Origin of the sequence: Micromonospora sp. NPDC006431 (genome assembly GCF_042870725.1) — a bacterium.
Classification (GTDB): domain Bacteria; phylum Actinomycetota; class Actinomycetes; order Mycobacteriales; family Micromonosporaceae; genus Micromonospora.
This window is the reverse complement of sequence record NZ_JBIAHQ010000016.1, coordinates 1-55,662: the sequence shown is the minus strand read 5'-3', so window position 1 is coordinate 55,662 and position 55,662 is coordinate 1. Positions and strand designations below refer to the sequence as shown.

The following is a 55,662-nucleotide window of genomic DNA, read 5'->3' as shown; positions in this document are numbered from 1 at the left end:
CCCCGCCACCCGTGGCGCGGTGTTTGGCAATTTCCTGCCCATCCAAAGCGCGGGCATGCAGGCCATGCACGACGTGCTGGTCGACGGCGAGGATCTGGCCGCGCGATTCAGCCGGGCTAACGCCCAGGCTCAGCAGCTGCTTGACGAGTACGCGCAACATGTGGAATCGGCCACCGCCAACGACGGCCAAGGTCCGCAGAAGATGCCACAGGCGGAAGCGGAGCGTATCCGGCTCGGCGCCTGACAGGCCGTCCTGGTCGTATAAGGCCCAGCAGCCGACACCAGGCCTGCGGGCCGACGGCGATGTTCGGGGCCAGGACCCAGCCGCAATCTTCCCTCCAGGATCTGGAGGGAAGATTGCGCAGCCCGGCGGCCCTCCCGCGCGGACGCCGTCCTCCGCAACGGCGTGCTGGCTCTCCATCTTTGCGGGGCGCCGCCGTGGCGCGCGTCATGGGTCCACCTGGCTCACCTCTCGACCGGTGGGCAGGCTGCGGCAACCACGAAGATGCGGCGGCCCTCCCGGCGGTGATGACAATCGAGGCGCGGCCACGTAGCAGGGCAGTGACCAGTTCGCTACACCACTAGGGAGCGCAAATGACCACGGTCGGAACCGATGTCAACGTCGATCTCGACGGCGAGACGCTCGGCCTTCCAGACACCATCCGGTCGCTCGTGCCAACCCTCGAGGACGACCGCTACCTGGCAGACGAACTCCAGCTGGTCGCCGACGAGCTAGAAGGCGGCGCGCTGATCGATGCCCTCCACAACGCCGGCGCCAGCCTCCACTGAGGAGAGATCCCACATGACAACCTTTCCGGAAGTCCAGCAGGCACCTACGGCGCTCTCACTGCAGCAGCAGTTCCTCTGCCTGTTCGCCGAGGGCTTCGAAGCCGGGCCGTTCGGGCCGCACTACGTGGAGGTCGGCGGGTGGCGGCTCCACGGCCGCGTCGACGTGCAGGTTCTGCGGCTGGCGCTGGCGGACGTGGTCGAGCGGCACGAGGCGTTGCGTACCGTGTTGCACCTTGAGAACGGCGGCGGCACGCAGAGCGTGCTGCCCGCCCGGCAACCCGAGCTGCAGCTGATCGAACTGGACGGGTCGCCGGGCGCGGACCGGGACCGGCGCGCTGAGCAGCTCATGATCGAGGCGGAGACCCGGCCGTTCCCGATCGACGAGGTCCCGCTGCTGCGGGCCGTGCTCGGCCGCTTCGACGAGCGGGACTCCGTGCTGGTGCTCTGCACCCACCACAGCGCGGCGGACGTCTGGTCGCTCCAGGTAATCCTGCGGGACTTGGCGGAGTGCTACGCGGCTCGCGCCGCCGGGGACGAGCCCCAGCTGCCCGAGGTGACCCAGTACCGCGACTACATCGCCGCACAACAGGAGGAGGCCGCTGGGCCGACGGTGGCTGCCTCACGCGCCTACTGGCGTGAAACGCTGCGCGACGCCCGGATCCTGGTCGCGCCGACGCGCCGCGACGAGCAGGTGGCCCCGGCGACGAGCTATCACCGCTTCGCCACCGACGCACACCTGAGCACGGAAGTGTCTCGGCTGGCCAGGGAGACGCGCAGCTCCCCGTTCATGGTGCTGCTCGCCGCGTTCGCCGTCTTTGTGAACCGGCGCACCCAGGCGACCGACATCGTGGTGCCCACGTTCGCGCCGGGCCGCCAGCACCGCTTCCAGTCCACGGTCGGGTCGTTCTTCAACTTCCTCCCGCTCCGGGTGGATCTGCGCGACTGCCGGACCTTCCGCGATGCCGTCGCCCGCACCAGGACGGCCTGCGTCGGCGCCTTCAAGCATGAGCTGCCGCTGCTGCACGTGCTCGCCGAGGCGCCCGAGCTGATGGCATCGGTCGGCCCCGACGCGGTGCCGTGCCTGTTCCAGGCCGTCCAGCCGCCCTACCTGATGCAGGGCAAGCGGATCGGCGACCTCGAGTACACGGCGATCTGGCGGCGGGTCATCCCGCAGCCAGTCGGCTCCGAGACCCCGGACGGCATGATCTGGTCGATGCACCTGAGCAACACCGAAGTGGTTGGCGGGCTCAGCTTCAGCCGCCACCTGTTCGATCGCGCCGAGATCGAACAGCAGGTGGCCGGGTATCTCAGCGTGATCGGCGAGATGGTGGCCGACCCGGATTCGACGATCTGAGAGGTTGACACCATGACCGTCACCGCGAACGACGTGCAGGGCATGGCCCTGCCATCCGAGCCCGACGTCACCCCGGCCGTGCTGATCGAGCGGGCCAGGGCCATGGCGCCCGCCCTGGTGGCCCGCCAGCGTGAGACGGAGGAGCGAACCTACTACGCCGAGGACACCCATCGGGCGTTCCGAGACGCCGGCTTCTACCGCATCACGGTGCCCAAGCGCTACGGCGGCTACGAGTTCGGCTTCGACACCTTCCTGCAGATCGTGATGATCCTGACCCGGGCCTGCCCGTCGACCGGTTGGATGTACTGCCTGGGCGCGGCGCACTCGCTGTTCGCCGGCAGCATGTTCGGGGAGAAGGCGCAGGCCGAGATCTTCAGGGGCGGCGACTTCATCGCGCCGCTCGTCAACGCCCCGCACGGGACAGCCAGGCGCGCCGCGGATGGCGGCTGGATCCTGGACGGCGTCTGGAAGTACTGCTCCGGCGCGCCGTACGCGACCCACCTGATCGGCAACACGATGCTCGCCGAGGGTGACGGGAAACCGCCACGCCCGCTGTTGTTCATCGTGCCCCGTGATCAGTGGGAGATGCTCGACGACTGGGGCTGGCAGCTGGGTCTCAAGGGCAGCGGGTCGCACAGCATCCGGATCTCCGACGGGCACATCCCCAGCCACTTCGGCCTGGAGGTGGACTTCACCGAGATCTCGGTGACCGGCGGCACCCCAGGGCGGGACCTGCACGAGCACCCGCAGTACGGCGGTGCGCCGGCCAGCTCGATGGCCCTGGAGGGCGCGCACATCGCGGTCGGCATGTGCCAGGGCGCGCTTGACGCGTACACGGAGTTGATGTTCTCCCGCACCACGATGCTCCCGCCGTTCCCGCCCAGAGTGGAGGACCCCGACTTTCAGCTCTGGTACGGGCAGGCCAGCGGCATGATCGACGCCGCCGAGACGCTCGTGCTTGCCGCGGCGCGGCGCTGGCACGAGCTGTCCGAGCAACCGCTCGGAGCGTTCACCCCCGAGGAGGACCTGCGGATCGCGATGACCTGTCGAGAGGCCACTCAGCTAGCCTGGCGGGCCGTCGACGAGATCATCCAGCCGACGGCCGGCAGCACAGCCGTGCGTGAGGGGGAACGCCTCGAACGGGTCTGGCGGGACCTTTCCACCGGACGCACGCACGCCAGTTCCGCCGTGCTGCTCACCACCGTGGCCAACCGCGGGTTCACCCAGCTACGGCTGCAGCGCGAGCGCCGGTGACGCGCCCGGCCACCGGCAACGAGTACGTCGAGAGCCTACGGGCCTGCAGCTGCTCGCGGCGCTGTTCGAGCTGGCGGATCGCGGGGCCTTGCCCGGCGGCAGCCTGCGCGCGGATGCTGGGTCAGCCGTCCACGCGGTAACGCGCGAAGATCGTGCCCTTCGAGAAGGTGTGCTGGTCGAGCAGGGTCAGGTTGCGGCGGACGCCGTCGGGGAGGGCGCGCGTGCCACCGCCGATGAGCACCGGGCAGATGACCAGGCAGATCTCGTCGACCAGGCCGGCCCGGTGGGCCTGGGCGGCCAGGTTGGCACCGCCGATCGCGAGGTCGCGCGAGGCTGACTCCTTGAGCGCGCGGACCGCCTCCGGGTCGAACCTGCGCTCGATGCGGGTGCGGGCGCTGCGCGGCTCCTCCAGCGTGGACGAATAAACGATCTTGTCGGCGGAGCGCCAGATCTCGCTGTAGTCGAGGATGAAGTCGGGGTGGCCGGGCTCCTCGTGCGCCGTCTCCCAGTAGGACATCACGTCGTAGAGCCGGCGGCCGTACAGGTGGGTGCCGATGCCCCGGTCCAGGTCGTTGAGGAAGCGGTGCACCTCTTCGACCGGCTCGCTCCAGCCGAACTTGGCGTTCTCGTCGTTCACGAACCCGTCGAGGGACACGATGTCCGTGTTGATCAGCTTGGCCATCTCTCCGCCTAAGTATCTGGTTGCATCTTGCAACCGGTGTCAGCCTAGTGGCTCAGCATGAAACGTTGGCCTGGTAATCGGTTTGCCAGTCCGGGCTTCTGATCTTGGAGTTGATGGCGAAGCCGCGTTCGGGTCGGGCTTAGCCGAGCAGCCGGGGCGGCGGGAGGGCCGAGTCCCCGCGCCTGGTTGTCGCGTCGCGGCCGGATGTCGTGGGCGGGGTCGCCGCGCGCCGGAACGCCGGGCGCTGGGTCACCGTGCGGCGGGCCACCGGCGCGTCGGCGCGGGGCGGATGGCTGCTGCCAGCAGGGCGAAGGCGGCCGCGGTCAGCGCGTACGCCCGGGGTGTCATGTCAGGCATTGTCCTGAATGCCGTAGCGCAGGTAAACCACGCCGTTCTTGAAGACGCGGTGGTCGAGCAGGTCGAGGTCGGCCGGCACGTCGCCGGGGAAGAAGCGGTGCCCGCCGCCGGCCACCGCCGGGCCGACGATCAGCTGGTACTCGTCGACCAGCCCGGCCCGGATCGCGTGCGCCGCCAGAGTGGGGCCGTCCACGGTCAGGTCGCGGTCGGACTCCGCCTTGAGCCGGCGCACCGCCTCCGGGTCGAACGTACGCTCCAGCCGCGTCCGTCCACTGGTGACACCGTCCAGCGTGGTGGAGTAGACGACCTTGTCGGCGGCCTGCCACACCCGCGCGTACTCGAGGATGTACGGCGGCTGGTCCGGCAGCGTGTGCGCGGTCTCCCAGTAGACCATCGTCTCGTACATCCGCCGCCCGTACAGGTAGGTCCCGACGCCCTGGGAGATCGAGTTGATGAACTCGTGCGACTCCGCCTCGGGCGCGCCCCAGCCGAAGTTGCCGTCGCGGTCGCTCACGTACCCGTCCACCGACGTGATCATCGAGTAGATCAGCTTGCCCATCGCGCACCTCCGCCGCGAGACCCAACCGATTGCGAAATGCAACCGGTCGGGTCACTGTAGAGCAGCGCTCAGCCGGTCGTGCAGGACATGCCGTTCAGCGCGAAGTCGGCCGGCGCGGTGTTGGCGCCGCTGCAGGTGGCCCGAAAGCCGACCGTCGCGGTGCCGGTCAGGCTTGATCCCTGCGCCGGTCACCCTCGCCCCAGCCCCGTCGTGCGCCCTGCCCGCCCGTGCGTCGCGGTCTTCCTCTGGTACGCACCGCAGTGGCCTGCTGATCTTGGGCAGTGCTCTGTTCTGCTGCTGACGGCAACTGTCCAAGATCTGGAGACAAGAGCATGCAGAGACAATGCTGGCCGGCACCCGTCTTGGGGTGCCGGCCAGCGGCGTTGTGTGCTTGTTCGGTTGTCAGCTGTGGTGCTCAGCTGTTTGGGTCGGCTGTTTGGGTCAGCTGTTCCAGTGCTGGGCGACCAGGTCAGCGGCCTGCTGCTCCCACTGGGCGTAGGCATCCGGGTAGGCCGACACCTGCACCGTCTGGGCGGCCTTGGTCAGCGGCATGTCCTGCCAACCGTCGATCTGCTTCAGACCCTTCTCGAACGCCAGGGTCGCGTACTCCGGGTCCGTGATCTGCTCCGGCGTACCCCAACCACTGGAGGGGCGCTGCTGGAACAGGCCCAGCGAGTCATGGTCATTGGCGTCGCCGAGGTGGCCCAGGTTCTCCAGCTTCGACTCCTGCAGGCTCGTGGCGATCGAGATCACCGCGGCCCGCTCCGGCAGCCCGGCCTTCTTCGTGGCGGCGATGATCGCCTTCGCGTTGGCGGTCTGCTCGTCGTTCAGGGTGATCTTCGACTGGGTGCCCTGCACACCATGCGGGACCAGCTTGCCCATGTCCGGCTTGTCGGCCTGCACGGCCGCGACGGGCTTGGCAGCGGTGGCCGGGGCATCGGCGGCGTGGGCGGCGATGGGGCCGGCGAACACACCACCGGTGAAAGCCAGACCAGCAACACCAAGAATGCTCTTACGCAGCATCGAGTTCATGATCAAAGCTCCATTCGGGGGTTGGCGCACCACAGCCCGGCGGGGGTCGGACAGCGTGCGCAAGCACCGTCAGGCGCTCAAAAAAGGGGGGGAAAGTCTGTCGACCAGCAGCTCGCGGGGCGGGGGTTCGCCTCTGCGCGGCGCCGGGACCATATCCAACGACCGGCGGCCCGCCAACATTCCGGGCCCGACCACCCCACCACACAGGGCGGCTTCCTCGATCGCGAGTCATCTGCAACAACCGGCGGCCCATCGTCATTCCGACCCGGCCCGGGCGACCCCGGCTCGCCGGGTGCCTTCCTCGGCCGTGCACCCGTGTTCAACGACCCCCGGCCGCCCACCATTCCCGGCCCACGACGCCGGCCGCCACCCGCAGATCGGACATCGCCGGCCACAACACCCCGGCGAACGGCCGGCAGCCCCCGTAGATCCACTCCAGGTACCCCACGAGGCGGTATCCGGCACCCGCGACACCACCACATGCCGCCCACGGAGTCGATCACCGCCCCGGCGCAACAAACGAGGCGACACGTTCGGGGAAAGTGGCCCCTGAGAACGCCGCGAGGGCCCACCTTCGGCGAAAATGCGCCCCTGAGCACACGCGGCGAACCGAGGACAGGCCAGCCAACCAACCAAGGGGAGCCAGCCCGCAGCAGAGGCACGAACTGCGCAGCCCACACAATCCGGACGGCAAATGCCACGACGTACACCGGACGCGAACCACGCAGGCCGCACATCCGAACGGCGCCGGACCACGACGCGAGGTGTGGCCCGCCGTGACCGGCGCAGGGATCAAGCCTGACCGCCCGGAGCCGGGCACGGCGGGCCGCACCCCAACCGCAACCAGGGACAGCGCAGACGAAACCGGCCGACCCAGAAGGGCCGGCCGGTTCACGAGGTGCGGGAGGTCACCAGACCTGCTGGACGATGTCCGCCGCCTGCTCTTCCCACTGCGCGTACGCGTACGGGAAGGCGGACACCTGCACGGTCTGCGCCGCGGCGGTCAGCGGCAGGTCCTGCCAGTCGCCGACGTTCTTCAGCGCACCGAAGAACGCCTTGGACGCGTAGTCCGGGTCGGTGATCTGTTCGGGCGTACCCCAACCGGACGACGGGCGCTGCTGGAACAGCCCCTCCGAGTCGTGGTCGTTGTACGTGCCCAGGTGGCCGAGGTTGTACAGCTTCGACTCCTGGAGGGAGGTTGCGACGCCGATCACGGCGCCCCGCTCCCCCACGCCGGTGTCCTTGGCCGCCTTGACGATGGCCTTGGCGTTGGAGACCTGCTCGTCGTTGAGCGGGATGCGCGACTGGGCGCCCTCGACGCCGTGCGGGATGAGTTCGTCCCGGCTGGGCCGGTCGGCCTTGGTGGGAACCTTGTCGCTGCCGGTGGTGAGACCGGACTCGACCGTGGCGGTCTTGTTGCCGGTGGCCAGGTCGATGGCGGCGACGGCGCCGGCGTGCGGGCCGGTGGTGACCGGCGCGGCGAAGGCGCTGGGGCCGATGGCCAGCCCGCCCAGGGCGGCCACGCCGGCGATGCTCAGCGCGGCCTTGCGGTGCGGGTTCTTGGCGATGTCGGGAAGCGATCGGGCGACGAGCTCGGCCTTGTCCTGCGCGGTCTTCGCGAGGGCGGGCAGCCGGCGGGCGACGAGCTCGGCCTGCGCGGTCTTCGCGAGGCCGGGGAGCCGGCGGGCGACGAGTTCGGCCTTACCTTGCGCGGTTTTGGCGATGGCGGGGAGCCATCGAGTGAAGTGCTGCTTCACGATGGTTGCCCTTTCGATCGTTACGACGCGCTCCGGGGTGAGCGAGCCTCGGGGGAAGTACTGCCCGGTACGGGTTTACGTTCCGGCCGTACGGGGGACACAACCAGCTTGACGTGTCCGTCATTCCGGACATGCCGGAGTGGTCCCTGGCTGCGGTCCAGGTCACATGGGGTGCGGGACGGGCCGACCGAGTCATACCGGAATGGGACGAAGACCCCCAGGGGCCGACAGCGTTCAGGCGGTCGTCGGGGTACCGAACCGGACGAGGACGTGCCAGAGCTGCTTGAGGTGCTGGAGGGTGACCTCGATCGGCCCCCGGTCGGCCCAACGGTCCGGTTCCCGCACCACCGAGGCGGCGGCCCGGCCGATCAGAGCGGCGTCGACAGGCTCCCCCGGGCGGGCGAACTCGGCGTGCACCCGCGCGGCCAGCGGCGGGATCGCCGGACCCCGGAATTCGGCGTCGATGCCGTCGACCGGCAGCTCGAAGCCGGCGTGCCAGCGCAGTGGAAAGCCGTGCCGCCGGGCGATGCCGGCGAGGATGCGCCCCACCTCGGTGCCCCGGAACGACGGGTCGACCACCAGGGCCTCGACGTCGCGGGCCAGGCTCAACTCCCCGTGGATCTGGGCCTCGATGTAGTCGTCCAGGGCACGCCCGGCCACGCTGGACCGCCGCTCCCGCCGGCGCAGCAGCGCACGCAGCAGGGTGCTGGTGTCCATGCCGGCCACGCCGAGGCAGACGCCGGTACCGGCAGTGGCGGACAGCAGCGCGGCGAGCACCGGCTCGAAGATGTCGAGCGTGCCGAAGTCCGTCGGCTGCGTGTGGCTGTCACCGAAGCTGAAGGTGGCTCTGGCCAGGGCCTCCGGGCGCAGCCGCAGGTGGCAGGAGCCGAACCGGGGGCAGGCGCCGTCGGCGTGGTCCAGCAGGTTCAGGCCGCCGTACTTCGGGCGTTCCGCGGGGAGCACACCGGGCCGCTGGTACGCCCCGCCGAAGAGCGTCTCCTCCCAGCGGTCCCGGTCCCCGCCGGGGAACGCGGTGAGACCGCCGTTGGAGATGCCGGATTCGAACTGGCTGCGGTAGACGCCCTCCTGGTCGAGCGCCTCGGCCACCGCGCGGCCGCCGGGCAGCAGCCGGTCCGGGTGGAAGTTCAGCGTCAACCGCCCGTGTGCGGCCACCGCCGCGACGACCTCCTCGGTCCGGTACGTGGTGTCCGCGCTGGCGAGTTGTCCGGCGATGGCGCCCAGCGCCGCAGGTCGGTCCCGCAGCGCCACCTCGCGGACGTACCGCAGGGCGGCGGTCTGCGCCGGGGTGAGCACGGGTGTGGTGGCGGGATCGGGCACGGCCGCGATTATGGCGACTGGAAACGCCGACCGCAGGCGGATTTCGGCCGTCAGGCGTCGGTGCCGAACCCGTCCCGGGTGCTGCGTTCCTCGGGGTCGAGCAGTTCCTGGAAGACGGTGAGGTGCAGGCCGGCGGGTCCGTCGAGGCGGGCGTTGAGCGACTGCCACGGGGTGACCGTCGGCGGGGCGACCTCCGTGGCGCCGGCGGCGACCAGGCGTTCGGTCACCACGCGGCTGTCGTCCACTTCGAACGCCACCCGTAGCCGGGGCGCGACCTGCCTGCCGACCTCCACCTCGTCGATCATCCGCTTCTGCGCGGGGTTGGCCAGCTCCAGGGTGGCCCGGCCGGCTTCCAGGATCACCACCCGGGCACCGTCACCGCCCGAGTACGCCGCCTGCTCGGGCAGGCCCAGGGCGTCCCGGAAGAACGCGACCGCGGCGTCGTAGTCGTCGGCCTCGACGACGAGGCGCAACTGGCGGACGGTCGGTGGTTGGTCGTTTCCCGCTGCGGTCATGGCAGCCGATCATAGTCGCGTCCGGACGCGCCCTGCCGGGCGCCGAAAGGGCGAACCGCTAGGCCATGCGATCGAATTCGGCGTCGACCCGCGGTCTCGGTCGACGTGTGGCGGGGTCTGACGGGGTCCGGGCGAGGCCCCGCGCCACGTTGGCTGGGCTTCTTCAAAGTTGCTCAAACGCGCCGACCTCGCTACAGGCCGTAACCTGTGGTCGCCACCGGCGTTAAACACGCTCGGCGAGATGCCGGTGTCGAGCAGCGTGCCGTCGTCGCCGCATCTCACACCCACCGAGCCCGCCGCGGCTCGACCCGCCGCCGTCTCCCGTTCAGTCGCCGCCGGCACCCGCACCGACAGCGCCACCTCTCTGGGCTCCGGCGGCAGCTCGGTGACCTGGCTGGTGGGGGACGCCGGCGCGCCGCCGGCCGGCGGCCTCCGGTCGAGGTGGACGCCGACGCCGAGCACTCGGTTTCGTCCGACAACTGACGTGGTTGACCGGACCCGGGTGACGACGACAGCCCGCGTCGGGCGGGCGCCGCTTCGACCGCGGCGAACCCCTCTCCCGGCGGACGCCCGCCGCAACCGGACCATCACGGCGCGGGCGCCGGAATGGCTCGCGATGCGACAGCTGGTCTCGCCGCACGGCGCCGGATTACGCGTAGTGCAGCCGCCAGACGCTTGATGGTTGCTATCGACAACTCACCGCAGTTGCCGGATTTTCGAGGGAGGCATCGAAGTTGGACTATTTGATATAGCAAAGGTTGTGACAAGTTTGCGACAGCGATCAGCCTCGCACTCGAGGCGCGTCCAGCAACCATTAAGGGCACTTCAACGAGCTGTTGCCAGATGAAGAATAGGAACCGTGAATCATCATTTTCACGGCCACGCGGCCACTGTCGTCGCGCTGCGTCACCCTTGCAGTCCGCCTCGATCATCACGGACGGTAGTCGCGCCGTCGCCGTGGATGTTGCACCCTCCAGCAGGCCCCCGCTAGCATCATCTCGGCACGGACAGTGGTGGACGCCAATTGCTCACGCCCATCTGATACGAGCGGAAAGGGCGGCCCGCGATGGGGATGAGTCAGCCGTCTCCGCCATTCAGAATGGGAGCGCATTGCACCGAGAGCCACTGTCTAGCCGTTTTCGGCAAGGGGGAGGCTTTGAAGGATCCGAGCGTGAGGGCTGCCGAACGAGTCATTGAATACATGCAAGAGAATCTTGCAGATCAATTGACTGTTGACGACATGGCAAAGACGGCCCTGTTCAGCAAGTTCCACTTTACCCGTATCTTCCAACGAGCCACCGGAGTCTCACCGGGGCGGTTCCTCTCCGCCCTGCGACTGCAGCAGGCCAAGCGCCTGTTGAGGTCCACCTCGCTCAGCGTCGCGGACGTCAGCCTGCGCGTCGGCTACTCCAGCGTCGGGACGTTCAGCTCGCGGTTCACCCGCAGCGTCGGACTGTCACCCACCACATTCCGGCGCCTGGGGGGATTCACCACCCACGTCCCCATCGCCGACGGGCACGCGGTCGCCGACCGGCCGGGCGGGACGGTACGCGGGCGGATCACCGGAGCTCCGGGGATGCCCGCGAACCGGGTCTTCGTGGGGATGTTCCCGCAGCGGATTCCCGAGGGCCGGCCCGTGCAGTGCCGCATTCTCGACACCCCGGGACAGTTCACCCTCGACCCGGTACCCGTCGGGGCGTGGCACCTGCTGGCCCACTCGGTCGGACCGGACGAGGAGAAGGTGCCGGCGGCGGACGCCACCTGGGTCGGCAGCATCGGGCCCCTGCTGATCACCCGGCACAGATCCCTGGAGGTGGACCTCTCGCTCCAGCCCATGCGGATCGTCGACCCGCCCGTACTGCTCGCGTTGCTGGACGCCCGGCAATCGGCGCTGCGGCGGGAGCGGGCGCGACGGCGGACGATCGGCGCGCGCCACGGCTAGCGCGGCGTGACACGGCCCCCGCACCGGTGTCGGTGCGGGGGCGTCGGTCGCCGCCTCAGCGGACCGAATGGACGTGCATCGGCAGGCCACCCCGGACCCGCAACGACAGCATCGGCTCGGGTACGGCCCGGTGACCGGGCACCTTGGTCAGCCGCAGTTCGCGGGAGATCAGGGCCAGCACGAAGACTGCCTCGAGCATGCCCAGGTGGTTGCCCACGCAGAACCGGGGGCCGGCGCCGAACGGGAGGTAGGCGTAGCGCGGTCGGTCGGGCCGGTGCGCCGGGTCGAACCGGCCCGGGTCGAACCGCTCGGGTTGCGGCCAGAAGGCCGGGTGCCGGTGCAACGTGTAGGGGCAGATCAGCACGTCCGCACCGGCCCGTACGTCGTAGCCGGCCACCGTGTCCGGGCCCTGCGCCTTGCGGGACAGCATCCACACCGGCGGGAAGAGGCGCATCACCTCCTCCACCACCATGGTGGTGTAGCGCAACCGGGGCAGGTCCTCGTATGTCGGCAGGCGGTCGCCCAGTACCTCGACCGCCTCGGCGTGCAGCCCCTCCCGCACCTCGGGGTGCTCGTCGACCAGGTGCAGCGACCAGCCCAGTGTGCTGGCCGTCGTCTCGTGCCCGGCCAGCAGCAACGTGATCAGCTCGTCCCGCATCCGCTGCCGGCCGACCCGGAGGTCGCGCTCCTCCCGGGTGGACTGGATGAGCCGGGACAGGGCGTCGTCGCCGGCGACGCTCTCCCCGTCCCGGGCGATCCGGTCGGCCACCAGCCGGTCCACCACCCGTTGCAGGTTGCGCCGCGCCCGCCGGAACCGCACCTGCTTGGGCAGCGGCACCCACATCGGCACGGCGCTCATCGTGGCGAGCTCGAACATCGCCTGGTCCTGCATCGCCTCGAAGGACCGGCCGACCGAGTGGTAGGCGCTCAGGTCGGTGTCGAGCAGGGTACGACCGAGCACGCCGAGCGTCAGGTCGGTCAGTCCCTCGATCACGTCCACCGGCTGTCCGGGCGCGGTGGTCCGTATCCGGTCCACGAACCGGGCCCCCTCCTCGGCGACCACCCCGGCCTGCTGCGCGATCCGCTTGGCCTGGAAGACCGGCTGGATCGCCCGCCGCTGTTTGCGCCACAGCTCGCCCTCGCTGGTCAGCAGCCCGTCGCCGAGCGCCCGCCGGGCGTGCACCAGGCCGATGCCCTTGTGGTAGTTCCGGCTGTTGTCGGCCAGCACGTGCTTGGCGTGGTCCGGATGGTTGAAGAAGTAGAACGGCTTCGGCTCGGGGGCGAGTCGCACGGCGTCGCCGAACGTACGGGCCGCCGAGGTCATCAGCCCCAGCCGGTCGAAGCCGAACTTCCACAGTGTCGGTAGCAGGGCGACGCCGGAGGGGCCCGGCGGCACGGCCCTGCTCCTGGTGACGGTCACCGCCCCACCTCGCTGTGCTCCGCGCCGACCTGACGGAACCGGCCGCGGAGGAAGAGCACCGGTTCCTCCTCCCGCTGCTGTTCCATCGACAGCAGCCGACCGATGAAGATGGTGTGGTCGCCGCCGTCGTAGGCCCGCCACAGCGTGCACTCGAAGCGGGCCAGGGCGCCTTCGATCAGCGGTGCCCCGGTCGCCCGGCCGGGCACCCAGTCGACGGCGTCGAACTGGGCCCGGCCGAGCGGCCGCCACTTGTCGGCGAAGTGGCGGGCGACCTTCTCCTGGTCGGCGGCCAGCACCGACACCCCGAACGTGCCGGCGGCCTGCAGGGCCTCGTGCATGACCGCCCGCCGCTCCACGCAGACCAGCACCAGGGGCGGGTCCAGGGAGACCGACGTGAACGAGTTGGCGGTCATGCCGTGTGGAGCCGGGCCGCCCACGGTCACCACGGTGACTCCGGTGGCGAAGGTGCCGAAGGCTCCCCGTAGCTGTTTGGTATCGGTGGCCTGCCCGGACGGTTGGTGGTCGACGCTCACGTTGGTCCCCTCCTCGCGGTCCCTGTCGGGTCAGGCCCGGGTCAGGGCCCGGTACGGTTCCAGCGCCCGGATCAGCGGCTCGGGCACCCGGGTGGGCACGGTGCGGGTGTTCGGCCCGCGCATGCACGCCACCCGTTGCCGTCCCCGGGCGATCAGGGTCTCGCCGCCGCCCGGGTCCAGGCGTACGTAGTCGAAGCTGAACTCGACCTGCGTCTGCGCCAGGTCCACCAGCCGCATCCGGATCGACAGTTCGTCGAACGCGGTGATCTCGGCGAAGAACTCGCAGTCGACCTTCAGGGTGAACAGCTTGAGGTCGCCCTGCAGATCGGCCAGCACCTCGGGGGCGTTGCGCTTGAGGAACATCTCCCGGCACCGTCCCTGCCAGCGCAGGTAGTTCACGTAGTAGACGTTGCCGACGATGTTGGTCTCCTCGAATCCCACGACGTGCGGGTACTCGAAGTAGTCGCTCACCGCTGCTCCCCCTTGCCGGTCAGGATCGCGAAGACCACCGGCTCGGCGCGGTCGCGCAGCCGGGTCGACAGGGTCGCCACCGCCACGGTGCCGGCGGTGAGCACCACCCAGCCGTCCCGCCTCGGCGGGGTCAGGGTCAACGGGGCGCCCGGCAGGCCCGCCTTCTGCAGGCACTCGACGGCGGTCCAGACCCGGCTCGCGGCGACCTCGACGCTCTCGCCGGCCTCCCGGGCGATCAGCTCCACCAGGTCGTCGTGCGAGCCGAGCAGATCCCGCCAGGCCTGCCGGTCCCGCGGCCGGACCTCCTCCACGTCGCAGGCCAGCGGCCCGGCCCCGGCCACCGCGAGCGTCACGCCGGCGCCGTGCGCGGCGGAGACGACCCGGTCACCGTCGATCTCGGGTGCCCCGTCCGGCCGGTACCGCACCTGGACCGGGGCGCCGACGGCCCGGCCGACGGCCACCGCGGTGCGGGCCCGCCGCCCGGCCACCCCGTCGGCCTCCGCCGGACCGTCCGGCTCCACCGCGACCGCCACCGCGGCGCCGACCAGGTCGCCGAGGGCGCGTTCCAGGTAGGAGCCGAGCAGCGGCGCCACCCAGGGACCAGCCCCGCCCTTCTTGCGTACGGCGTGCAGGCGCAGGCCCGCCCAGCGTTCGACCACCTCGCCACTGTCGTCCCGGACGGCGATGTCGTAGACGTAGGTGTCGCCGTCCCGGCTGCGCTCGGTGGCGCAGTAGCGCAGTTCCCGATCCGCGGCGAGCCGGGGACCGCCGGGGTGGATCCGTTCGATGCCCGCCGGAAGCAGCGTCCCGTCGGGCACGCAGACCTGGTTGCCGTGCATCAACGCGTCCCGCATGCCGGGGTCGCCGAGCAGCAGGTCGCCGGGGAGGAACCCGGCGAACCAGTCGGTGCCGCCGACCACGGCCACGTCCACGTCGACGTGCCGGGCCGCCGCCCGGTGGTAGCGGCGCAGCCGCTGGAACCGGCCGCCCTGGAACAGCGTGTCGCCGTACAGGTCACGCTGCGGGTCGAGCGGCACCTCCGGCAGCCCCGCGCCGACCTGGTCGGGCGGCCCGGCCGGCGTCGGATCGGTGGAGAAGACCAGCCGGGCCCGGAAGTGCTCGGCGGCGAAGCCGGTCTCCGCGCTGCGGATGGCCACCTCCGCGGTGTCGTCGTCGGTGACCACCGCGGCGATCCGGATCGTGGTGGCACCGTCCGGCGGCACGACGATCGGCCGGCTGAACTCGGCCTGCTCGATGCGGGGCACGGTGCGGCGGCCGGTGAGGGCGGTCGCCACCTGGGCCATCGCCTCCATCCCGAACACCGCCGGGAAGAGCAGGTTGCCGTCCAGCAGGTGGTCGGCGAGGTAGAGGTCGGATCCGGCGCTGAGCGTGGTCTCGCAGACCAGCTCCACCCCGTGGTAGTGGACCAGCGGCTTGTCGACGAACCGGAGCAGCGGCAGCTCGGGCCGGTCGTACCGGACCGTGTCGATGCCCTGGGTCCGCCCGCTGACCACCACCACCGGCGGCGCGTCCGGGTCGGCGACCAGGCGCCGCATCAGCGCCACGCCCTGCTCGGGTGAGATCGGGGTGACGCCCTCCCGGGCCAGGCTCTCCACCACGGACAGCCGCTCCCCCATGCCCACGCCCGACCAGACCGACCACTCGAGGCAGAGGGCGCGGCACTTCGGGTGCTGGCGGCCGAAGTCGGTGGTCAGGCCGGCCAGCCACTCGTTGGCGGTGGCGTAGTGCGCCTCGCCGCGCAGGCCGGCGCGGCCGATGATGCTGCCGAAGGTGACCAGCAGGCGCAGCCGGTCCGGGTCGACCGCGTCGAGCACGGCCCGCAGCCCGCCGACCTTCGGCGCGAAGGTACGCCGTACCGCCGCCATGTCGACGCCGGTCAGCGCGACCGGCTCGTTGCGGCCGGCGCCGTGCAGCACCGCGGTGACCGGTCCGAGCGCCTCGGTCACCTCGGCCACGGCCCGGCGGACCTGCTCGGCGTCGGTGACGTCGGCGCGGGCGTAGTGGACGGTGACGCCGCTGTCGGCCATCCGGCGCAGGTTGGTCGCCAACTCGTCGTCCTCGGCCGGGTCGGACCGGCCCAGCACGGCCAGCCGCGCCCCGGCATCGGCGGCCAGCGCGAGCGCGCACTCCGCCGTGATGCCCTTGCCTCCGCCGGTGACCAGCAGCACGTCGTCGGCGCCCAGCGGCTGTTCGGTCCGGCCGGCCCGGACCGGCAGGGCACGCAGGACGGGCACCCGGCGTACGCCGGTCTCGTCGTAGTGGACCTCGGCGTAGTCCGCCGTCGCGGCGACCTCGTCGAGCACCCGGTCGACCATCTCGCCGGCCTGCGGGGCGTCCACGACCGTCACCCGCAGCTGGGGCGCCTCCAGCCGCAGCGTCCGGGCCAACCCGGCCGCTCCGGCCCCGTGCTGCAGCAGGACGAACCGGGTGCCCGGGCCGGCCGCCAGCGCGGCGCGGGCACCGAGCAGCGCCAGCTCCAGCTGCTCCTCGGCACAGTCGGGTGGCAGGCAGACCAGTACCCCCGAGCCGACCCCACGCTGCTGCAACGCCTGGCGCAGCCGCGCCGCGAGCGGGTGGTCGTCGGGGGCGAACACCTGCCAGCGCCCGTCGCTCTCCTCGGCGCGCACCGCCGGCAGCGCCGCCACGTCCAGGTCGACGCGGAACGCCCTCGCCCAGGGGGCCGCGCCGGTCACCACCGGCGCGGCCCCGGTCTCGCCGGGCCGGGCGGTCGCCGCCAACTCCTCCAGCGCCTCGGCCAGCTCGCGGACCGTGGCGGTGGCGAAGTTGGTCGGCGTGGCCGAGGCGGCGATCCCGCGCTGCTGGGCCGCCTGGTTGACCACCTGTCCCACCGTGATGGAGCTGAGGTGCAGGTCGTCGAGGAGCCGGCTGTCGCCGTGCACCATCTCGACCGGCAGCTCGGCCCGCTCGGCGGCGAGCCGGCGGAGCAGGTCCAGGCTGGACTCGCCTTCGCGGGCCGGCTCGACCACCCCGGCCGGCCGTGCCTCGGCGGGCCGGGCGGCCTGCCGGACGGTCACCTCGGGGGCCTGTTCGCAGGGGCTGCCGAAGAAGGTGAACGTCTGCCCCACCGCCAGCGGTCGCACCAGCCGGCCGTGGAACAGCCCGCTGTGCACGTCCGGCGCACCCACGACGTACGCGGCCGCGACCACCCGCAGCAGCCCGCCGAGGGACTCGTCGTCGGTGTCCAGGGCCACCGCGGGAATCTCGGTCGTCGCGGCCGCCAGACCGGTGAGCACGTGCCCGGGCCCGACCTCCACGAACAGGTCGATGTCCTTGGCCGCCACGGTCACCGCCTGCTGGAACAGCACGGCGTCGGTGATCTGGCGGTGCAGCAGCGCCGGGATGTCGGTGTCGGGGCCGAGCACCTCACCGGTCACGGTGGAGACCACCGGGCGGCCGACCGGACCGAAGTCCTCGGCGGCGAGCCGCTCGGCGAAGGCCGCGGCGGCGGGGGCCACCAGCGGCGAGTGGAAGGCGTGCGACACGTTGAGCCGGGTCGCCCCGAGGCCCGCCTGGCGGGCCGCGTCGCAGAACCCCTCCACCGCCTGGACCGGGCCGGCCACCACCGTCTGCTCCGGGCCGTTGTAGCCGGCGACGACCAGTGCGGTGCCGTCGATCATCCGGGTCACGGTCTCGGCCGAGGCGGCGATGCCGGCCATGGTGCCGGAGGCGCTGTGCTCGGCCATGGTGCCGCCGCGTACGCCGGCGACCCGCAGTAGGGTCTCCCCGTCCATGGCACCGGCCCAGTGCAGGGCGGAGAGCTCACCGAGGCTGTGCCCGACCGCCACGGCGGCCTCCAGCCCGAGGTCGGTGAGGGCGGTGAGGCCGGCCATCGAGCCGGTGACGATCCGCGGCTGGGCGACCGCGGTGGCCACCATGTCACCCGAGGTGGGCAGGGCCGCCCGCCGGTACACCTCGTCGACCTCCGGGAACCGCCGCCGCAGGGCGCCACCGCTGGTGCCTCGGCCGGAGCCCTGACCGGGGAAGAGGTAGCCGATCCGGGCGGTGCCGGTGGCGTGGTTGAGGAAGCAGCGCCCGTCCGGGGAGAAGAGCCGCGCCTCCCCGGCGTCCAGCGCCTCGGCGATCCGCTGGAGCTGCCGCTCGGCCTCCTCGGGCGAGGAGACGACCACGGCGGCCCGGTACGGCAGGTCGCGCAGCTCGCCGTGCAGGGTGGCGGCCAAATCGGCGAGCTGCGCGTACGACACGTGCGGCACGAACTCGAGCAGCTTGGCCACCCGCTCGCGCAGATCTGCCACGGACAGCGCGTCCAGCAGCAGCAGCTCCGCGTCCTGGCGGGACGAGGCGAGGCTGCGGGTCCGGCTGTCCAGGGTGGAACGGCGGCGCGTCTGACGCTTCTCCAGCACCACGTGGGTGTTGATGCCGCCGAAGCCCATCGCCGTGATGCCGGCGCGGACCGGCACGTCGGTGGGCCAGCGCTCCGCCTTCGGCAGCACCCGCAGCGCCGCGTCGTCGCTGGTGAGCAGCTCGTGCGGGTCCACGCAGCCGATCGCCGGCGGCAGCACCTCGTGGTGCACGGCCATGGCGGCCTTGATCAGCCCGGCGACGCCGGCCGCCGCCTTGGTGTGGCCGATCATGCCCTTGATCGAGCTGATCGCGGCCGGAGCGGCGGCGGAGTCGGCCGCCTGCCGGGCGGTGGACAGCGCCCGCAGCTCGGTGGCGTCGCCGACCGCGGTCCCGGTGCCGTGCCCCTCGAAGAGGCCGACCGTCTCGATGCCGAAGCCGGCCCGCTCGTACGCCCGGCGCAGCGCCAACTGGTAGCCGTTGACCTCCGGGCGGGTGATGCCGCCCTTGCCGTCGGAGGAGATGCCCCAACCGGCGATCGTGGCGTAGATCCGGTGCCCGGCCTCCAGCGCCTCCCGCTCGCGCATGAGGACGACCATGCCGCACCCCTCGCCGGGCCAGAACCCGTTGGAGTTGCGGTCGTACACCCGCATCTCGTTGCGGGCGAGCGCGCCGGTCTTGGCGAACCCGACGATCTCGAACGGGTCGATGGACAGGTCCACCCCACCGGCCACGGCGACGTCGACCTCGCCGTCGAGCAGCGTCTTGCAGGCGGTCGCCACGGACAGCAGGGAGGACGAGCAGGCGCCGTCCACGGTGTAGCCGCCGCCCTTGAGGTCGAAGTGGTTGCAGATCCGCCCGGCGATGGTGTTGGAGAGGCCGCCGGCGAGGGTGTCCTCGTCGATCTCCGGGAACGGCGACTTGTAGCGGGTCTCGAAGTCGGCGAGGAACTCGGCGAGCTGGTCGTCGTTCCAGTCCTGCTCCTTGAGCGCGGCGGCGACCATCCGCCGGACGTACGGCCAGCGCAGCCGCAGCTGGTTGGCCCGGGAGAACTCACCGGTGAGGCTGTTGCCGACGATGACGCAGGTCCGGTCCCGGGGCAGCCCCTCGGCCATCGGGAAGCCCGCGTCGGCGAGGGCCGTGGCCGCGACGTCCAGCGCCAGCCAGTGGGTCAGATCGGTCGAGCGGAACGTGCTGCCGGCCACCTTGTAGGCGACCCGGTCGAACTCGTACCCCTCGATCACCGCGGCGTTGCGGGCGTAGAACCGGTCCGGGGTGGCCGGGTCGGCGTCCCAGTAGTCGTCCAGCCGCATCCGCACGTCGGGCAGGCGGCGGAACGCCCGGCGCCCGGCGATCGCGTTCTCCCACAGTTCCCTCGGTGAGGTGGCGTCCGGGTAGCGACACGCCATACCCACCATGGCGATCCTGCTCTGATGATTCGCTCGCTGACGCTCGCTCATGCCGGCACCGCCTTCTTCTCTCCGCCCATCGGAGTGCCGTTGACGTTCGCCGCTGGCGCGGGCGAGACCGGCGCGTCCCGCAGGGCGGCCGGCGGCTTGTCGGCCCGCTCGCGGGCCTTGTTCACGAAGTGCAGCGACCAGTGGAAGATGCCCCGGCCGAGGCACACCAGCGCGGTGGCGAAGAAGATGCCGTACGCGATCCCCGCGCCGGTGAGGAAGGCGTACACGATCGCCACGCTGGCGCCGAAGATGAACTGGGGCCAGGGCTTCGACGGGCTGGTGCCCGGGTCGGTGACCATGTAGTTGGTGAAGAGGACGAAGGCGGTGCCGGTCATCATCGCCAGCGCGCCGGGGATTGAGGTGTCCAGGATCAGGCCCCGGACGACGGCCTGGAGCGCGAAGACGAGCACCCAGCCGAGGATCAGCCACATCCGCCCGGTGAGCTTTCCGTTGATCATGGTGCCGCCGACGATGATCAGGGCGGGCAGCGCCCAGTCCAGCGGCCCCGAGATGTGCTCGGTGAAGTGGTACGGCGGGGCGATGCTGGCCCACGGGAAGACCAGCAGGATCACGGTGATGCCGAAGTTCGACGGGTTCATGTAGTGCCGCATCCGCCCGCGTACCGGTGCCTGGAGCACCCACTTGGCGCCGATGGCGACGCAGACCCCGAAGATCAGCGCGATGATCTGGTCGTTGACGTAGATCAGCATGTTCATCGCGAGGCTGGTGATGTGGGCCGGGTAGAGGAACTCGACGAAGCCGCGGAAGCCGTTGCCGGTGAACCGGGGGCGGCGTCCCTCGGCGCGGGCGCCGATCACCTCGAGCACGATCTCCAGGGAGTAGCCGGTGGCCAGGGCCACGAACGGCCAGACGAAGGGCTGCTCGAATCCCAGCAGGGTGTAGCCGACGATGTTGAACACCGTGATCGAGATGGCGAAGTTGCGCAGAGCCTTGATGACCTTCGGGTCATGACGAGGCGCGCCGATCGTGGTCGCGGCCATCAACGTCACCTTTCCTGAGCCTGGGAGCCGAGCTGGATGTCGTGCCAGCCCGGGGACAACTGGAGCTTCTGTTCGTGGGTCCGGCCGTCCCGGTCGCGCCAGTTCAGCTGCACGCCGACCGGGCCGGAGACGTCCTTGCCGAGGCCGATGTGAGCCTCGTTGCTGCGCTTGCCGGAGTGCCCGCTGCCGCCGTCCACCCGGGTGATGAAGGTGCGGCCGTCGGAGGTGGTGACGGTCACCTGGGCGCCCACGGCGGGAGATCCGGAGACCGGCCGACCGGCGCTGGTCTGGCCGGCGTCCGCCGCCGGCTCGTGGGTCAGGCGCAGCCCGAGGAACGCCCCGACGGACGGGCTGTCGTTGTGGTAGAACACCGGCTCGTCCCACTGTCGGGCGACGGCGAAGTCCAACCGACCGTCGCCGTCCGCGTCCCCGGTGGCGATGCCCCGGGTCGGCACGGGGATGGCCAGGCCGAGCTCGCCGGCCAGGTCGACGTACCGGCCGTCGCGTCCCTTGGCGAAGAAGTGCAGCCGTTGGCTGCCGCCGATGTCGTCACCGGACTTGACGTGCGGCCACCACAGCGGGTTGTCCAGCAGGTCGTCGTTGGCCGTGGCCAGCTCCTGCAGCTGCGGCCAGCGGTTGACGTCGCCCTTGACGAAGCCGGTCGCCTGCGCCACCACGAGCTGCCCGCTGTTGTTGAAGTCGGCCATCTTGACGTCCCAGCCCCAGCCGGACCAGGCCAGCCCGAGCGGCGCGCTGCGGTCGTCGAACGGGGCCCGGCCGGCGGTCAACTGCCGGCGCAGGTCCTCCCGGTCCTTGGCCGAGCCGATGAACGCGAAGTGGCTCTCCTCGATGCCGAACGAGGTGGTGATGTTGCTGACGAACATGTCGTACAGCCCGTCGCCGTCGAGGTCGCCGTAGTCGATGCCCATGCCCTTGAACGAGTCGAGCCCGACCCGCTTGGACTTGGGCACCACGGCGCTGCTGCGGGCGCTCTGGACCAGCTCGAAGGCGATCTTGCCGGGGACCGAGCGGTTGTGCAGGAAGCGGTCCGGGCCGAAGTCGTGCGCGAGGTACAGCTCCGGCAGCAGGTCGCCGTCGACGTCGTTGGCCCCCGCGGCCAGCGCCCAGCCCTTCGACACCTCCCGGGGCAGGACGTTGTCCACCTTCTGGAAGGTGGCGGTCGGGCGGAGCCCGGCGGTCGCGCCGGTCCACCGGAAGAAGTAGTCCTCGCCGCCGTTGAGGCCGTTGGACATGGAGTGGTTCATCTCGACGCCGCCGAAGACGGTGTCGTCGAGCACCGGGCCGTGCGGGAAGTAGTTGGCGACGAAGATGTCCACGTGGCCGTCACCGTCGAAGTCGTCGACGGCGACCGCGTTGGTGTTCCACTGCGGCTCGGTGTACTCGGTGGTCGACCCGGGCACCAGCTCGGTCGGCTGGTAAACGTCCATCGACAGCGCCCGGGCGTCGGAGCGGGCGAGGTAGAGGATCGGCGTCCGGCCCCAGAAGTAGACGAGGAGGTCCATCCGGCCGTCCTCGTTGAAGTCGCCCGGGACGCAGCCCATCGGCGCCATCGCCTTCTTCATCGGCAGCGGCTCCGGCCGCAACGCGAACGGGGCGTAGCGGTCGCTGCGGGCGCCCGGCGTCGGGGTGACCGTCACCTGGTCGGTACGCGGGTCGGTCACGCACAGGTCGTTGGCCAGCCCGTCGCCGTCCAGGTCGTTCATGGCGATGGCCGAGCCGACCGAGGAGATCCAGGCGTCGATGTTGCGGTACCGCTGGTTGACCTTCCGGATGCTCTGCTGGGGGAAGCCGCCCGGCAGTGCGATGGCCGTGGGGGTGAAGGCGAAGCCGTCCGCCAGCTGCTCCCGCTCCGCCGCGGAGGCGCTGGGCAGGCGGGACGCGAAGAACAGGCTCACCACGAGGATGAGGGCGACGACCCCGGCGAGGTGCCGACGAAGCCAGCCGACTGTCATGGACATGTGTCAGTTCCTCCCGATGGCCACGAGGTCGTTGGCGACCCGCTGTCGCCAGAGTTCGTACGCCGGTAGCTGGTCGCCGTCCGGTCCCTCCGGACGGCGCTGGTCGGTCAGCGCGGACGCTTCCGCGGGCGTCATGCCGCACAGGACGGCGGTGCCGGTGGTGACGTGGGGCACGACCAGGCCGGCCCGGACCCGCGCGGCGGCCGCGAAGGCGCTGCCCTGGGCCACCTGCGGGCGGTAGCGGCCGGCGCGGCGCAGGAAGGAGCGCAGCTCGTCCTCGTCGGCCCCGCCGGCGTAGGTGGCGGCCAGGCCGGCACCGCTCCACAGATCCGCCCGCCGGTGCTCGGGGAAGCCGTCGATGGTGTCGGCCACCCGGTCCGCCGCGGTGCCGCAGACGAACCACAGGGCCCGGCCGATGCCCTGGTCGATGGCCCGGTTCACGTAGGACCGGGGCCCGCCGGCGGGCCACGGGAACGCGGGTTCCTGGTAGTGGGCCCGGACGTACCGGTCGGTCTTGAAGTACGCCTGGTGGAATCCGTAGCCGTCGAGGGCCAGCCAGCGCAGCAGCGGGTCCGGCAGCGCCAGCCGGCGGAACCGGAAGCGCGGGACCCGCGCCATGGCCCAGCCGATCCCGACGTACGCCATGTAGACGTGTTTGTCGGCGGCGCCGGCGAGGAAGCGCGACACGTTTGTCGACCCGCCGAAGGGCAGGGCGTCGAGAACGGCGAAGCCCATCGTCGCGCCCTCGTAGGCGAACCCCCGAAAACGATTGGGAATACCTTCCAGCCGATGGACGGCGTCGTCGTGCCTTTCCGCCTCGACGGCGAATGCGTAACCGGCGAGAAAGGTTTGACCGATGGTTTCCAGCAATTCCCGGGAAGCCGGGTTCTTCACGTGGAATCCACGCACGTCAAGCCTGGTCTCGGAGATGTTCGGCGTGAGAATTCGGCGCCGGAGCGCGCGCGTGTGACTGGTCAAAGCGCCCCCAGGGGATATCACCAACGGTCATTCCGACGGGTCTGAATGGATTTTGCCAGCCGCCCGGCGGGACTTCTTCTTCTAGGATGCGAAGGGCCGCCAGCAGCACGAATCAACAATTTTGCGGGTGGCTTGATCGCAATTTCACGACCAATCGACGCGACGTCTGAGTCAGCGCACCGGCCCGGCCGACCGCAGGTCCCGGCAGCGCTGCCGGATCCGCTGCCGCCACGCCTCGTACGGTGGCACGTCGCCGCTGCCGCGCAGGTCGTCCGCCACGTCGTCGGCGAGGACCGCCGCGTCCCGTACCGACATGCCGGCCAGCACCTCGGTGGCGGCCTCCGAGTGCCCCGGGACGGTGCCGCTGAACGCCCGGGCCTTCGCGGCGAAGACCGCGCCCAGGGCGAGCTCGGGCCACTCTTCCCCGGCCGCCTCGCGGAGCCGGACCAGTTCCTCCCGACCGCAGCCGCCGGCGAAGACGGCGGCGAGCCCCACCCCGCTCCACAGATCCGGGCGGCGGTCGACGGCGAAGCGACGCACCGCGGCGTCCACGTCCGCCGGCCGGGCGGAGTGGACGAACCAGAGCGCCCGGCCGATGCCCTGGTCGACCGCACGCGGGAAGTAGCCGGCGAACCCCTGCCAGGGATAGGACTTCGGGCGCTCCTGTGCGTCCACGATCCGCCCGGTGTCGAAGTACGCCCGGTCGAAGCCGTACCCGTCCACCGCCAGCCAGCTCATCGTCGGGTGGTACGGCATGCCGGGCAGGTCCGGCAGGACGGTCCGCCACAGCGGGCGCGGCAGCCGGGCCATCGCGAAGCCGATGCCGATGTAGGCGAGGAAGATGTGCGGCCGCCCCGGGCCCAGCAGCAGTTCCCGGGTACGCGTGCCGCGCCCGCCGGGCATCGCGTCCAGGACGGTGCAGGCCATCGTGGCCCCCTCGTAGGCGAAGCCCCGCATGGCCGGCTCGACCAGCTCCAGCCGGCGCTCCAGCTCCCACTGGTCACGCGCGTCGATGCCCCACTCGAAGCCGCAGACGACGGACTGCGGCACGGCCTCCAGCCAGTGGGTGGCGGCGAGGTGCGGGCCGGGGAAGCCCCGGCGGGCGAAGCCCACCTCCGCCAGCGACGGCGCCAGCAAAAGGCGGCGCAGGGCACCCAGAACGGTCGACATGGTTCCTCCAGCGGGTGTGGGTCGTCTGGGGCGGGTGCCTCAGAAGCTCGGCGCGGCAGGGCGCGGCGGAGGGTTCGGTGGTGGCCTGCCGGGAGCGGTCGCACCGGGCCGTTCAGCCCGCGGCGGGCCCCGACTGGGCCGGCACGTAGCGGGCACCGATCCGGCGGGCGACGGCGTAGCTGGCCCAGGCCGCCGCCTCGACCAGGCGCCTGTCGTCGGGGTCGTGGCGCCGGAAGTCCTCCACCACGCTCTCGTCCACCTGATGGGAGGCGAGAGCGGTGAGCAGGGCCAGCCGCGCGGCGGCCCGCTCCGCCGCGGGCAGCCCGGCGACCAGGTCCTCGCACCACTGCCGGCTCAGCCCGGTCTCCTCGCCCCGCCAGTCCGCCAGCCGGGTGTGCACCAGCGCCCGAACCTCGGGCGACAGCGCCCGCTCACCGGCCGCCTCCAGCGCCGCGTACGCCCGGGAAACCGCCTCGGCCACCACGTGGTTCCCGGCGGCCCAGCCGGCGTCCACCGGCAGCGCGGCGGGCGGCAGCAGCGACAGCGATCGGCCCGGCGGGAACGCGCCGCGCAGGGTGGGGCTGAGCAGGTGACTGATGCCCTGCTTGGCCCGCCGGCGGGCGGCCGGCGACAACCGCGGCGGCAGCAGGAAGCTGGCGAGGAAGACGTTGACCATCCGGGTCAGGTAGTGGAAGGCGACCATCACCCCCACCAGCTCGGGACGCTCGGCCTCGGTGAACACGGCTCCCGACGGCATCGGCGCATCCAGCAGGTGCGCCTCGCGAGCCCAGCCGGCCAGCCGCCGGAGGCGCTCGTCGCGCACGTCGTCCAGCCGGTCCGTGGCGATCGCCTCCGCGTCGTCGGGGCCCGCCAGGCCGTACATGTTGGTGCTGTGCATGTCCAGGCAGTACGGGCAGATGTTCGCCACCGACACGGCGGAGGCCACCGCCTCCTTCGCCGACCGGTCCACCACGCCGCCGGTGGTCAGCGGCTCCCGCATCAGCATCCAGTACGCGGCGGTGGCCGGCGGCGACGGCGAGTGCAGCAGCACCGGTGGGACCACCAGGCGCATCTCCCCCGCCACCTGGTCGTACACCTCGGCGACGATGCCCTTGGCGGTCTCCCGCGGGACCGGCTTGACGTACTTGACCTGACGCTGGACGACCGATGAAACGACCCGGCTGGCGAGCACTCCGCCTCCATGGTTGTGCTGATGTGGGCCGGGACCGGAGTCCGACTAGTCCCGGCCCCGGCGGGACGGTGTCCCGGCAGGGCCGGAGCGGAGGTCCGGTCACCTACGGCAGCCGGTCGTGGTCGGCTCCGTCGGGCCCCCGACCGGCGGTCACCGCCCCGGAACGGCGGGACTGGTGCCAGAATGACCGACCGCACCGAGGTGGCAGAACTCCGAGAGTGCGAACCTGAGCCGCCTGCGGCGGGCCCACGGCGCGACCCGTGCCGACCCGGCACGCCGGCGGCATGCCGGCTCACCGCTCGGCGGGCTGGCCCGGGGTCCGGCTCCCGGTGGCCGGGCCGGCGCCGGCCCACATCCAGGTGCCGATCCGGCGGGCCGCGGTGAGGCTGGCCCAAGCGGTCACCGCGATCAGCCCCCGGTCGTCCAGGCCGGCCCCGCGCGCGTCGTCGATCACCGACGCGTCCACCTGGTAGGAGGCGAGGGCCGCGAGTAGAGCCAACCGCGCGACCGGCCGCTGCGCCGCCGGCAGGTCGGCGACGGCCGCCCGGGCCCAGGACCGGCTCGGGCCGAGCGGCCGACCGTCCCACCGGCTCACCTCGGCCGCCACCCGGTCCCGCACCTGCGGGGCGAGCGCCCGGGCACCGGCGGCCTCGATGGCCGCGCCGGCGCGGGCGAAGGCGTCCGCCACGGGCGCGGAACCCCGCGCCCAGCCGAGATCCGCCGGGAGGGCGGCAGCCGGGAGTTGGCCCCGCGCGGTACCGGCGGCGCGGGCCGTCCGGCCGGTGTGCCGCATCACCGTACGCAGCAGCCGGCGCAACGCCGACTGCACGGCGACCGGCGCCGCCGCCGGCAGCGGTGAGTCGTCCAGGAAGATGTTCACCATGCGGTTGATGTAGTGGAAGGTCACCGCGACGCCGATCACCTCCGGCGCCTGCGCCGGCCCGAACGGGGGCGCGGGAGGTTCGGACGGCTCACGGACCCCGCTGTGCCGGGCCCAATTCGCCATCCGGCGCATTCCGGGGTCGGTGACGAGGTCGACCCGGTCCCGCGCGACCGACGTGGCGTCGGGGCCGCCGGCCAGGGCGTCCAGGGCCGTGCCGTGCACCTCCACGCAGTACGGACACCGGTTGGCGACGGAGACGGCCGCCGCCACCGCCTCCTTGACCCCCCGGTCCACCCGTCCGGTGGCGACCAGGGTCTCGCGCAGCATCGCCCAGCAGGCCGCGAGCGCGTCCGGCTCGGGCGAGTGCAGCACCACCGGCGGTGCGAGTACGCCGAAGTCCCGCTCGACCTGGTCGTAGAGCGCGGCCACCGGCGGCGGGGCCGCCGCCGGTAGCACCGGTGTCACGTATCGGATCTCCACTATCGACCGGCGTACGGCCGTCCTGAGCAGCCAGCCTCGCACAGTCCACTCCCTCGTCCCGGACGGCGCCGCCCGGCGGTCCGTCATCATCGGTCGATGTCGACATGGTCACTAAGATGACCGGATGTACAACCGGATCTACGCAGGCCAGACCTGTTCGATCGCCCGTTCTCTCGAGGTGGTCGGCGAGCGGTGGAGCCTGCTGATCGTCCGCGAGGCGCTGGTCGGCGCGACCCGCTTCGACGTGTTCCTGCGCAACCTCGGGATCGCTCGCAACGTGCTTGCCGACCGGCTCGGCACCCTGGTGGACGGGGGCGTGCTGCAGCGGGTGCCCTACCAGGAACGCCCGCTGCGGCACGAGTACCACCTCACCGACCGCGGCCGGGAGCTGGTGCCCGTGATCCTGGCCCTGATGCAGTGGGGGGACCGGCATTTCGCCGGCCCGGCCGGCGCGCCCCGGATCGCCGAGCACGACGGCTGCGGGGGCGCGGCCCAGGCCGTGATGCACTGCGTCGAGTGCGAGCGGCCACTCACCCCCGCGGAGGTGACCACCCGCCCCAACCCGGATCATGTCCCGCCCCGGTGACGCCGGGCCGCCGCGGCGGCCCGGGCGACGGCGCGCCACCCGGTCAGTTCGCGGTGCGGCCGGCCCCCAGGGGCAGGACCCCGCGCCGACCCGCCGTGCCGCCGTCCGGCGACGGAGCGCCGTAGCGGACCTGCACACCCCGCTCCTGGGCGGCCCGCACGATGCCCGGCACCGCGCGTTCGGCGAGCGCCGCGATGGTCATGGCCGGATTGACGGTGAGGGCACCCGGCACGGCGGATCCGTCGGTCACGAAGATGCCGGGGTGGTCGCGCAGCTCGTGCCGGTCGTCCAGGGCGGAGGTGGCCGGGTCGTCCCCGATCCGGCAGGAGGCCAGCGGGTGCACGGTGTAGGCGCCCACCACCTCGTTGGTCCACGGCATCACCCGGGACAGCCCGTCGCGTTCGAGGATGTCCCGCACCGCCGCGTCCGACTCGGCCCAGCCGCGCAGCGTGTTGGGCGTCGGCCGGTAGCGCAGCGCCCCCCGGCCGAGCATCTGCTGGGACAGCCGCTGCGAGTTGCCGGACTCCGGGGGCGGCCCGAACACCCCCTCGTTGTCGTCCTCGCTCATCGTGAAGATGGTCAGCCAGGACCGCCAGCGGCGGAGTAGTTCCTTCTTCTCCGCGCCGAACCAGGTGGGGCCAACGGCGTCCGGCACCTGGGCGAGGATGGTGCCGAAGCCGGGCGGGAAGTACAGCTGCTCCAGCGAGAAGCGGGTGTACTCGGCCAATGACCCGTCCAACTTGTCCCAGCTGGCCACGCACGGCCCCTTGCCGATCTGGTAGCCCTCGTACGGCACGCCGTCGGCCCGGGACAGGCCGAGCACGTCGCGCACCCGGTCCTCGTCGAAGACGGCCGTGTTGAGCCGTTCCCCGTTGCCGGAGAAGTAGCGGCCGACGGCCGACGGCATCGGCCCGAGGTGCGGCTCGGAACGTTGCAGGATCACCGGGGTGGCGCCCGCCCCGGCGGCGAGCACGACGATCCGGGCGTCGATCGCCCCGGCGCCCACCTCGACCCGGTAGTCGACCTCGTCCAGGACGCGGTAGTGCACCCGGTAGCCGCCGTCGTCGGTGCGGGCCAGGTACTGCACCTCGTGCATCGGCCGGATCTGCGCGCCGTGGGCCAGGGCGGCCGGGAGGTAGTTCAGCAGCAGGGAACGCTTCGCGTCGAAGCGGCACCCGGACATCATCCAGTTGCAGTTGGTGCAGCGCTCCCGGTCGATGGCGACCGGGACCGGGTTGGCGGTCCGACCGGCGTGGGCGCAGGCCGCGCCGAACAGCCCGCCGGAGTACGGCACGTCGGTCCAGGTCTGCTGGCTGACCGGCAACGCCTCGGCGACCCGGTCGTACCAGGGGTCCAGGGCGTCCCGGGAGATGGCGGCGGGCCACATGCGACGGCCGATGCTGCCCTGCCGGTCGAAGACGAAGCGGGGCGCGCGGGGCATGGCGGCGAAGTAGACGACGCTGCCACCGCCGACGCAGTTGCCGCTGAGCACGCTCATCCCGTCGCCGATGACGAAGTCGAACACCCGGGTCGAGGACGAGCCGAACTTGAAGTCCTGGTCGAACTCCTCGCCCTGCAGCCACGGGCCGCGTTCCAGCACGACCACCCGGGCGCCGCCGGCGGCCAGGTGGTACGCGGTGATCGCGCCGCCGAAGCCGCTGCCGATCGCGAGGACGTCGGTCTTCTCGGTAACCGTCATGCCGGGCTCCCTGAGGGGGTCGTGTCGGGGTGCGGACGGGCGAGCACCCGGCCGTAGGAGTACTCCGGGAACCGCCAGATCCCGTCCCGATCGGGTGGGTAATAGCCGAGGGTGGCCAGACCGGGGTGGCCGGCGGCGAGCGCGTCGGTGGTGTGCAGGTGCGCGGCGGCGTCGAAGGCGATCGTGCTGAACATGGCCAGGCTCACCCAGGCCTCCCGCTCGGGGTGGTCCGCGCCGGTCAGCTCCTGCACCAACGCCACCCGGTCCGGGTAGGCGAGCGCCACGAACGGCGGTACGTCCGCGCCGGGCGTCAGCCGGTGCTCCTCGGCGTACCGGCGGGCGTGGCCGTTGAGCGCCTCGGCCAGGCCGTCCAGGGCGGGGGCCATCCCGCCTTCCGGAGTGCGCAGCACGTCCACTGCGCCCGACGCGACCGCGCCGCCGCCGGCGGAGACCCCGGCGACGCTGCGATCGTCGGGCGACCGCTTTTCGCCGGGAAGGATCGTGTCGGCGAACGCCTCCAACGTCATCGTCACTGCCGGGTCGGCATCAGGGGTAGTCGGTTGCACTGGCGTGTCTCCTGTCGTCGGTGAGGAGCACTGGTCGGGTGCCGGCACCTGGTCCGGCGGCAGCGGGCGGACGCCGCCCGGCTGCGACCCGTCGGGGTGCCGGCGGAGCGCGGGCCCGGTCCGCCGCGCGCCGGGACGGACCGGCAGCGGCCGCCCCGCACGGGCCGGGTGGCGCTGGCCCAGTACGGGCGGTCCTATCGTCCGAATCGCCGTCCAGACGCCGCATCTTCCCAGTTGCTAACCAGAACCGAGCAGTTCAGAAGCGGTGTGAGGCACCTCAGCCGGCGCTCCGCCGAACTGCGCAACATCGAAGAGCATGGCGTGTCCGGACGCCGTTAGCGTGGCTGGTGCACCCCAGTCACACGGATGGAGACAGTCATGCTCGTCCATGAGGCAGAGCGCGGTCGAGGCCTCGTCGCCCGGATCAACGGCCGGTACCACCAATCGGCGCTCCGGCTCTACCTGCTCATCGTGGTGGCGCACTGGGCCGAGCACCTGGTGCAGGCCTACCAGATCTGGGTGCTCGGCAAACCCCGGCCGGCGGCCCGCGGTGTGCTCGGCCAGTTCTACCCCTGGCTGGTCACCTCGGAGTGGCTCCACTACGGATACGCCCTGCTCATGCTCGTGGGCCTGTTCCTGCTGCGACCGGGCTTCGTGGGGCGGGCCCGCACCTGGTGGACGATCTCGCTCGCCCTGCAGTTCTGGCACCACATCGAGCACGCCCTGCTGTTCATCCAGGCCCAGACCGGCGCCTACCTCTTCGGCGCGAAGGTGCCGACCAGCATCCTGCAGCTGGTCCTGCCGAGGGTGGAGCTGCACCTGTTCTACAACTCGGTGGTCTTCATCCCGATGGTGGTCGCGATGTACCTGCACCTGAGGCCCAGCCCAGCCGAGAGCGCGGCCATGTCCTGCGCGTGCGCGGCGAGCCGCCGCCCGCACCACGAGCCGATGCCGTCCTCGGCGATGCCCGCCTGAGATGGCCGGCCGTCACCTGATCCGGGCAGTGGTTCCGGCCGTGCTCACCGTCGCGCTCGCCGTGCCGGCCGCACCCGCGGCGGCGTCGGGCGGGGACGACGCCACGGCCAGCGTCCCGGCCGACGGGGCCGCCCTGTCCGCCGCGCCGACGCAGGTGGAGCTGACCTTCTCCCGGACCCCTGTCGCGGCCCGCTCGCACCTGGCCGTCGTCACCGAGGACGGCCGGCGGGTCAACCGGACCGACACGCCGACCGCCGCCGGGCGCCGGCTCGTCCAGGCCGTCTCGATCCAGCGGCCCGGTGTCTTCACCATCGCGTACCACGTGGAGTTCGCCGACGGCGGCGAGGCGCAGGGCAGCCGGCGCTTCAGCGTCGGCACCGGGGCACCACCCCCGGCCGCACCGGTGCCGGCGGAGGCGGCGGCGGTGTCGGAACACCAGCACGGCGTCGACCCGGTCAGCGCGGTGCTGCTGGTGGTCGACGGCCTGGTGGTCCTGAGCGCGGTGGCGATGCTGCTGCGGACCCGCCGGCCACGGCACGCCGGACCGGACCCGTCCGCCCCACCCGGGCCGCCCGTCGCCCATCCCGGACCCGGCATCCGGCCGGTTCCCTGACCAGCGCCCGACCGATCGAGAGGAAGACCCGTGACCGCACAACCCGATGTGTACGCCCAACTGACGGCCGAGGGCCAGGACGTGGACAGGTTGGTGGCCGACCTGGACACCGCCGGGTGGGAGCGCCCGACGCCGGCGCCCGGCTGGACCATCGCCCACCAGATCGCCCACCTGGCGGCCACCTTCCGGATGGCCGAGCTGGCGGTCAGCGACCCGGACGCCTTCACCCGGCTCACCTCCGGGCTCAGCGCCGACTTCAACGCGAACGTCCAGCACGCCCTGGCCGGCTACCTCGCCGAGCCGCCGGAGGTGCTGCTCAAGCGCTGGCGGGCCGAGCGTGCGGCGGTGGACGACGCGCTGACCGCGACGCCGCCCGGGCAGCTGGTGCCGTGGCTGGTCCGCCCGCTGCCGGCGGCGGTCCTCGCGGCGGCCGGCATGATGGAACACTTCGCCCATGGTCAGGACATCGCCGACGCGCTGGGCGTGCGCCGGCAGTACGGCGACCGGATCCGGCATCTGGTCGAGTTCGTGGTCCGGACCTGGGACTTCGGCTACCAGTCCCGCGGCCTGGCCGTGCCCGACGTGCAGCTGCGGTTCGAGGTGACCGGGCCCTCGGGGGCATCCTGGACGTTCGGTCCGGCCGACTCCGGCGAGCGGATCACCGGGCCGGCCGCCGACCTCTGCCTCCTGGCGACCCGTCGTCGCCACCGGGACGACCTGGCGCTCACCGCGACCGGCGCCGAGGCGGACCGCTGGCTCGACATCGCCCAGGCCTACCGTGGCCCCGCCGGCGCCGGGCGGCAGCCGGGACAGTTCGCCGACGGGACGGCCTAGGCAGGGCCGGTCACCAGCCGGCGAACCGACCGCGCGGCCGTCGTCGACGGCGGCCGCGCCCGAGCGGAGGTGCCCAGATGCGGCCGGGACAGCGGATCCGACACCGGGCCGGGCCGCCCGCCGTCGTCGTCCGGGCGGTGCGCGGTGCGGTCCAGGTGGAGCGGGACGACCCCGAGGTCGTCGACACGCAGACGCAGTTGCTCCTCACCGAGGTGATGCGCCGCAACGGCCTGACCGCCGCCGATGTCATCAGCATCCTGTTCACCGCGACGCCCGACCTGGTGAGCTGCTTCCCCGCGGTGGCCGCCCGCCGACTCGGGCTCACCGACGTGCCGCTGCTGTGCGCCACCGAGATCGCCGTGCCGGGCGCCATGCCGCGGGTGGTCCGGTTGCTGGCTCACGTCGTCACCGCCCGGCCGGCGTCGGCCCTGTCGCACGTCTATCTGAACGGCGCCGCCCGGCTGCGCCCCGACCTGTCCCCCGCCGAGCAGGTCCGCTCCGACCCGGACCGGCCCGGCGGCCCCGTCGCCGCCAGCGGGTAGGGGCGGCGGGCCTGGTCATCCGGCCCGCCCTGTGCGACGTTGTACGGATGCAGACTCATCCGTCCGGCCCGGAGGCCGCGTTGTACGCGCTGCGGCCCGTCGGCCGGGTCGAGTCCCCGCTGACCGATCCGGCGCTGGCGCGGAAGCAGGGCGACGAGGGCGCGCCGGAGGCGTGGCTGGTCTTCGACGAGACGTACGCCCCGGCGCTGCGCGGCCTGGCGCCCGGTGCGGACCTGCTGGTACTGACCTGGCTGGACCGGGCGCAGCGGGACGTGCTCGTGGTGCACCCACGGGGCGACCGGTCACGGCCCGAGACCGGGGTGTTCGGCACCCGCTCGCCGCACCGCCCGAACCCGATCGGACTGCACCGGGTACGGGTGCGCGAGGTGGCCGGCCTGCGGGTGCGGGTGGCCGACCTCGAAGCGGTGGACGGCACCCCGGTACTCGACCTCAAGCCGGTACTGGACGGCGAGCGCTGAGCCCGACCGGGTCGGCGACCCGGCCGGGCGGTGGCTCAGTGGCCCCGGGCGATCCACTCGGCGACGTGCGGTGCCTCGGCGCCGATGGTGGTGTCGTCACCGTGTCCGGTGTGGACCACGGTCCCCGGCGGCAGCGTGAGCAGCCGGGTCCGGATCGAATCGATGATGGTGCCGAAGTCGCTGTAGGAGCGGCCGGTGGCGCCGGGCCCGCCCGCGAAGAGGGTGTCGCCGGTGAAGACGGCGCCGAGGTCGGGGGCGTGCAGGCTGCACGCGCCCGGGCTGTGCCCGGGGGTGTGCAGCACCCGCAGCGTGCTGCCGCCGACCGCCACCGTCTGGCCGTCGGTCAGCTCCCCGTCGGGTGGCGTGTCCGGGTGGACCTGGTCCCAGAGCACCCGGTCGGCGGGGTGCAGCAGCACCGGAGCGCCGGTGACCCGGGCCAGCTCGGGCGCGACCCGGACATGGTCGTCGTGGGCGTGGGTGGCCAGGATGGCGACCACCCGGCGGTCGCCGACGACCTTGCGGATGGCGGCCACGTCGTGCGGGGCGTCGACGACGACGCACTCGACGTCGTCGCCGATCACCCAGACGTTGTTGTCGACGTCGAAGGTCTGCCCGTCGAGGGAGAACGTGCCGGAGGTGACGGTGTGGTCGACGCGGGCGGTCACGGGAAGACCACCACCGAGCGGAGCACGTCGCCGTGGTGCATCCGGGTGAACGCCTCCTCGACCTGGTCGAGGGCGATCTCCTCGGTGACGAACGCGTCCAGGTCGAGGCGGCCCTGCCGGTACAGCTCGGTGAGCATCGGGAAGTCCCGGCTGGGCAGGCAGTCGCCGTACCAGCTGGACTTGAGTGCCCCGCCGCGGCCGAAGACGTCCAGCAGCGGCAGCTCGATCTTCATCTCCGGGGTGGGTACGCCCACCAGCACGACCGTGCCGGCCAGGTCCCGGGCGTAGAAGGCCTGCTTCCAGGTCTCCGGGCGGCCCACCGCGTCGATGACCACGTCGGCGCCGAATCCGCCGGTGGCGGCGCGGATCGCCTCGACCGGGTCGTCCTCCGAGGCGTTGACCGTGTGGGTGGCGCCGAACCTGCGAGCCCAGTCGAGCTTGCGGGAGTCGGTGTCCACCGCGATGATCGTGGTCGCCCCGGCCAGGGCCGCCCCGGCGACCGCCGCGTCGCCGACGCCGCCGCAGCCGATCACCGCGACCGAGTCGCCGCGGGTCACCTGACCGGTGTTCATCGCCGCGCCGAGGCCGGCCATCACGCCGCAGCCGAGCAGACCGACGGCGGCGGGTCGGGCGGCCGGGTCGACCTTGGTGCACTGCCCGGCGTGGACCAGGGTCTTCTCGGCGAACGCGCCGATGCCGAGGGCGGGGGTGAGCTCGGTGCCGTCGGTGAGAGTCATCTTCTGGGCAGCGTTGTGGGTGTTGAAGCAGTACCAGGGGCGGCCCCGGCGGCAGGCCCGGCACACCCCGCAGACCGCCCGCCAGTTGAGCACCACGAAGTCGCCGGGGGCCACCCCGGTTACCCCCGCCCCCACCTGCTCGACCACACCGGCGGCCTCGTGCCCGAGCAGGAACGGGTATTCGTCGGTGATGCCGCCCTCGCGGTAGTGCAGGTCGGTGTGGCACACCCCGCACGACTGGACGCGGACCACCGCCTCGCCCGGCCCCGGGTCGGGCACCACGATCGTGGTGACCTCCACCGGCGCGCCCTTGCGCCGCGACACGACTCCCCGGACTTCCTGGCTCACAGGCCCCTCCTGCGGTCGGTATGCGATCACGTCCCTGGAGCGAACCTACCGCCCGATCACCAGCACCGGCTCGCCGACGCGGGGCGGGTTATCCCGCGCGTCGTGGGGTACGCGGGGGCCCGGGCTTCTCCGGCACTGACGGGAGTGATCATGAAGCTGACGCATGCGCCACTGCGGGTCGCCATCGGCGCGTTCATCCTGAATTCCGGGCTCAGCAAGCGGAGCCTGGAGGGCGAGGCCGCCGCGGGCATGCACGGCATGGCGGTCGGCGCGATCCCGCAGCTGCAGCAGTTCGCGCCGGACCAGTTCGCCAAGCTGCTGTCCCGGGCCGAGCTGGCCCTGGGCGCCGCGCTGCTCGTCCCGTTCGTGCCGTCGTTGCTGGCGGGTGCGGGGCTGACCGCGTTCGGCGCCGGCCTGGTGCAGCTCTACCTGAAGACGCCGGGCATGCGGGAGCAGAACAGCCTGCGACCGACCCAGGCGGGGATCGGCCTGGCCAAGGACGTCTGGCTGGTCGGCGCCGGGCTGACCCTGGTGCTGGACGCGCTGACCCACCGCCGCAAGCACCTCTGAGCCACTCCGCGCGCTCGACGGCCCGTGGGGCGGGAGCCGCGCCGCCGGCGGCAGCCGCGCCGAGGGCGTATCCGGCCGGCCGGCGGTCAGGCGCCGGCCGGCGCGGGCACCGGGGCGGCGGTGCGCTCGGCCGCCTGCCGACGGCGGGTGGCGTTGCGGTAGCGCAGCACCTGCACCGCACCGAGGCCCCACAGCAGGTACTGCACCGCGAACGCCCAACGGAACGCGTCCAGCGGCGGGGTGCCGCGGCCGGCCGGGGTGGCCAGGTCCAGCACCACGCCGACGGCCAGGATCAGCAGGATCGAGGCGACGAACCCGCCGACGTTGACGATCCCGGTGGCGCTGCCAATCCGGTGCACCGGGTTGAAGGTGCGCGCGTAGTCGAAGCCGATCATCGAGCCGGGACCGTTCACCGCCAGGACGACGACGAGGGCCACCAGCAGCCAGTGCGGCGCGCGTCCCGGCCAGGCCAGCACGACCGCCCACACGGCGGCGGTGGCCGCGGTGATAGCGAAGACCACCACCGAGCGGTGGAACGGGTGCCGGGCGCACAGGTGCGCGATCACCGGCCCGCAGATCAGGGTCACCACGGTCATCAGGGTGAGCAGGGACGCCGCCGCAGTGGGCGCGAAGCCCTGGCCCTGGACCAGGAACGGGTAGCCCCAGAGCAGCGCGAAGACCGAGCCGGAGAACTGGGTGACGAAGTGGGCCCACAGGCCGAGGCGGGTGCCCGGCTGGGCCCAGGAGTCAACGAGCTGCCGGCGTACCGTGGCCGGGTCGGTGGCGACGGCCGCGGGGTCGGCGTGCGGGGTGTCCCGGACCGCGACGAGGACCAGCAGCAGCACGGTCGCGCCGAGCGCCGCCGAGGTGAGGAACGCGGGCGTCCAGCCGACGTGGTGCAGCAGCGCCACCAGCGGTACGGCGCCGAGCACCGCGCCGAGCTGCCCGACGGTGCCGGTGAGCTGCACCAGCAGCGGGTTGCGCCGCCCGGGGAACCAGAACGCCACGATCCGCAGCACGCTGATGAAGGTCATCGCGTCGCCGAGCCCGACCAGCACCCGGGCGGCGACGGCGAGCCGGACGTCGGGGGCGAGGGCGAAGCAGAGCTGGCCGGCGGCCATGAGCGCGCCGCCGGCCAGCAGCAGCCGGCGGGAGCCGAACCGGTCGAGGAGCACCCCGACCGGGACCTGCATGGCCGCGTACACGGCGAGCTGGGCGACGGAGAAGGTCGCCAAGGCCGCGGCGTTGATGTGGAAGCGGTCCGCCGCGTCCACCCCGGTGACGCCGAGCGAGCTGCGGTGGAAGACGGCGGTCACGTACGCGGTGACGGCGACCGCGTAGACCAGGGCGGCGGAGCGGCGTGAAGCGACCGTAGGGGCGGCGGCGCTCACCGCAGTGTCCGCAGCACGGTCGCGGCGTTGTCGACGTGCGCGCCGACGGCGTCGAGCCAGGCCTGCATGTCGTCGCCGTCGAGCGCGGCGAGCTGGCCGGCGTGCTCGGCGAGCACCACCTCGGCCCAGCCCGGCGAGAGGCGGAAGCTGGCCTCGCCCATCCGGAGCTGCCGGTCGCGCAGCCGCTGGTACAGCTCGGCGAGGATCTCGTTGCCGGCCGCCTCCACCACGGTGGCGTGGAAGGCCCGGTCTGCGGCCATCAGGGCGGTGACATCGCCGGCGGCGTGCGCCCGCCGCATCTCGTCGAGCCAGCGGGCCAGGTCGGCCCTGATCTCGGCGCGGCGGGGCCAGACCCGCTCGGCGGCGTGCAGCTCGACCAGGCGTCGGGCCTCGATCACGTCGGTGATCTCCCGGGCGGAGACCGGCCGGATCAGCGCGCCGCGCTTCGGGTAGAGGGCGACCAGGCCCTCAGCCTCCAGGCGCAGCAGCGCCTCCCGGACGGGGGTACGGGAGACCCCGGCCGCCTCGGCGATCTCGCCCTCGCTGATCAACTGCCCGCCCGGATAGACCTGTTCCAGGATGGCCCGCTTGAGGTGCCGGTACGCCCGCTCGGCGGCCGAGGGCCCGGCGGTACGCGCCGAGGCGGTGGGATGCGTCATGTATCTATGATGCGTGCCGAGCGCGTGGCAGCCCCCTGCCGCCCCCGCGAACGTGACCCGTCCCACGCGCTCAGTCGGGGCGCAGGGTGATCAGGCCGTCGTCGCCGAGGTTGAACCGGGTCCGGTACGGGGCACCGAGCCCGTCGAGCAGGTCCGCCAGCCAGCGGGCCTCCTCCGGGGCGGCCCGCTGCAGCCGCATCCGCCGCATCCGCACCGGCACCAGCCGCAGCCGGCGCAGCTCGCCGGTCTCCGCGTCGAGCGTGGGCAAGTGCAGCAGCCGCAACTCGGGCCGGTACGACTCCTGCCCGCCGATCCCCTCGTAGTCGTCGATCAGATCGCCGCAGCCGTACAGGACGAGCCGCCCCCGGTACCGCTCGATCGGGCGGGGGTGGTGCGACGAGTGGCCGTGGACCACGTGCACCCCGGCGTCGACCAGGGTGTGCGCGAAGCGGACGTGCTCGTCCGGCACCTCGTGGCCCCAGTTCGACCCCCAGTGCACCGAGACCAGGAGCAGGTCCCCGGGCCGGGCCTCCCGGGCGATCCGCTCGGTGAGCGCCTCGGCCGATCTCGCCGAGGCATCCGGCAGGTACGCCACCCCGGGCTGCCCGCCGGCCGCCGCCCACTGGGGGTACACGCCGCTGGACGGGGTGCCCACCGACCAGACCAGCAGCCGGTGGCCGCCGGTGAGCCGTACCACGGCGGGCCGCCACGCTTCGTCGGCGTCCCGGCCCGCGCCGGCGGTCCGGATGCCCGCCGTGTGCAGGGCCTCGAGGGTGTCGGTCAGCCCGGTGGGGCCGAAGTCGAGGACGTGGTTGTTGGCCAGCGCGCAGACGTCGAGCCGGGCGGCGGTGAGGCAGGCCAGGTTCGCCGGGTGCATCCGGTAGTGGATGCCCTTGCCGGGGGCGTACTCGCCGCGGCCGGTCACCGATGTCTCCAGGTTGACGATCCGGGCGTCCGGGCGCAGCGCGTTCAGCAGTTCCAGCGCCTCGCCCCACGGCCAGTCGGGCGGGGCCGGGCGCGGCACCGGGCCGGCGACGGACTCGGCCAGCTCGACATAGCGGCGGGCGTCGGTGACGGCCGGCTCGCGCAGCGCGGGCGGCCCCGGGTGGGGCAGGATCTGGTCCACCCCCCGGCCGGTCATCACGTCGCCGGCGAGGAAGAGGGTCACCTCGGGCATGGTGGTTGTCTTCCCACCCCGGGCGCTCCCGCACCTGCCGGACGCACCCGTTCTATGCTCCAGCCATGATGATCATGGATCGGGACGTGGCGATCGCCGCCGCGGAGGCGGGGGCCGCCGTCGTGCGGTCCCGGTACGGGGCCACGCTGGCGCGGGTGGAGAAGTCCGGGGGTGACTTCGCCACCGCCGCCGACCTGGAGGCGGAGCAGGCGATCCTCGACGTGCTGCGGGCCGCCCGGCCCGACGACGCGGTGATCGGCGAGGAGAGCGGACGCACCGGGGCTGAGCGCGCCGAACGTACCTGGCTGGTCGACCCGCTCTGCGGCACCCTGAACTATGCGGCGCGGATGCCGCTGGTCGCGGTGAACGTGGCGCTGCGGACCGGCGCGGGCGTCGCGGTGGCCGCCTCGGCCGACCCGTTCGCCGGGGAGCTGTTCTGGACCGACGGCGGCCCCGCCCTGGTACGCCGGGACGGGGTGGACGAGCCGCTCAGCCCGTCGGCCGAGTCCCGGCTGGTGGACGTCAACCTCGACCCGCCGTTTCCGAACGGTCCCGCGTTCCAGGCCGCCCGGCTGCTCGCGCACCCGGAGTTCGGGGCGCGGTTCCGGCCGCGGGTGGTCTCCACGACCCTGGCGGTGGCCTGGGTGGCCGCCGGCCGGCGGGCGGCGTACGTGACCGACGGCCAGTTGGCGGACAGCGTGCACTTCGCCAGCGGGATCGCCCTGTGCCGGGCCGCGGGCTGCGTGGTCACCGGCCTGCGGGGTCAGCCGCTGCACACCGGCGCGGGCGGGCTGCTGGTGGCGGCGGACCAGGACACGCACCGCGCCCTGCTGGCCCTCATCGAGGAGCAGTTCCGGGGCTGAGGCACCGTACGCGTCAGCTGGCGGCGGGGCGCGACCAGAAGTCGGTGACCAGGGCGTGGAACGCCTGCGCCCGCTCGATCTGCGGCATGTGCCCGGTGTCCGGGAACAGGTGGGTCCGCGCCCGCGGCAGTCGGGCCCGGGCCACCGCCAGGTGGTGGGCGGGCAGGATCAGGTCCCGGTCGCCCCAGACCACCAGCACGGGCAGGTCCAGCGCGGCCACCGCGGCAAGCAACTCGGCTCGCCACTGTGGCCGTACGCCCCGCCAGGTGCCCAGGTTGCGGACCAGTTCGAACATCACCTGCGCGGCGTGCGGCTGGCGGGCCACCGCCAGCGCGAGCGCGATCCGCTCCTCGGTGGCGTACGCCGGGTCGTGGAAGATGGCCCGCTCGGTGCGCCGGGCGATCGCCGGGTGCGGGCGCAGCAGCAGCCGGGCCAGCGGGCGCAGGGCGAGCAGCCGCAGCGCGACGGTGACCTCCGGGCCGAAGCCGGCGCTGTTGACCAGCACCAGGCTCGCCGCCCGGGCCGGCTGGTCGGCGGCGAGCCGCATGGCCACCGCCCCGCCGAGGGAGTTGCCCACCAGGTGCGCCGGACCCGTGACCCCGGCGGCGTCCAGGAACTCGGCGACCGCCCGGGCGAGGGCGGGCAGGGTGTGCGGCGCGTCCAGCGGCGCGCTGCCACCGTGGCCGGGCAGGTCGACGCTGATCACCCGGTGGTCGCGCGCCAGCAGTTCGTGCTGGGCGGTGAAGTCCTCCAGGGTGCGCCCGATGCCGTGCAGCAGCACCACGGGCGGGCCGGCACCAGCGATACGGCAGCGGACCGGGCGGCCGGCCACGGTCACGCTGTCGGCGGGCGGCAGGGCGACGGTCACGACGCCGCCTCCGTCTCGGGCGCGACGGCTTCCGGGGCGGGCCGCGGCGCCGGCACCCGGGCGGCCCGCCGATTCATCCCCAGCGCCAGGACCTTCCCGTACGAGGCGGGGGCGAGTCGGGCCAGCAGGTCGGGCAGCTTCGCCGACCAGCCGATCAGGATCCGGCCCCGGCGGCGCTCGACGCCGCGCAGGATCACCTCGGCGGCCTTCGCCGGGTCGATGGAGAGCAGCTTCTCGAACTCCTTCCGGCCGGCCTCGTACTCCTCGCGGGAGACGCCACTGCCCACCCGGGCGCTGGCCGCGATCCGGGTGCGGATGCCGCCCGGGTGCACGGAGGTGACCCCCACCCCATCCTCGACCAGCTCGTGCCGCAGCGCCTCGGTGAAGCCGCGGACGGCGAACTTGCTGGCCGAGTACGCCGCCTGCCCGGCCGGCGCGATCAGCCCGAACAGGCTGGAGATGTTGACCAGGTGGGCGCCCGGCTCCGCCTTGAGCGCGGGCAGCAGCGCGTGGGTCAGCCGGACCACGGCCCGGAAGTTGATCTCGATCACCCAGAGGAACTCCGCCAGGGTGACCTGGTCGAACCGACCGCCCAGCGCGACTCCCGCGTTGTTGATCAGCAGCCGGATCCGGGGATGCCGCCGGCGGAGCTCGGCGGCCACCCGGTCGGTGGCGTCGGCGTCGGCGAGGTCGACGAGGTGGGTGTCGATCCGCCGGTCGGGGTGGGCGGCGCGGATCGCGGCGACCACGGCGTCGAGCCGCTCGGCGTCCCGGTCGAGCAGGACCAGATCGGCGCCGCGCCGGGCCAGCCCGTGCGCCAGGGCCTCGCCGATGCCGCTGGCCGCGCCGGTGACCACCGCGGTACCGCCGGGAAAGACGAAGTCACGCATCGTGCTCCTCTCGGTCAGGCGACGGGCGCGGCCGGCTCGGCGGGGGCGGGCGCACCGGCACGGGAGAATCGGACCCCCTCGTCGGTGAGCCGGCCGTGCCGCATCAGCAGCACGTCCCGGGGATAGTTCTGGTGCAGCCGCCACGGCGCCGTCAGGCCCTGCTTGGGCAGCCGGTCGACGGCGCGCAGCACGTACCCGGACTTCAGGTCGATGAGCGGCACCAGCTCGCCGGAGGCGGGGGCGACCGGGGTGACGACCTGCTGGCCGGTGCCGTCCAGGTGGCGCAGCAGCCGGCAGACGTACGTGGCGACCAGGTCCGCCTTGAGGGTCCAGGAGGCGTTGGTGTAGCCGATGGTCAGGGCGAAGTTCGGCACGCCGGAGAGCATCATGCCCTTGTAGGCGACGGTCTGCGCCAGGTCGACCTCGGTGCCGTCCACGGCGAGGGTCATGCCGCCCAGGGCGAGCAGGTTGAGGCCGGTGGCGGTGACCACGATGTCGGCGGGCAGTTCCGTGCCGGAGGCCAGCCGGATCCCGTGCTCGGTGAAGGTCTCGACGGTGTCGGTGACCACTGCGGCCCGCCCGTCGCTGACCGCGGCGAAGAGGTCCCCGTCGGGCACCACGCAGAGCCGCTGATCCCAGGGGTTGTAGCGGGGCGCGAAGTGGCGGTCGATGTCGTACCCGACCGGCAGCCGACCCTGGGCGGCCCGGCGCAGGAACCTCTTGACCAGGCCGGGGGCGCGCCGGCTGAGCTGGAAGTTGACCACCCCGAGCAGCACGTTCTTCCAGCGCGCCACGGCGTACGCGGCCTTTGTCGGGAGGCGGCGCCGCAGCGCGTCGGCGAGCGGGTCGCGCGACGGCAGCGCGATGACGTACGTGGGTGAGCGCTGGAGCATGGTGACGTGGCCGGCCCGCTCCGCCATGGCCGGGACCAGGGTGACGGCGGTGGCGCCGCTGCCGATCACCACCACCCGCTTGCCGGTGTGGTCGAGGTCCTCGGGCCAGTGCTGCGGGTGCACCAGCCGGCCGGCGTACCGCTCGATCCCGGGGAACTCGGGGGTGTAGCCCTCGTCGTAGCGGTAGTAGCCGGCGCAGGTGAACAGGAACGCGCAGGTGAGGATGACGTCCTCGCCGGTGTCGTCACGGTGGGCGTGCACGGTCCAGCGGGCGGTGCCGCTGTCCCACTCGGCGCGCACCACCCGGTGGTGGAAGCGGATGTGCTCCGGCACGCCGTACTCCCGGGCGGTCTCGCGGACGTACTCCCGGATGGCGTCGCCGTCGGCGATCGCCTTCGGGTTCGTCCACGGCTTGAACGAGTAGCCGAGGGTGTACATGTCGGAGTCGGACCGGATGCCGGGGTAGCGGAACAGGTCCCAGGTGCCGCCGATGGCGCCGCGGGCCTCGAGGACCGCGCAGGTCTTCCCCGGGCAGTTGCGGCGCAGGTGGACGGCGGCGCCGACGCCGGAGAGCCCGGCACCGACGATGAGGACGTCGACGTGGTCGGAAGCCATGGTGTCTCCGGTTCGGGGCGGCAGTGGTCCGGACACTACCCACCAACGGCCGACCGAAGACTGTGAGGGGTTTTACGAGTCGGGGTGGCGCCCAGGTCTGCCGAGGTCCTGGAGCGCTGGGTACGCGCGGTCGAGGCGGCCATCGACGGCGAGCGCCGGCGCGGCGCGGCCCCGGACGGGCTGCCCGCCCGGGACCTCGCCATCGCGCTGAACTCCATGAACGAGCGGGTGTGGTACGCCACCCTTCGCCGGCGACGGGCCGGCGGTGGCCGAGCGGGACGTGGTCGACGTACTGCTGGACGTCTGGCTGACCGCGATTTACCGCACCACCGCTCCCCCGCCGGCCGGACCGGTCAGCCCGTGCGGGTGAACTCCATGATCCAGTTCGTCTCCCAGGTGCGCTCGCCGTCGGTGGAGAACGCCTGCTCCCAGCGGCAGGACGTGGGGGTGATGCCGGACCAGATGAACCGGCAGCGGACCGGCCGGCCCTCGTCGGTGTCGTCGGCGTAGAAGGTGCCGACACCGTCGACGAACCGGCCCACCACCGGCGGCAGTTCGAGGACGCCCCGGCGGCTGTTCATCCAGTAGATCGACCAGAGCCCGGTCGACGGGTCGAGGATCCGCACCGTGGATCCGGAGAAGCCGCGGGTCGGGAAGCGGATCTCGTCGAAGCTGCCCGCGCCGTCGAAGAACCGGTGCGCGACCGTCGTGCCGGGGAACTCGTCCCAGTCTTGGCTGCCGACGTGCCGCTTGTGCAGCCGCCGGCTGGCCACGTCCCAGCTGCCCACAAAGAAGTCGAAGTCGCCCATCAGCGGCCCACCGGCCCCTCGGCCCGGAAGTCGGCCAAGTAACCGGCCAGGTCGGGCCGGTCGGGCGCGAGCAGGTGGCGGACCCAGGCGGCCCGCTCGTGCTCCAGCACGCCCAGTTCCCACACGCACCCCACCCCCGGGCGGTCCAGCGGGACGAAGTGTGCGGGGTCGTCGTCCGGGCAGTCCAGGGCGGGCTGGCCGGCGATCGCGATCCGGCACTCCAGCACGTTGTCGAAGAACCAGCTGTACGCCAGCAGGTAGGCCCCGGTGTCCGCGCCCCGGTGCAGCACCACCCAGCTCGCCGGCGGGGTGCCGCCGTCCGACCCGGGCAGCAGCTTCGGCAGGTACGCGTACGCGGCCTCGATCACGGCCGGTTCGAGCCGGCGGTCCGGCTGGTCGATGTGGTAGCGCTTGACGTGCCGGCCGGCGACCTCGACGGTCCCCGGCACGGTCAGCTCCTTGTCTCGGAATGCCATGCCGGGACGGTAGGACCACTCCGCTGACAGCTACTGTCAGTGGATGCGAGCCAGCCGCCTCCTGTCGATCCTGCTGCTGCTCCAGGCCCACGACCGGCTCACCGCCGCCGAGCTGGCGCGCCGCCTGGAGGTCTCGGTGCGCACCATCTACCGGGACGTCGAGTCGCTGCACGCCGCCGGCATTCCGCTGTACGGCGAGGCCGGCCACGCTGGCGGCTACCGCCTGGTCGACGGCTGGCGGACCCGGCTGACCGGGCTCACCGCGGAGGAGGCCGACCGGCTGCTCTTCGCCGGGCTGCCCGGGCCGGCCGCCGAACTGGGCTACCAGTCGGTGGTGGCCACGCTGCAACTCAAGCTGCGGGCCGCGTTGCCGCCCCCGCTGGCCGACCGGGCGACCCGGCTGCAACAGCGTTTCCACCTGGACACCCCCGGCTGGTATTCCGACGGCGACCCGTCGCCGTACCTCGCGCCGGCGGCCGAGGCGGTGTGGCGGCAGCACCGGATCGAGGTCCGCTACCGCAGTTGGACCGGCGAGGTGACCCGGGTGCTGGAGCCCTACGGCCTGGTGCTCAAGGGCGGTCGCTGGTACGTGGTGGCCGCCCGGCCGGACCGGACCGAGCCGGCGACCTACCGGGTCAACCAGATCCTCGACCTCACCCCGCTCGACGAGCCGTTCGAGCGGCCCGAGTTCGACCTGCCCGGCTGGTGGCGGACGCACGTGGCGGACTTCCGGGCCCGGCTACACCGGGACGAGGCCACCATCCGGCTCTCCCCGCGCGGCCGGGAGCGGCTGCGGGAGATCGCCAGTGACCCGGTGGTCGCCGCGGTGGACGCCAGCGCCGGCCCGCCCGACGCGGCGGGCTGGGTCCGGGCGGTAATCCCGATCGAGTCGCTCACCCACGCCCACGGCGAACTGCTGCGGCTCGGCGCCGAGGTGGAGGTCCTCTCCCCCACCGCCCTGCGCGACCACCTCGCCGCCACCGCCACCGCCCTAACCACCCTCTACCACCCGCCATCCCCCGCCTCACCCAGTTGATCAAGGAGTTTGCGTCGGTGGTGATCACTACGGAGACGCAAACCTCTTGATCAACGGGAGCTTCCCGGCGGGGCGTTCGCGGGAGCGGGTCGGTCGGCGGTCAGGGGAGGTCGCGGAGGGCGGCGGCGACGGTGGCTAGGCCGCGGTCGATGTCGCTGGCGACGTTCGCGGCGTAGCCGAGCACCAGGCCGGGCGCCTGCGGCCGCTGCCCGTGCCAGGACAGCGGCTGCACCTTGACGCCCCGGCGCAGCGCCGCCGCGGCCAGCCCGACGTCGTCGACGTCGCCGTCGAGGGTGACCAGCAGGTGCAGGCCGGCCGCGGCGCCGTGCACGACCGCGCCGGGCAGGTGCGCACGGACCGCCCGGATCATCGCGTCCCGGCGGCGGACGTGCCGGCGGCGCAGCAGCCGCAGGTGCCGCTCCAGCGCGCCGGAGTCCATCAGCTCCGCGAGCACCAGTTGGGGCAGCGCGGCGTTGCCCAGGTCGGCCATCCGCTTGGCCGCCACCAGCGCCGGGTGGTACCGCTGCGGCACCAGCACCCAGCCGATCCGCAGCGCGGGAGCGAGCAGCTTGGAGACGCTGCCGGCGTAGCAGACCTGCTCGGGCAGCATGCCCCGCAGCGCCGGCACCGGCGGGCGGTCGTAGCGGTGCTCGGCGTCGTAGTCGTCCTCGATGACCAGGCCGCCCCGCTGCGCCCAGCGCAGCAGCCGGCGGCGCCGGTCACCGTCGAGCACCACCCCGGTCGGGAACTGGTGCGCCGGGGTGAGCATCACCGCCGGGGCGCCGCTGGCCGCCAGCAGGTCCACCCGCAGCCCGTGCGCGTCGACCGGCACCGGCGGGGTGTCCAGCCGCCAGTTGCGCAGGTGCTGGCGTACGCCGAGGGAACCGGGATCCTCCACGGCGACGGTGTGCACGCCGTCGCCGTGCAGCACCTGGGCGAGCAGGCCGAGCGCCTGGGACACTCCGGCGACGATCACCACCTCGGCCGGGTCGACCCGGATGCCCCGGTTGCGGGCCAGCCAGGTGGCGACCGCGAGCCGCAGCGCGGGGGTTCCGGTCGGATCGCCGTACCCGAAGGCGGCGGGCGCGAGGCGGTGCAGCACCGCCCGTTCCGCGCGCAGCCAGGCCGCCCGGGGAAAGGCCGCCAGATCCGGTACGCCGGGCGTCAGGTCCAGTTCCGCCGGGGCGGTACGCAGGGCGTCGAAGACGTCGGTGTCGGGCTCGCAGGCGAACACCCCGACCCGGGCAGGTGCCGCCGGCGCGCGGGTGACCACCGCGGCGGGGGTGGCCACCACGACGGTGCCGGCCCGGCCCCGTCCCACCACGTGCCCGTCCTCGGTCAACCGTTGGTACGCCTCGGTCACCACGCCCCGGGACACACCCAGCTCGGCGGCGAGCACCCGGCTGGCCGGCAGGCGAGCCCCCACCGGCACCCGGCCGTCGGCGATGGCCGCCCGCAGCCGCCCGGCCAGCCAGTCGGCGCGCCCGCCAGGCGGGGCCTCGCCGACGTCGAGCTGGAGGAAATCGGCGCCGGCCGCTATGGACCCCTCGACTACCGGGGCTTTGGCCCTGTCCATCGGACCATTATGACCGCAGGGTGGACCGCATGAGCATCGCCTTCCTGCTGACCACGCTGGTCGTGGTGGCCACCCCGGGCACCGGAGTGGTCTACACGCTCTCCGCCGGGCTCGCCGCGGGCCGCCGCGCCGGACTCGTCGCCGCCGCCGGCTGCACGGTCAGCCTCGTCCCGCACCTGGCCGCCGCGGTCACCGGCCTGGCCGCTGTGCTCCGCGCCGGCACCCCGGCGTTCCGGGTGGTGACCTGGCTGGGCGTGGCGTACCTGCTCTGGATGGCCTGGTCCGCGCTGCGCGATCGGGGACCACTGCCGCTCGACGACGGCGCCCCGCCCCGCCCGACCGCCCGGCTGATCCTCGACGGGGTGCTGGTGAACCTGCTCAACCCGAAGGTGACCGTGTTCTTCGTGGCATTCCTGCCGCAGTTCGTACCCCCGGACGCGCCCGGGGCGGCGGCCCGGATGCTGGCCTGCGGCACGGTCTTCATGCTGACCACCTTCGTGGTCTTCGCCGGGTACGGCGTGCTGGCCGGCACGCTCCGGCGCCGGGTGCTGGCCCGGCCCCGGCTGACCGCGCTGCTGCGGCGCGGCTTCGCCGGCAGCTTCCTCGCCCTGGGCCTCGGCCTGGCCCTCACCGCCCGATAGGAGTTTCCCGTGCGTTTCCGGCACGATCCGCAGGTCTGGTCGACCTTTCCCGAGCTGGCCTGCGGCGTCCTGCACGTCACCGGCATCACCCCCACCGCCGACGTCGGCCCGTGGCTCACCCGGTACGCCGACGCTGCCCGGGCCCGCCTCGCCGCCGGTCCGGAGAGCGGATTCCCGGAGATCCAGGCGTGGCGGCGGGCCTTCGCCCGGATGGGGCTGGCACCGACCCGCTACCGGTGCGCCGCCGAGTCGCTGCTGCGCCGCTTCCGCCGCGACGGCCGCCTGCCCCGGCTGCACCCGCTGGTCGACCTGGGCAACGCCCTCTCCCTCGGGTACGCCGTGCCGGTGGCCGTCCTCGACGTCGACCGGATCGACGGGGACCTGGCGGTGCGGCCGGCCACCGGCGCGGAGACGTACCTGACCCTCGGCGGGGACGACGAACGCCCCGAGCCGGGCGAGACGGTCTTCGCGGACTCGGCCGGCCGGGCGCACTCCCGCCGCTGGACCCACCGGCAGAGCGGCTGGTCGGCGGTCCGCGAGGACACCACGGAGGTGCTGGTGGTGATCGAGGCGCTGCACGACGGCGGGGCCGAGACGGTGCCCCGGATGCTCGCCGAGCTGGCCTCGGCCGTGGCGGACCGGTGGCGGGCACCGGTCCGGTCGGCGGTGCTGACCGCCGACGCGCCGGTCTTCACGGGGGCGCCGGCGGTCAGCTGAGGGGGCTCCCGGGCGACCGGAGTCGCTGGGGAGCCCCCACCGGTCACAGCGTGGGCGGGTCCAGCCAGCGCCACGTGACGCCGTCGGCGGAGAGCCAGGCACCCGTGCTGTCCGGCCAGCCGGTCTGGACGTACCCGCCGGACACCGGCAGCGGGTCGGCGCCCGGCCCGAGGGGCGCGGGACGCAGCGTCGCGCCGCCGTCGGAACTGTTGAACATCAGGGGGTCCTCGCGGGCGGTGACACCGGCCTGGACCATCAGCACCCCGTCCGGCCGCACCGCCGCTCGGATCGTGCGCTCCCCGACCTTGGCCGTTCCCGTGGTACGCGCCCAGGTGCGGCCGCCGTCCGCGCTGCGCCAGATCACCAGGTCGCCCCGGACCCGGCCGACGGCGTAGGCGGTGCGACCGTCCTGGGTGGCCACTGCCGGTCCGCCGACATCGTCGGAGGCGGTGAGCCCGTCGGGGAACTCGTGCCGCCGCCAGGTTCGGCCGCCGTCCCGGCTGACCTCGACGGCGCTACCGGTCCAGGTCACGCGACCGCCGTCGCCGGCCTTCTCCCCGGTGCGGCCGCTGACCCAGAGGCCGGCGCCGATCGGCGCGCTCGCCACGGTCGCCGCGTTGTGCAGCGTGGACCGGTTGGCGAGCTGCGCGACGTCCCCGGTGGCCGGGTCCACCGCGACCAACGCCTCGCGGTCCGGGCCTGGTTGACGGGCCAGCACCGGCCACCCGGCCGGCAGCGCGTCCACCCGCCGCGCCTCGACCTGTCGCCAGGTGGCCCCGCCGTCGCTGCTGGCGGCCCACCGGGCGTGCGAACTGTCCGGGCTGGACCGGGGCAGATACCAGGCGACCAGGGTGCGGGGTCCCACCACCCGCAGGTCCACCAGAGCGTCGTCCGGCACCGGCAGCGCGCCGGTACGCCAGTGCCGGCCCCCGTCGTCGGTGCCCGCCCAACGGGGCGGGCAGCCGTCGCGGCACTCGTGGTATCGCAGATACACGTGGTTGAGATCACCGGCTCCCGGGCGCCCAGTGGAGAACTGCCGGCCCGGGCCGGGCGTGAGCGTGGGGCCCGGGGTGGGGATGAAGTCCGGGGTGCGGTCCGGGCCGAAGCCGGGAGCCGGCACTGGCGGACGCTCGGGCGCGGGGCGGCCCGCGACGGCGATCCCCGAACCGGTCGCCAACAGGGCCACCACGGCGACGGTGACGATCCGGTGTCGCTGGCGCCGCCGCCGGGCACGCGCGGCCACCTGCTCGAAGTGCGGCTTGAAGCCGGCCTGGGCGGCGACGTTCAGCCCGGCGAAGTCCAGCTCAGGCATGACGGACCTCCCGCTCGGCACAGGTCGGGGAGGTCGTCTGATCGGCGCGGACGTGCTCCGCCGAGTCGCCGGGGCCGGAGTCGCCGAGGTGGTCGGCCAGGGCACGGCGGGCCCGCACCAGGCGGGTCTTCACGGCCTCCACGGAGCAGCCCAGGGCGATCGCCACCTCGCTCACCGGGAGGTCGGCGAGGTGGTGCAGCACCACGGTCTCCCGGGCCTGCCGAGGCAGCCGCTGCAACGCCGCTACCAGGGCGACGTGGTCCGGCGACAGGGCCGGCGCGGTGCGTTGCGCCGGATCGAGCCGCCCGGAGCGGACGATCCGCCCCAGGACCACCCGACGCCGGTGCCGGGACCGGGCGACGTTCAACGCCACGGTCCGCAGCCACGCCTCCGGGTTCTCCACCAGCCGGAAGCGCCCGGGCCGCGCCAGGGCCCGGACGAACGCCTCCTGCACGACGTCCTGCGCCTCCGCGTAGTCGCCGGTCATCGCGTACATCTGGGCCACCAGGCGGGCCGCCGAGGCGGCGTACACCTCGCTGATCTGTTGCTGTGGGTCCACATCGTCCCCTCCCGTGTCGTCGTCGCACCCGGTACGACCGACGAGTGGGCGGCGAGGTGACATCCGGTCGACCGAGGGCGTCAGTCCTCGTCGGGCCAGCGGGGGTCGGGCTCCTCGATCCAGCGGACCCGCCCGGCGTCCGGGCCGAGGATCTCGTCGAACTCGGCCCGGGTGATCTCCCCGTTGCGCAGCCGCCGGACGTTGGCGACGAACCGGACCATGCCCGCGCCCCGGAGATCCGGCTCCGGCGCCAGGCCGCTCGCCGTGGCCAGCGACCGGGCCTCGTCGGCGACCTGGCGCGGGTCGTCGGGGTCGACCGGCTCGCCGTGCAGCTCGCGCAGCGCCACGGCGAGGCGGGCGTCGGCGGCGGGGCTGGTGCCCCAGGACCGGGCGAGGTCGACCGTCCGGCCGAGGGTGTCCTCACCCACCTTCTCGACGCGCAACTCGGCGCGCATCATCCGATGAAAGAGGACGGTCACGGCGTCGGCATCGTCGGCGATCATGTCCGGCACGGTAGCCGGACGGTGCGACAGTCCCGCCGGCCCGCTCACTCCTCGCCGGGCCGCTCAGCCCACGCCGAGCCGGGAGAGGTCATACGGCCACCCCGAGGATCCGTCGGGCGTTTCCGCCGGCCACCGCCGCCACCGCCAGCGGGTCCAGATCGGCGTGGCGCAGGCGCAGCCGGGGCACCACGGCCTCGTGGAACGGGGTACGTGAGCCGTAGAGCAGGCGCTCGACGCCGACCTGCGCGGCCACCGTCTCCAAGGCGTCCGGGGAGTTGAGCAGCCGGGTCGAGGTGTGGAAGCCGGGCTCGTCGCGGGCGACCACGACGAAGTCGCCCAGGTAGTAGAAGTGCGTGTCGAGGAAGACCACGGTCGTGCCGCGCAGGGGCCGCCAGAACCGGCGTACGTCGCCGCCGGCCAGCAGCACCAGTCCGGCTTCGGTGGCGCGTCGGGCGACGTGCCGCACGGACGGGAAGTCCGGCTCCACCCGCTGCTCGTCGGGGAAGAGCCGAACGGCCCGGACGCCCCGCTCGGCGAGCCGGACCACCTCCCGCTCGGCACCCAGCGGGTCCCGCAGGTCCACCGCGCCCACGGGCAGCACGTCCGGCCCGGCGAGGGCGGCCACCTCGTCATTGCCGCTGGGCACGTCGAACAGGGCCGCCCGCAGGCTGGCCACGGCCGCCGCGGCGATGCCGTTGGTGGCGAGCGCCGCACGTACCTGGACCGGGTCGCCATCCGGCCCGGGTCGATCGGCGTACCGGCCGACCAGGACGTCGACGTCGAACGTGACCGGTGGAAGGTCGTCCGCCGCGAACGGCCTCCGGGCGCCCTCCCGCTCGTGGCCGGTCACTGCAGCACCCGGGCCCGGTCCGCGCCGGGCAGGTCGGGACCGTACGGGTCGACGGCGTACCGGGACGGGACGCGTCCCTCGTGGGCCGCGATCCACAGCATGCGCTGCACGTAACCTTCCATCGGTTCGGTGAAGGCGGCGCCGGCGAGGCGGCGACTCGGTCACAGTCATGGCCGCAACCAGGCTAGGGTTGGCGATTCACAGGCGTCAACGCCGCGCCGGCCCGCCCGAAATGGTCCGTTGCCGCGGGTCGGTCGAAGCGCCCGCGCCAGGCGGCCGCCGTCACGTACGGTGGCAGCGGCACCACCGCGCCCGCCGCGACGGCGTACGGCGCGGCGGCCGCGGGCGTCCGGTATGGGAGCGGGAGATGGGCAGACGACCGGCGCGGGGGCACCGGAACGTGCCGCACACCGCCGACGTACGGATCGAGGCGTGGGCGCCCGACCGGGAGGACTGCGTGGCCGAGGCGGTGAGCGCCCTGGTCGACACCTTCGTCGACACCGCCGGCGCGGACGGCACCACCGAGACCGAGTTCTCCGTTCCGCCGGGCAACGACGAGAACATGCTGGTCACCGTCCTCGACGAGGTGATCTTCAGGATGGAGACCGCGGGCGTGTTGCCGCTGGCCACCGACGTACGCCCGACCGACGGCGGCGGGCTGCTGGTGCGGTGGTGGACGGTGGACACCGACGCGGTGGAACTGGTCGGCGCGGTGCCCAAGGCGGTGGCGCTGCACGAGCTGCGCTTCGGCCCGGACCAGGACGGCTGGTCCTGCGCGGTCACGCTGGACGTGTGACCGGCGACCCCTCGGGGTGCGGTCAGCCCTTCGCCACGCCGAGCGGGACGAGCCGGGCGACCCGCCGGCAGAGCCCGGCCCCCTCGGTGGCCTCGATGACGGCGGTGATGTCCTTGTACGCGGTGGGCATCTCCTCGGCCAGTCCCTTCCGGGACTTGCCCCGGACCGCGATGTCCTGCGCCTCCAGCTCGCGGCGCGGATCGTGCCCCCGGACCGCCTTGGTGGCCTGCTTGCGACTCTGCGTCCGGCCGGCGCCGTGGCAGGTGGAGGCGAACGCGGGTGCCCCCGGTGTCCCGACCAGCACGTACGAGTCGGTGCCCATCGACCCGGGGATCAGCACCGGCTGCCCGACCGGGCGCAGGTCCTCCGGCAGGTCCGGGTGCCCCGGCGGCAACGCCCGGGTGGCGCCCTTGCGGTGTACGCAGAGCCGCCGCTGGTCGCCGTCGACGCCGTGGGTCTCGATCTTCGCGAGGTTGTGTGAGACGTCGTACACCAGGTCCAGGTCGCCGCCGGTGATCCGCTGGAACACCTGCCGGGCCGAGTGGTGCAGCAGTTGCCGGTTGGCCCGGGCGTAGTTCGCCGCGGCGGCCATCGCACCGAGATAGGCGCGCCCCTCGTGGGACGACACCGGCGCGCAGGCGAGCTGCCGGTCCGGCACCTGGATGCCGTATCGGGGCATCACCTGCTCCATGGTGTGGATGTAGTCGGTGGCGATCTGGTGCCCCAGCCCCCGCGACCCGCAGTGGATCATCACGCAGACCTGGCCCGTGCGCAGCCCGAATGCGCCGGCCACCGCCTCGTCGTAGACCTCCTCCACGGCCTGCACCTCGAGGAAGTGGTTTCCGGAGCCGAGGCTGCCGACCTGGCCGGCGCCGCGCTCCACCGCCCGGTCGCTCACCTGGGCCGGGTTCGCGTCGCCGACCGCGCCGTAGTCCTCGCAGCGGTCCAGGTCCCGCTGGACGCCGTAGCCGCGTTCGACGGCGTAGCGGGAGCCGCCACGCAGCACCGCGTCGAGCTCGCCCCGGTCGTTCAGGTGCCACACCGCGCCCTTGCCCATGCCGCGCGGGGTGGCCTCCCCCAGGCCGTCCATCAGCGCGTCCAGTCGGGGCCGGAGCTCGTCGCGGTTGAGGTGCGCGGCGAGCAGCCGGACGCCGCAGGAGATGTCGAAGCCCACGCCGCCGGGCGAGACGACCCCGCCCGCCTCGACGTCGGTGGCGGCAACCCCGCCGATCGGGAAGCCGTAGCCCCAGTGGATGTCCGGCATGGCGTACGAGGCGCCGACGATGCCGGGCAGGGTGGCCACGTTCGCCACCTGGTCCAGCGACTTGTCCGCCCGGGCGTCCGGCAGCAGCGACCGGGACGCGAAGATCACCCCCGGGACCCGCATCGGGTCATGCCGGTCGATCCGGAACCGGTACGGCGACTCCTCGACCAGCTCCATGCGGCACGGCTACCCCGCTGCGGGGCGGTTACACCACGCGGCTGTGCGGGTTTCGGTGGTGGGTGGGGCCGACCGTGCCCGGCTTCGGGCGGTCGGGCTTGATCCCTCCGCCGGGTCGACCCCACTCCCGTCGTGGTTCGGCTCGGTCGGTTGGTGGCGGCTCAACCCACCACAGCATCTTTGGTTTCCGACAGTGCTCCGCGTTCGGGGTAGTGGCAGGCGGTGAGCTGCCTGCCGCCGTCGCGGGTGATCAGTGGGGGTTCTTCGGTGGCGCAGTGGTCCTGGGCTTTCCAGCAGCGGGTGCGGAAGCGGCAGCCCGATGGTGGGTTGAGGGGGGTGGGTACGTCTCCGGTGAGGCGGATGCGTCCGGCGGGGCCGAGGGTGGTGACGTCGGGGATGGCGGACAGCAGGGCTCGGGTGTAGGGGTGTTGGGGGTGTTGGTAGATGTCGTTGCGGTCGCCGATTTCGACGATTTTGCCGAGGTACATGACGGCGACGCGGTGGCAGAAGTGGCGGACGACGGCGAGGTCGTGGGCGATGAAGACGAAGGCCAGGTCGAGGTCGCGTTGCAGGTCGCGTAGGAGGTTGATGACCTGGGCCTGGATGGAGACGTCGAGGGCGGAGACGGGTTCGTCGGCGACGATGAGTTTGGGGCGTAGGGCGAGGGCGCGGGCGATGCCGATGCGTTGGCGTTGGCCGCCGGAGAATTCGTGGGGGTAGCGGTTGTAGTGCTCGGGGTTGAGGCCGACGAGTTCGAGCAGCTCTTGGACGCGTTTCTTGATGCCGCCGGGTGGGTTGATGCCGTTGACCTGCAGCGGCATGGCGACGATCCGGCCGACGGTGTGGCGGGGGTTCAGCGAGGCGTAGGGGTCCTGGAAGATGATCTGCAGGTCCTGCCGCAGCGGCCGCAGCTCACCGCGGCGGGCGTGCGTGATGTCCCGACCGGAAAACTCGATCGACCCGGAGGTGGAGTCCAGCAGCCGGACCAGCATCCGCCCGGTGGTGGTCTTGCCGCAGCCCGATTCCCCGACCAGGCCGAGCGTCTCACCCGGGCGGACGTCGAGGTCCACGCCGTCCACCGCCCGCACGAGCGCGCGGCTGCCGAGGGCACCCCGGACGGGGAAGTGCTTGGTCAGGCCGCGCACCCGCAGCAGCGCCTCGGGTGCGCGCGGCTCGGGTTCGCCGACGATGGCGGCCGGCAGCCGGCCGTTGACCGTGCTCATCTCGCCACCCCCACCTGGGCGATCTCGTCGCGGTAGATGCGTTGCCGGGCGGCCTCCGGCAGGTGGCAGGCGACCAGATGCCCCCGCTCGACCACCTGGCGCAGCTCGGGCACGTCGGTGCGGGAACGGTCGCCATTGCGGTCCGCGTAACGGCAGCGCGGGTGGAAGGCACACCCCGAGGGCAGGTTGATCAACGAGGGCGGATTGCCCTTGATCGGCACCAGGTCCGCGTCCGCGTCACCGTGCAACGACGGCACACTCGACAA

53 protein-coding genes and 1 pseudogene (1 of these 54 only partly in view) are annotated in these 55,662 nt (G+C 73.0%); 18 read left to right on the top strand and 36 right to left on the bottom strand.

Annotation, left to right across the window (positions count from 1 at the left end; genetic code table 11):
- From ACFYM6_RS24585 to ACFYM6_RS24570, 4 genes are all read left to right on the top strand, one after another.
- On the top strand, window positions 1–244 hold the 3' end of the coding sequence (locus ACFYM6_RS24585; RefSeq protein ID WP_387279072.1) for an extracellular solute-binding protein. 1,136 nt of this gene lie to the left of the window's left edge; the window shows 244 of its 1,380 coding nt (coding positions 1,137–1,380); its start codon lies beyond the left edge, outside the window; its stop codon occupies window positions 242–244.
- Between the two features lie 350 nt (window positions 245–594).
- Entirely contained in the window at window positions 595–789 is a 195-nt protein-coding gene (locus tag ACFYM6_RS24580; protein ID WP_387279070.1) for a hypothetical protein, read from the top strand.
- A gap of 13 nt (window positions 790–802) precedes the next feature.
- Window positions 803–2,143, top strand: coding sequence for a condensation domain-containing protein (locus ACFYM6_RS24575; RefSeq protein WP_387279068.1), 1,341 nt, complete (start codon window positions 803–805; stop codon window positions 2,141–2,143).
- Between the two features lie 12 nt (window positions 2,144–2,155).
- On the top strand, window positions 2,156–3,397 hold the full coding sequence (locus ACFYM6_RS24570; RefSeq protein ID WP_387279066.1) for an acyl-CoA dehydrogenase family protein: 1,242 nt from the start codon (window positions 2,156–2,158) through the stop codon (window positions 3,395–3,397).
- A gap of 121 nt (window positions 3,398–3,518) precedes the next feature.
- On the opposite strand, the gene ACFYM6_RS24565 is transcribed toward ACFYM6_RS24570, so the two are convergent.
- The 6 genes from ACFYM6_RS24565 to ACFYM6_RS24540 all read right to left on the bottom strand — a co-directional run bounded on the left by ACFYM6_RS24565 (window position 3,519) and on the right by ACFYM6_RS24540 (window position 9,637).
- A complete protein-coding gene (locus ACFYM6_RS24565; RefSeq protein ID WP_387279064.1) occupies window positions 3,519–4,079 on the bottom strand; it encodes a dihydrofolate reductase family protein in 561 nt (186 codons plus the stop codon).
- 349 nt (window positions 4,080–4,428) lie between these two features.
- Window positions 4,429–4,995, bottom strand: a complete 567-nt coding sequence (locus tag ACFYM6_RS24560; protein WP_387279062.1) for a dihydrofolate reductase family protein — start codon at window positions 4,993–4,995, stop codon at window positions 4,429–4,431.
- Between the two features lie 441 nt (window positions 4,996–5,436).
- Window positions 5,437–6,027, bottom strand: a complete 591-nt coding sequence (locus tag ACFYM6_RS24555; protein WP_387279061.1) for a hypothetical protein — start codon at window positions 6,025–6,027, stop codon at window positions 5,437–5,439.
- A 908-nt stretch (window positions 6,028–6,935) separates the two neighbouring features.
- Window positions 6,936–7,784 (bottom strand): hypothetical protein, encoded by an 849-nt coding sequence (locus tag ACFYM6_RS24550; RefSeq protein ID WP_387279060.1) that lies wholly within the window; start codon window positions 7,782–7,784, stop codon window positions 6,936–6,938.
- A gap of 234 nt (window positions 7,785–8,018) precedes the next feature.
- On the bottom strand, window positions 8,019–9,122 hold the full coding sequence (locus ACFYM6_RS24545; protein ID WP_387279058.1) for a DUF3626 domain-containing protein: 1,104 nt from the start codon (window positions 9,120–9,122) through the stop codon (window positions 8,019–8,021).
- Window positions 9,123–9,172: 50 nt separating this feature from the next.
- Entirely contained in the window at window positions 9,173–9,637 is a 465-nt protein-coding gene (locus tag ACFYM6_RS24540) for a VOC family protein (protein WP_387279056.1), read from the bottom strand.
- 1,201 nt (window positions 9,638–10,838) lie between these two features.
- Between ACFYM6_RS24540 and ACFYM6_RS24535 the strand changes: the two genes are divergently transcribed.
- Entirely contained in the window at window positions 10,839–11,579 is a 741-nt protein-coding gene (locus tag ACFYM6_RS24535) for a helix-turn-helix domain-containing protein (RefSeq protein WP_387279055.1), read from the top strand.
- A gap of 55 nt (window positions 11,580–11,634) precedes the next feature.
- On the opposite strand, the gene ACFYM6_RS24530 is transcribed toward ACFYM6_RS24535, so the two are convergent.
- From ACFYM6_RS24530 to ACFYM6_RS24485, 10 genes are all read right to left on the bottom strand, one after another.
- Window positions 11,635–12,999: a cytochrome P450 gene (locus ACFYM6_RS24530; RefSeq protein WP_387279053.1), complete on the bottom strand. Its 1,365-nt coding sequence runs from the start codon at window positions 12,997–12,999 to the stop codon at window positions 11,635–11,637.
- Window positions 12,996–13,532: a flavin reductase family protein gene (locus tag ACFYM6_RS24525; RefSeq protein ID WP_387279052.1), complete on the bottom strand. Its 537-nt coding sequence runs from the start codon at window positions 13,530–13,532 to the stop codon at window positions 12,996–12,998. Before ACFYM6_RS24525 ends, ACFYM6_RS24530 begins: the two co-directional genes overlap by 4 nt.
- 30 nt (window positions 13,533–13,562) lie before the next feature.
- Window positions 13,563–14,003, bottom strand: coding sequence for an acyl-CoA thioesterase (locus ACFYM6_RS24520; RefSeq protein ID WP_387279051.1), 441 nt, complete (start codon window positions 14,001–14,003; stop codon window positions 13,563–13,565).
- Window positions 14,000–19,753, bottom strand: a complete 5,754-nt coding sequence (locus tag ACFYM6_RS24515; RefSeq protein WP_387279271.1) for an SDR family NAD(P)-dependent oxidoreductase — start codon at window positions 19,751–19,753, stop codon at window positions 14,000–14,002. Before ACFYM6_RS24515 ends, ACFYM6_RS24520 begins: the two co-directional genes overlap by 4 nt.
- Before the next feature lie 47 nt (window positions 19,754–19,800).
- Entirely contained in the window at window positions 19,801–20,805 is a 1,005-nt protein-coding gene (locus tag ACFYM6_RS24510) for an enediyne biosynthesis protein (RefSeq protein ID WP_387279049.1), read from the bottom strand.
- A gap of 5 nt (window positions 20,806–20,810) precedes the next feature.
- On the bottom strand, window positions 20,811–22,784 hold the full coding sequence (locus ACFYM6_RS24505) for a CRTAC1 family protein (protein ID WP_387279047.1): 1,974 nt from the start codon (window positions 22,782–22,784) through the stop codon (window positions 20,811–20,813).
- Between the two features lie 3 nt (window positions 22,785–22,787).
- A complete protein-coding gene (locus tag ACFYM6_RS24500; protein WP_387279045.1) occupies window positions 22,788–23,762 on the bottom strand; it encodes a DUF1702 family protein in 975 nt (324 codons plus the stop codon).
- A 171-nt stretch (window positions 23,763–23,933) separates the two neighbouring features.
- Complete coding sequence (locus ACFYM6_RS24495; protein ID WP_387279043.1) at window positions 23,934–24,932, bottom strand: DUF1702 family protein; 999 nt, start codon at window positions 24,930–24,932, stop codon at window positions 23,934–23,936.
- Between the two features lie 112 nt (window positions 24,933–25,044).
- Window positions 25,045–26,124, bottom strand: coding sequence for a carboxymuconolactone decarboxylase family protein (locus tag ACFYM6_RS24490; RefSeq protein WP_387279041.1), 1,080 nt, complete (start codon window positions 26,122–26,124; stop codon window positions 25,045–25,047).
- Window positions 26,125–26,416: 292 nt separating this feature from the next.
- Entirely contained in the window at window positions 26,417–27,529 is a 1,113-nt protein-coding gene (locus tag ACFYM6_RS24485) for a carboxymuconolactone decarboxylase family protein (protein WP_387279039.1), read from the bottom strand.
- 82 nt (window positions 27,530–27,611) lie between these two features.
- On the opposite strand from ACFYM6_RS24485, the gene ACFYM6_RS24480 reads away from it, so the two are divergent.
- Window positions 27,612–28,073, top strand: coding sequence for a winged helix-turn-helix transcriptional regulator (locus ACFYM6_RS24480; protein WP_387279038.1), 462 nt, complete (start codon window positions 27,612–27,614; stop codon window positions 28,071–28,073).
- A gap of 43 nt (window positions 28,074–28,116) precedes the next feature.
- Here the strand turns inward: ACFYM6_RS24480 and ACFYM6_RS24475 are convergent, their stop codons facing one another.
- Together ACFYM6_RS24475 and ACFYM6_RS24470 are read right to left on the bottom strand one after the other, a co-directional pair.
- Window positions 28,117–29,772, bottom strand: a complete 1,656-nt coding sequence (locus ACFYM6_RS24475) for a GMC family oxidoreductase N-terminal domain-containing protein (protein WP_387279036.1) — start codon at window positions 29,770–29,772, stop codon at window positions 28,117–28,119.
- Complete coding sequence (locus ACFYM6_RS24470; protein WP_387279034.1) at window positions 29,769–30,299, bottom strand: DUF5987 family protein; 531 nt, start codon at window positions 30,297–30,299, stop codon at window positions 29,769–29,771. Before ACFYM6_RS24470 ends, ACFYM6_RS24475 begins: the two co-directional genes overlap by 4 nt.
- 417 nt (window positions 30,300–30,716) lie before the next feature.
- Here ACFYM6_RS24470 and ACFYM6_RS24465 point away from each other — a divergent pair, with 417 nt between their 5' ends.
- The 5 genes from ACFYM6_RS24465 (at window position 30,717) to tsaA (ending at window position 33,781) form a co-directional block, all read left to right on the top strand.
- Window positions 30,717–31,313 (top strand): hypothetical protein, encoded by a 597-nt coding sequence (locus tag ACFYM6_RS24465; RefSeq protein WP_387279032.1) that lies wholly within the window; start codon window positions 30,717–30,719, stop codon window positions 31,311–31,313.
- 40 nt (window positions 31,314–31,353) lie between these two features.
- The gene (locus ACFYM6_RS24460; RefSeq protein WP_387279030.1) at window positions 31,354–31,926 is read left to right on the top strand and encodes a copper resistance CopC family protein; all 573 of its coding nucleotides are present in this window, start codon (window positions 31,354–31,356) and stop codon (window positions 31,924–31,926) included.
- A gap of 30 nt (window positions 31,927–31,956) precedes the next feature.
- Window positions 31,957–32,760 carry a TIGR03084 family metal-binding protein gene (locus tag ACFYM6_RS24455; RefSeq protein ID WP_387279027.1) on the top strand — a complete coding sequence of 268 codons (804 nt, stop codon included), beginning with the start codon at window positions 31,957–31,959 and terminating at the stop codon, window positions 32,758–32,760.
- Window positions 32,761–32,837: 77 nt separating this feature from the next.
- Window positions 32,838–33,302, top strand: coding sequence for a chorismate mutase (gene aroH / locus ACFYM6_RS24450; protein WP_387279026.1), 465 nt, complete (start codon window positions 32,838–32,840; stop codon window positions 33,300–33,302).
- A gap of 47 nt (window positions 33,303–33,349) precedes the next feature.
- A complete protein-coding gene (gene tsaA / locus ACFYM6_RS24445) occupies window positions 33,350–33,781 on the top strand; it encodes a tRNA (N6-threonylcarbamoyladenosine(37)-N6)-methyltransferase TrmO (RefSeq protein WP_387279024.1) in 432 nt (143 codons plus the stop codon).
- Between the two features lie 35 nt (window positions 33,782–33,816).
- Here tsaA and ACFYM6_RS24440 read toward each other — a convergent pair whose 3' ends face one another.
- The gene (locus ACFYM6_RS24440) at window positions 33,817–34,446 is read right to left on the bottom strand and encodes an MBL fold metallo-hydrolase (protein ID WP_387279022.1); all 630 of its coding nucleotides are present in this window, start codon (window positions 34,444–34,446) and stop codon (window positions 33,817–33,819) included.
- Window positions 34,443–35,531, bottom strand: a complete 1,089-nt coding sequence (locus tag ACFYM6_RS24435) for an S-(hydroxymethyl)mycothiol dehydrogenase (protein WP_387279019.1) — start codon at window positions 35,529–35,531, stop codon at window positions 34,443–34,445. The genes ACFYM6_RS24440 and ACFYM6_RS24435 overlap by 4 nt, the downstream gene beginning before the upstream one ends.
- A 150-nt stretch (window positions 35,532–35,681) precedes the next feature.
- Between ACFYM6_RS24435 and ACFYM6_RS24430 the strand changes: the two genes are divergently transcribed.
- Window positions 35,682–36,101 carry a hypothetical protein gene (locus ACFYM6_RS24430; protein ID WP_387279017.1) on the top strand — a complete coding sequence of 140 codons (420 nt, stop codon included), beginning with the start codon at window positions 35,682–35,684 and terminating at the stop codon, window positions 36,099–36,101.
- Between the two features lie 86 nt (window positions 36,102–36,187).
- Here ACFYM6_RS24430 and ACFYM6_RS24425 read toward each other — a convergent pair whose 3' ends face one another.
- The 3 genes from ACFYM6_RS24425 to ACFYM6_RS24415 form a co-directional block, all read right to left on the bottom strand.
- Window positions 36,188–37,492: a nitrate/nitrite transporter gene (locus ACFYM6_RS24425; RefSeq protein WP_387279014.1), complete on the bottom strand. Its 1,305-nt coding sequence runs from the start codon at window positions 37,490–37,492 to the stop codon at window positions 36,188–36,190.
- Complete coding sequence (locus tag ACFYM6_RS24420; RefSeq protein ID WP_387279012.1) at window positions 37,489–38,151, bottom strand: GntR family transcriptional regulator; 663 nt, start codon at window positions 38,149–38,151, stop codon at window positions 37,489–37,491. The genes ACFYM6_RS24425 and ACFYM6_RS24420 overlap by 4 nt, the downstream gene beginning before the upstream one ends.
- A gap of 70 nt (window positions 38,152–38,221) precedes the next feature.
- Window positions 38,222–39,328 carry a CapA family protein gene (locus tag ACFYM6_RS24415; RefSeq protein WP_387279010.1) on the bottom strand — a complete coding sequence of 369 codons (1,107 nt, stop codon included), beginning with the start codon at window positions 39,326–39,328 and terminating at the stop codon, window positions 38,222–38,224.
- A gap of 65 nt (window positions 39,329–39,393) precedes the next feature.
- Here ACFYM6_RS24415 and ACFYM6_RS24410 point away from each other — a divergent pair, with 65 nt between their 5' ends.
- A complete protein-coding gene (locus ACFYM6_RS24410) occupies window positions 39,394–40,191 on the top strand; it encodes an inositol monophosphatase family protein (RefSeq protein ID WP_387279008.1) in 798 nt (265 codons plus the stop codon).
- Window positions 40,192–40,204: 13 nt separating this feature from the next.
- Here ACFYM6_RS24410 and ACFYM6_RS24405 read toward each other — a convergent pair whose 3' ends face one another.
- From ACFYM6_RS24405 to ACFYM6_RS24395, 3 genes are read right to left on the bottom strand one after another with little or no spacing between them, the layout of a single operon-like run.
- Window positions 40,205–41,059: an alpha/beta fold hydrolase gene (locus ACFYM6_RS24405; protein WP_387279006.1), complete on the bottom strand. Its 855-nt coding sequence runs from the start codon at window positions 41,057–41,059 to the stop codon at window positions 40,205–40,207.
- Window positions 41,056–41,949, bottom strand: a complete 894-nt coding sequence (locus ACFYM6_RS24400; RefSeq protein ID WP_387279004.1) for an SDR family NAD(P)-dependent oxidoreductase — start codon at window positions 41,947–41,949, stop codon at window positions 41,056–41,058. The genes ACFYM6_RS24405 and ACFYM6_RS24400 overlap by 4 nt, the downstream gene beginning before the upstream one ends.
- A gap of 14 nt (window positions 41,950–41,963) precedes the next feature.
- On the bottom strand, window positions 41,964–43,457 hold the full coding sequence (locus ACFYM6_RS24395) for a flavin-containing monooxygenase (protein WP_387279002.1): 1,494 nt from the start codon (window positions 43,455–43,457) through the stop codon (window positions 41,964–41,966).
- A gap of 99 nt (window positions 43,458–43,556) precedes the next feature.
- Here ACFYM6_RS24395 and ACFYM6_RS24390 point away from each other — a divergent pair.
- Window positions 43,557–43,827 (top strand): annotated as a pseudogene (locus ACFYM6_RS24390) (TetR/AcrR family transcriptional regulator); the annotation flags it as partial.
- Here ACFYM6_RS24390 and ACFYM6_RS24385 read toward each other — a convergent pair.
- Both ACFYM6_RS24385 and ACFYM6_RS24380 read right to left on the bottom strand, forming a co-directional pair.
- Window positions 43,811–44,266, bottom strand: a complete 456-nt coding sequence (locus ACFYM6_RS24385) for a hypothetical protein (RefSeq protein WP_387279000.1) — start codon at window positions 44,264–44,266, stop codon at window positions 43,811–43,813. The pseudogene ACFYM6_RS24390 and the gene ACFYM6_RS24385 overlap by 17 nt on opposite strands.
- Entirely contained in the window at window positions 44,266–44,742 is a 477-nt protein-coding gene (locus tag ACFYM6_RS24380) for a hypothetical protein (protein ID WP_387278998.1), read from the bottom strand. The genes ACFYM6_RS24385 and ACFYM6_RS24380 overlap by 1 nt, the downstream gene beginning before the upstream one ends.
- A 43-nt stretch (window positions 44,743–44,785) precedes the next feature.
- On the opposite strand from ACFYM6_RS24380, the gene ACFYM6_RS24375 reads away from it, so the two are divergent.
- Entirely contained in the window at window positions 44,786–45,778 is a 993-nt protein-coding gene (locus ACFYM6_RS24375) for a helix-turn-helix transcriptional regulator (RefSeq protein WP_387278996.1), read from the top strand.
- A gap of 100 nt (window positions 45,779–45,878) precedes the next feature.
- On the opposite strand, the gene ACFYM6_RS24370 is transcribed toward ACFYM6_RS24375, so the two are convergent.
- Window positions 45,879–47,354 carry a PLP-dependent aminotransferase family protein gene (locus ACFYM6_RS24370; RefSeq protein ID WP_387278994.1) on the bottom strand — a complete coding sequence of 492 codons (1,476 nt, stop codon included), beginning with the start codon at window positions 47,352–47,354 and terminating at the stop codon, window positions 45,879–45,881.
- Between the two features lie 29 nt (window positions 47,355–47,383).
- On the opposite strand from ACFYM6_RS24370, the gene ACFYM6_RS24365 reads away from it, so the two are divergent.
- Both ACFYM6_RS24365 and ACFYM6_RS24360 read left to right on the top strand, forming a co-directional pair.
- Entirely contained in the window at window positions 47,384–47,995 is a 612-nt protein-coding gene (locus ACFYM6_RS24365; RefSeq protein ID WP_387278992.1) for a LysE family translocator, read from the top strand.
- Between the two features lie 9 nt (window positions 47,996–48,004).
- Window positions 48,005–48,712 carry a B3/4 domain-containing protein gene (locus tag ACFYM6_RS24360; RefSeq protein ID WP_387278990.1) on the top strand — a complete coding sequence of 236 codons (708 nt, stop codon included), beginning with the start codon at window positions 48,005–48,007 and terminating at the stop codon, window positions 48,710–48,712.
- A 43-nt stretch (window positions 48,713–48,755) separates the two neighbouring features.
- Here ACFYM6_RS24360 and ACFYM6_RS24355 read toward each other — a convergent pair whose 3' ends face one another.
- From ACFYM6_RS24355 to ACFYM6_RS24340, 4 genes are all read right to left on the bottom strand, one after another.
- Window positions 48,756–50,024 carry a hypothetical protein gene (locus ACFYM6_RS24355; RefSeq protein WP_387278988.1) on the bottom strand — a complete coding sequence of 423 codons (1,269 nt, stop codon included), beginning with the start codon at window positions 50,022–50,024 and terminating at the stop codon, window positions 48,756–48,758.
- Entirely contained in the window at window positions 50,017–50,583 is a 567-nt protein-coding gene (locus tag ACFYM6_RS24350) for an RNA polymerase sigma factor (protein ID WP_387278986.1), read from the bottom strand. Before ACFYM6_RS24350 ends, ACFYM6_RS24355 begins: the two co-directional genes overlap by 8 nt.
- 80 nt (window positions 50,584–50,663) lie before the next feature.
- The gene (locus ACFYM6_RS24345) at window positions 50,664–51,086 is read right to left on the bottom strand and encodes a hypothetical protein (protein ID WP_387278984.1); all 423 of its coding nucleotides are present in this window, start codon (window positions 51,084–51,086) and stop codon (window positions 50,664–50,666) included.
- Between the two features lie 88 nt (window positions 51,087–51,174).
- Window positions 51,175–51,936, bottom strand: coding sequence for a hypothetical protein (locus ACFYM6_RS24340; RefSeq protein ID WP_387278982.1), 762 nt, complete (start codon window positions 51,934–51,936; stop codon window positions 51,175–51,177).
- A 367-nt stretch (window positions 51,937–52,303) separates the two neighbouring features.
- On the opposite strand from ACFYM6_RS24340, the gene ACFYM6_RS24335 reads away from it, so the two are divergent.
- Entirely contained in the window at window positions 52,304–52,732 is a 429-nt protein-coding gene (locus tag ACFYM6_RS24335; protein ID WP_387278980.1) for an archease, read from the top strand.
- Window positions 52,733–52,754: 22 nt separating this feature from the next.
- Here ACFYM6_RS24335 and ACFYM6_RS24330 read toward each other — a convergent pair whose 3' ends face one another.
- The 3 genes from ACFYM6_RS24330 to ACFYM6_RS24320 all read right to left on the bottom strand — a co-directional run.
- Window positions 52,755–54,173: an RtcB family protein gene (locus ACFYM6_RS24330; RefSeq protein ID WP_387278978.1), complete on the bottom strand. Its 1,419-nt coding sequence runs from the start codon at window positions 54,171–54,173 to the stop codon at window positions 52,755–52,757.
- A 161-nt stretch (window positions 54,174–54,334) separates the two neighbouring features.
- On the bottom strand, window positions 54,335–55,396 hold the full coding sequence (locus ACFYM6_RS24325; protein WP_387278976.1) for an ABC transporter ATP-binding protein: 1,062 nt from the start codon (window positions 55,394–55,396) through the stop codon (window positions 54,335–54,337).
- Window positions 55,393–55,662: oligopeptide/dipeptide ABC transporter ATP-binding protein (locus tag ACFYM6_RS24320; protein WP_387278974.1), on the bottom strand; the 270-nt coding region annotated here is incomplete at its 5' end. The genes ACFYM6_RS24320 and ACFYM6_RS24325, both read right to left, overlap by 4 nt.

Coding starts and splice junctions, on each gene's coding strand:
- ACFYM6_RS24555 (WP_387279061.1), bottom strand. CDS start 6,027: ATGAACTCGATGCTGCGTAAGAGCATTCTTGGTGTTGCTGGTCTGGCT.
- ACFYM6_RS24505 (WP_387279047.1), bottom strand. CDS start 22,784: ATGTCCATGACAGTCGGCTGGCTTCGTCGGCACCTCGCCGGGGTCGTC.
- ACFYM6_RS24370 (WP_387278994.1), bottom strand. CDS start 47,354: ATGGACAGGGCCAAAGCCCCGGTAGTCGAGGGGTCCATAGCGGCCGGC.
- ACFYM6_RS24515 (WP_387279271.1), bottom strand. CDS start 19,753: ATGGCGTGTCGCTACCCGGACGCCACCTCACCGAGGGAACTGTGGGAG.
- ACFYM6_RS24540 (WP_387279056.1), bottom strand. CDS start 9,637: ATGACCGCAGCGGGAAACGACCAACCACCGACCGTCCGCCAGTTGCGC.
- ACFYM6_RS24565 (WP_387279064.1), bottom strand. CDS start 4,079: ATGGCCAAGCTGATCAACACGGACATCGTGTCCCTCGACGGGTTCGTG.
- ACFYM6_RS24570 (WP_387279066.1), top strand. CDS start 2,156: ATGACCGTCACCGCGAACGACGTGCAGGGCATGGCCCTGCCATCCGAG.
- ACFYM6_RS24535 (WP_387279055.1), top strand. CDS start 10,839: ATGCAAGAGAATCTTGCAGATCAATTGACTGTTGACGACATGGCAAAG.
- ACFYM6_RS24510 (WP_387279049.1), bottom strand. CDS start 20,805: ATGGCCGCGACCACGATCGGCGCGCCTCGTCATGACCCGAAGGTCATC.
- ACFYM6_RS24580 (WP_387279070.1), top strand. CDS start 595: ATGACCACGGTCGGAACCGATGTCAACGTCGATCTCGACGGCGAGACG.
- ACFYM6_RS24325 (WP_387278976.1), bottom strand. CDS start 55,396: ATGAGCACGGTCAACGGCCGGCTGCCGGCCGCCATCGTCGGCGAACCC.
- ACFYM6_RS24400 (WP_387279004.1), bottom strand. CDS start 41,949: ATGCGTGACTTCGTCTTTCCCGGCGGTACCGCGGTGGTCACCGGCGCG.
- ACFYM6_RS24480 (WP_387279038.1), top strand. CDS start 27,612: ATGTACAACCGGATCTACGCAGGCCAGACCTGTTCGATCGCCCGTTCT.
- ACFYM6_RS24385 (WP_387279000.1), bottom strand. CDS start 44,266: ATGGGCGACTTCGACTTCTTTGTGGGCAGCTGGGACGTGGCCAGCCGG.
- ACFYM6_RS24560 (WP_387279062.1), bottom strand. CDS start 4,995: ATGGGCAAGCTGATCTACTCGATGATCACGTCGGTGGACGGGTACGTG.
- aroH (WP_387279026.1), top strand. CDS start 32,838: ATGCGGCCGGGACAGCGGATCCGACACCGGGCCGGGCCGCCCGCCGTC.
- ACFYM6_RS24420 (WP_387279012.1), bottom strand. CDS start 38,151: ATGACGCATCCCACCGCCTCGGCGCGTACCGCCGGGCCCTCGGCCGCC.
- ACFYM6_RS24575 (WP_387279068.1), top strand. CDS start 803: ATGACAACCTTTCCGGAAGTCCAGCAGGCACCTACGGCGCTCTCACTG.
- ACFYM6_RS24495 (WP_387279043.1), bottom strand. CDS start 24,932: ATGTCGACCGTTCTGGGTGCCCTGCGCCGCCTTTTGCTGGCGCCGTCG.
- ACFYM6_RS24375 (WP_387278996.1), top strand. CDS start 44,786: ATGCGAGCCAGCCGCCTCCTGTCGATCCTGCTGCTGCTCCAGGCCCAC.
- tsaA (WP_387279024.1), top strand. CDS start 33,350: ATGCAGACTCATCCGTCCGGCCCGGAGGCCGCGTTGTACGCGCTGCGG.
- ACFYM6_RS24430 (WP_387279017.1), top strand. CDS start 35,682: ATGAAGCTGACGCATGCGCCACTGCGGGTCGCCATCGGCGCGTTCATC.
- ACFYM6_RS24335 (WP_387278980.1), top strand. CDS start 52,304: ATGGGCAGACGACCGGCGCGGGGGCACCGGAACGTGCCGCACACCGCC.
- ACFYM6_RS24345 (WP_387278984.1), bottom strand. CDS start 51,086: ATGATCGCCGACGATGCCGACGCCGTGACCGTCCTCTTTCATCGGATG.
- ACFYM6_RS24330 (WP_387278978.1), bottom strand. CDS start 54,173: ATGGAGCTGGTCGAGGAGTCGCCGTACCGGTTCCGGATCGACCGGCAT.
- ACFYM6_RS24410 (WP_387279008.1), top strand. CDS start 39,394: ATGATGATCATGGATCGGGACGTGGCGATCGCCGCCGCGGAGGCGGGG.
- ACFYM6_RS24380 (WP_387278998.1), bottom strand. CDS start 44,742: ATGGCATTCCGAGACAAGGAGCTGACCGTGCCGGGGACCGTCGAGGTC.
- ACFYM6_RS24465 (WP_387279032.1), top strand. CDS start 30,717: ATGCTCGTCCATGAGGCAGAGCGCGGTCGAGGCCTCGTCGCCCGGATC.
- ACFYM6_RS24475 (WP_387279036.1), bottom strand. CDS start 29,772: ATGACGGTTACCGAGAAGACCGACGTCCTCGCGATCGGCAGCGGCTTC.
- ACFYM6_RS24470 (WP_387279034.1), bottom strand. CDS start 30,299: ATGACGTTGGAGGCGTTCGCCGACACGATCCTTCCCGGCGAAAAGCGG.
- ACFYM6_RS24355 (WP_387278988.1), bottom strand. CDS start 50,024: ATGCCTGAGCTGGACTTCGCCGGGCTGAACGTCGCCGCCCAGGCCGGC.
- ACFYM6_RS24365 (WP_387278992.1), top strand. CDS start 47,384: ATGAGCATCGCCTTCCTGCTGACCACGCTGGTCGTGGTGGCCACCCCG.
- ACFYM6_RS24415 (WP_387279010.1), bottom strand. CDS start 39,328: ATGCCCGAGGTGACCCTCTTCCTCGCCGGCGACGTGATGACCGGCCGG.
- ACFYM6_RS24395 (WP_387279002.1), bottom strand. CDS start 43,457: ATGGCTTCCGACCACGTCGACGTCCTCATCGTCGGTGCCGGGCTCTCC.